This window comes from Fundidesulfovibrio terrae (assembly GCF_022808915.1).
In the GTDB taxonomy this organism is placed as follows: Bacteria; Desulfobacterota; Desulfovibrionia; order Desulfovibrionales; family Desulfovibrionaceae; genus Fundidesulfovibrio; species Fundidesulfovibrio terrae.
Genome location: NZ_JAKZFS010000001.1, coordinates 1,381,182 through 1,438,852, shown reverse-complemented (window position 1 = coordinate 1,438,852; position 57,671 = coordinate 1,381,182). Strand labels below are relative to the sequence as shown.

Below are 57,671 nucleotides of genomic sequence, written 5' to 3'. Positions count from 1 at the left end.
TCTGAGCATCTTCTTCAAACTCGCCTGCGGATTCGCGCTGACCTTGATCCTGACAACGGTTCTTGGCGCCAGCGGCTACGGCAGCCTGATGAGCATCCACGACGCGTCCGGCGAAGTCGCCGAGGTCTGGCTGCCCGCAATGGGCGCGACAGCGCTCATGGAGCAGGCCGCCAACGATTTCCGCAGGGCCGAATTCAGGCATATTCTCGCGGCCACGGCCGACGAGCGCAAGCAGGCCGAACAGCGCATGAGCAAGGCCAAGGCGACCCTGGCCAAGCAGGAAGCCGAGCTGTCCAAGCTCGCCCTGCCCGAGGAATTCCGCGCCAGCTTCAAAGCCTACATGACGGCGTGGCAGGAGTTCCTGCCCATCAACGCCAAGGTGCTGGAGCTTTCAAACGACAATCTCGGCCGCGACGCCACGCTGCTGGTCCGGGGAGATTCCTCCAAGGTCTTCAACGAGGCGCTGGCCGCGCTGGATAAGATAAGCGCCACCGCCAAGGAACGCGGCCTCAAAGGCGGCGACATCGTGGACGCGAGCGTCCAGTCCGCCAAGATGAGGACCATCATCATCGGCGTCGCAGTCCTTCTCCTGGGCCTTGGCGTGACCCTGGCCCTGCCCAGGCTCATCACCACCCGCCTGCGGGCCACGCAGCGCCTGGCCGAGGAAGTCGCCTCCGGCAAGCTCGACAGCTGCATCGAGTCCGACTCCACCGACGAGATCGGCCTGCTGCAGAAGGCCCTCATGGACATGCTCTGCAAGCTCAAGGAGCAGTTGGCCTTCTCCGATGGCGTGCTGCGGGGCTTCACGGTCCCCTGTTCGGTCTTCTCCGCCCAGGACACCACTCTCTACACCAACCAGCTCATGCTCGACCTCCTCGAGCGCTCAGGCAAGCCCGAGGACTATTACGGGCAGACCTCCGGCGGTTATATCTGGGGTGAACCGGGCAAGGACACCATCTCCAGCATCGCCCTGCGGGAAAACCGCTCCATCACTGCGGAACGCGAATTTGCCACCCACAAGGGGAACAAGCGCCACGCGCGAATCTCCTCCTCGCCCATGTACTCGGAGAACGGACAGATACTGGGGACCCTGTCGGTCTGGATCGACCTGACCGAGATCAAGCAGCAGGAAGCCCTCATCGGCGAGCAGAACGAGAAGATCATGTCCGTGGCCGCCCAGGCCGAGCAGGTGGCAGAGGCGGTGTCCTCGGCCAGCGAGGAGCTCTCCGCCCAGATCGAACAGGCCGCCCGGGGCGCAACCATCCAGAAGGACCGGGCCGCCGAAACGGCCACGGCCATGGAGGAGATGAACTCCACCGTGCTGGAAGTGGCCCAGAACGCCCATGCCGCCGCCAACCGCTCGGACCAGGCCCGCGTCAAGGCCCAGGACGGCAAGGGCGTCGTGGACAACGTCATGAACTCCATGGAGGATGTGCGGGCCCAGGCGCTCACGCTCAGGGAGCGCATGTCGTCCCTGGAGGGCCGCGCCCAGAACATCGGACGGATCATGAACGTGATCTCCGACATCGCGGACCAGACCAACCTGCTGGCCCTCAACGCCGCCATCGAGGCCGCCCGCGCCGGAGAGGCCGGGCGCGGCTTCGCCGTGGTGGCCGACGAGGTGCGAAAGCTGGCGGAAAAGACCATGGCCGCCACCCACGAGGTCGAGGAAGCCATCACCGGAATCCAGCGCGAGGCCAAGGACAACATGACCAGCGTAGACCAGACGGCCAAGGCGGTGGAAAAAGTCACCTCCCTGGCCGGCGAATCGGGGCAGGCCCTGGAGACCATCGTGAGCCTGTCGGACTCGGCCACCATGGAGGTTCACGCCATCGCCACCGCCTCCGAGCAGCAGTCGGCCGCCAGCGAGGAGATCAACCGGGCCGTGGCCGAGATCAACCGCATTTCCAACGAAACGGCCCAGGCCATGACCCATTCCTCCGACGCGGTGGGCGATCTGGCCCGCCAGGCCGCCCGGCTGCAGGAACTCATCTCTGGCATGCAAGCGGACGAAGGGAGGCAGGCCGCCCTCGGGGCATGACCGTCCTGACGAAAGAACATTGCGCGAACCACAACAATACCGGTAAAAATGATACCAGCAATGTCCCCGCCAAAAACGGGGACATTGCATTTCCGGTCGTCGCAACGGCCAGCCTGTATTTTTGCGAGTGCCTAGCCATTACGCTTGATACAAACAAAACCATCACATATATGTTCTTGCGTACTCAGGAAGCAGGAGCACTCGATGATCACGCAACGCGATATTTCTTACGTCGGCAAGCTGGCGCCGGTGGCCCAACTGCTTGAAATGCTCGGCCATCTCGACCAGCCCGGAGTCCGCTCGCCGGAGGTGTTCCTCTCCATGTCGCGTGAGATCTGGGCCGCATACCTGTTTCTGAGCGCCCGCCTCAACGACGAGATGCTCGGTGGAACAGGGGAAAACACGAGCGAGCACTACTTCTCGCAATTGGAGCAAAGGGTCAGGGAGAATCTGGATTGATGCAGCCCTCCCTAGCCCCCAGTTCCAGGAAACCCCTTGACCACCCAACAACCCGTGTGTATCAAGCGTTTCCGCAGAGAAAGCCAGCGTAGCTCAGTTGGTAGAGCAGCTGATTCGTAATCAGCAGGTCGCGAGTTCGAGTCTCGCCGCTGGCTCCAGAAAATACAAGGGTTCCCAGGATTCATGCCTCGGAACCCTTTTCCTTTGGATGCATTTTCTCCCCACTCTCTCCCCACTATGAAAATTCAATGAGGTTAAGCCACGTGAATGGTTGACACTCGTGATGGGGCTCCGTAGTGGCCGGATCGGCTGGAGATTTCACCCTGATTGCGCCTCTCGCATCACCCTCTTAGAGAGACGCCCCGGCCTCACTGGCAATGCTCTTTTCAGCAACGCCTCCCCCCACAAGGCTCTGAGTCTCCCTGCCTCAACAAGCCTTGGCTGCTCAGCCAAAGGCTCTGTAACCCTCCCCTAAAATAGGCCCAGCCAAAGGTTGAAATTTCTGGCAAAGCCCCCCGGGGGAGCGATGCGGAAATCTCGTTTTTCAGAGACCCAGCTCGTCGGGATGCTTAAGCAAGCCGAGGCTGGTCGGCCAGCCTCGGACATATGCCGAGAGAACGGGATCAGTTCGACCACGTTCAACAAGTGGAAGACCATATGCGGCGGCATGGATGCGTCTGACGCACGCCGCTTGAAGGAAATTGAAGCCGAGCACAACAGGTTGAAGCAGATGTTTGCCGGCCTGAGCCAGGAAAACCAAGCCCTGAAGGGTGTGATCGCAAATAAGTGGTGAGGCCGGTCGAAAGCGGCCCAGGGCGACAGCGCATTTATTCGTGCCGCGCATGGCAGAATCGGGCAATTATTGAGCAGGAATGGGTGTTCATCACCACGCCCCCTTGGAGTATCTGTGCTTACCGCTGCGATATGGCAGCGAGAGGGTCAAACGGAAAAGCAGATCCGCAAAGACAAGGAGACTTTCGATGCTCTACAGGAAAATGCCGAAAAACGGAGACGAGCTCTCCATCCTGGGATTCGGGTGCATGCGCTTACCCATGGCGGAGGGAAAGATCGACGAGGAGAGGGCCATCGCCCAGATCCGCGGCGCCATCGACGACGGGATCAACTACGTGGACACGGCCTGGCCCTATCACGGCGGAGAAAGCGAGCCCCTGCTCGGCAAGGCCCTGAAGGACGGATACCGCGAGCGGGTCAAGATCGCCACCAAGCTGCCTTCCTGGCTCATCAACAGCCGCGAGGACATGGACCGCTATCTGAACGCCCAGTTGGAAAAACTGGGAACCGACCACATCGACTACTACCTGGTCCACGCCCTTGAAGGGGCGTCCTGGGACAAACTAGAAGCGCTCGGCATCCGCGAGTTCCTCGACCAGGCGAAAAAGGACGGTCGCATCGTCAACGCGGGCTTCTCCTTCCACGGGCTGGCCGAGGATTTCAGGCGCATCGTCGACGCCTACCCCTGGGTGTTCTGCCAGATCCAATACAACTTCCTGGACCAGCAATTCCAGGCAGGTACGGAGGGACTGAAATACGCCGCGTCCAAGGACATCGGGGTGGTCATCATGGAGCCCCTGCGCGGCGGCAACCTGGGCCTCCTCACCCCGCCCCCGGCCGTGGCCGACTTGTGGAACGAGGCCAAAACAAAGCGCTCCCCCGTGGAGTGGGCCCTGCGCTGGGTGTGGAACCACCCGGAAGTCACGGTGGTCCTTTCCGGCATGAACGAGGAGGCCCACATCGTAGAGAACCTGGCCATCGCGGGCGAGGCCCACGCCGGCTCCCTCACCGTGGAGGAACTGGACCTGGTGGACCGCGTCGCGCGCAAATACCAGGAACTGATGCAAGTGGGCTGCACGGGATGCGCCTACTGCCTGCCCTGCCCCATGGGTGTCAAAATCCCCAAGTGTTTCGACTTCTTCAACAAGATGCACATGTTCGGGAACGCCGATGAGGCGAAGTTCATGTACATCGCGTTCCTGAGCGGCATGACGAGTCATGACGAACCCGGTTTCGCCTCACAATGCGTGGCCTGCGGCGAATGCCTGGAGAAGTGCCCGCAACATATCGCTATTCCTGAGATTCTCGAAAGAGTCGCCGCAGAAATGGAAGGACCGAACTTCCAGGAACAAGTGGAGGCGACCCGGCAGCACTTCAAGTCCGGACTCTAGCAGCTGTTTGTCAGGGGTGGACGGCGTGCCCACGGGCACGCCGTCCCTGAAGCGAGAACAGGAATCCCCTCCCGCCAGCCGCCCGACACAGGCGGCAGAGGCTACAACAGGCGCATCAGCGCATCGAGCGATGAAAATACTCTACTATGACTGTTTCGCCGGAATCAGCGGCGACATGAACCTGGCCGCCATGATCGACCTGGGTGTGGAGCCCGGATATCTGCGGGCCGAGCTTTCCAAACTCGGCCTGGACCATGAATTCGAGCTGGCCGTTGCCGCCGATTCCCGCCACGGCATCCACGGCACCCGGGTGGACGTGGTGCTGAAGCACGACGATGCTTCGCACGGCCACGTCCATTCTCTGTCGGAACTCGTGGAGGAGCACGCGCACCATCACACGGACTCGCCGGTCGGGCACGCCCATGCCCACGGGGACTCCCCGCACGGGCACCATCACGGCCATGCGGACGCTCCGGAGGAACACGGACACGGGCACGGCCACGAAGGCGCACCGCACGGACACCATCACGGGCACGCAGGCTCTTGCGGCGGCCACGCCCACGGTCATGTAGATGGCCAGGGCGCACACCAGCACGGCCATGCGGCGCACCGCAACCTCGCGGACATCGAATCCGTCATCATGGGGAGCGCCCTGGCCCATGAGGTCAAGCTGACCAGCTTGGCCATATTCCGGAAGGTGGCCGAGGCCGAGGCCAAGGTCCACGGGAAGGCGCTCCATGAGGTCCATTTCCATGAAGTGGGCGCCACGGACTCCATCGTGGACATCGTGGGCGCGGCCATCTGTTTTCACAGGCTCGGCGTGGACGCGGTGTGGGCGTCGCCGGTTGAGCTGGGGGGCGGCTTCGTCCGCTGCGCCCACGGCCTCATCCCGGTCCCGGCCCCGGCCACGGTGGAGATCCTGCATGGCATCCCCACCACCCGGGGCGCGGTGAAGCATGAAACCGCCACCCCTACGGGCGCGGCCATCCTGGCGGCCCTGGTGGACAAATTCACCGCGACGCCCGCCCTGGTGACGGAAAAGACCGCCTACGGCATCGGCCACCGCGACGCGGCCATCCCCAACGTCCTGCGGGTCCACCTCGCCCGCGCCGCGTCCTCCCGCCCCGTGGGCACGGTTCAGGACGCCCGCCTCCTGCAATGCAACATCGACGACATGACCGCCGAGATGCTGGGCGTGGCCATGGACCTCCTGATGGAGAATGGGGCCATGGACGTGCACTTCACCCCCATCCAGATGAAGAAGAACCGGCCCGCGACCTGCGTCTCGCTCCTGTGCTCCGCCGCCGACGAGGAGCGCTTCAAGGATCTCCTGTTCCGCCACACCACTACCTTGGGAATCAAAAGCTTCCCCCTGGACAAGACGGTGCTGGACATATCCTTCGAGCGCCTGGACACCCCGCTCGGGGCCGTGACGATGAAAAACGCCATCCGGCACGGCAAGGTGGTCCGCTCCAAGCCCGAGCTGGAGGATTGCCGGGAGATGGCCCGGCGGCACGACATGCCCCTGTCCGATGTCTACGCGCTCATCGGCAGGCACAGGAAGGAGCGGAGCTCATGACGCCCTCCGTTCACACCACAGAGAAAAAGTACCGGGACCTGCTCGGTGAGCTGCGCTCCATGAAGAAAGCACTCGTGGCTTTCTCGGGGGGGGTGGACAGCACGTTCCTGCTCCATGCCGCGCGGCAGGCCCTGGACGAGAACGTCCTGGCCGTCAGCATCGCCACGCCGTACATCCCTGTACCGGAGATCGAAGACGCCAGGAGCGTGGCCCAGGCCATGAATGTCCGCCATCTGGTGGTGGAGGTCCCCTTCCCCGAGCCCTTGCGCGCCAACCCCCCGGACCGCTGCTACCTCTGCAAGCTGAGCCTCTTCACTCTCCTCCAGGACGTGGCCGCGCGCGAAAAGATCGCCCACGTCCTGGACGGGACCAACCTGGACGACCTGGACGACTACCGCCCGGGCCTCAGGGCCCTGGGCGAACTCGGCGTCAAGAGCCCATTGCTCACTTCGGGCCTGACCAAGCAGGACATCCGGGACCTTTCCAAGGCGCATGGCCTGGCCACCTGGGACAAGCCGGCAGCGGCGTGCCTTCTTTCGCGCATTCCCCATGGAACACGCATCGAGGAAACGGAACTCAGGCGCATCGACCAGGCCGAGCGTTTCCTGAAGGATCTGGGGTTCGCTGCGGTGCGGCTGCGAAGCCACGGAGACCTCGCCCGCATCGAGGTTCCGCGCGAGTGGGTGGGCGAAGTGATCGAAGCGGACAGGCGGCACGGGATCGACGCCCGGCTCAAGGAGCTGGGCTACCGCCACGTGACCGTGGACCTGGCCGGATACCGTTTGGGAAGCCTCAACGTTAACGCCGCCTAGGCGGGACAAGACGGAAAAGCATGGACACGCAAGAAACCTTGAAGCAGTTGCTGACCGGCATCAAGAACGGCAGCCTGGACGTGGAACAGGGGATGGAGCGGCTGCGCGACCTCCCCTTCATGGACATGGGCCACACCAAGATCGACCTGCACCGCTCCCTGAGGAACGGCTTCCCCGAGGTGATCTACGGCGAGGGCAAGACCCCGGAACAGGTGGGCGAGATATTCACGCGCATGCGCGAGCACGTCAGCGTCCTGGCCACACGCGTCTCGCCCGAGATGGCTAGGCACGTCGAGACCGTCTGCCCGGAGGTCCGCTACAACCCGCTGGGCCGGACCCTGACCTGCGCCCGGGGCGAGATCGCCTACCGCGAGGGCGAGATCGCCATCGTCACCGCCGGAACCTCCGACCTCCCAGTGGCCGAGGAAGCGCGGGAAACCTGCGAGATGCTCGGCAGCCGGGCCTGGGTCGTGTCCGACGTGGGCGTGGCCGGCATCCACCGGCTGCTGGACCGGATTTCGGACCTCCGCAAGGCCCGGGTGATCATCGTGGTGGCGGGCATGGAGGGGGCGCTGGCCAGCGTCATAGGGGGCCTGGTTTCCCAGCCCATTGTGGCGGTGCCCACCTCGGTGGGGTACGGCGCGTCCCTGGGCGGGCTCTCGGCCCTGCTGGGCATGCTCACTTCCTGCGCCAGCGGGGTGACGGTGGTGAACATCGACAACGGCTTCGGCGCGGCCTGCGCGGCCTGCAAGATCAACAACCTCTTCCCGGCCTAGGCCCGTTGCATCTCGGGGAGATGTCGGGGGCTGGCACCGAAGTAGCGCTTGAACTCGCGGCTGAACTGGGAAACGCTCTCGTACCCGACCATGCGCGCGGCGTCGCTGGCCCGCAGCCCCTCGTCCACCAGAAGGATCTTGGCCCGGTTGAGCCGCACTTTCTTGAGGTACTGGATTGGGGAGAGCGCGGTGACGTCCTTGAAGGCCCGGTGGAAGGCGGAAGTGCTCATGTTCACGAAGCCTGCCAGCTGATCCACGTTGAAGGGCTGGCTGAAGTTGCTGTGGATCTGCTTCAGGGCCTTGTCGATGCGCGAGAGGCCGGTGTTCTTGGTGGCCAGGGCGTGCAGCGACGCGGCGTTCTCGCCGCACATGATCCTGAAGATGAGTTCCCTGACCAGCCCCTGCCCCAGCACCCGGCTTTCCACGGGGGACTCGAGGGCGCGCAGGAGCCTCAGCGCGGTTTCCTTGAAAGCCTCGTCCGCGCGCGCCAGGGAGAGCCCCGGATGCCTGCAGCCCGGCCGCAGGCACTCGCACTGCGCCTGGTCCTCCAACTGGGAGATGATGCCGCCAAGCATCCCCATGTCGATGTCCACGACCATGGAAAGAAGGGGTTCGTCCTCGGAAACCGTAGCCTCGCATTCCGCGGGAAGGGGCACGGAGAGCACCAGGTAATGGTCGGGATCGTACACGTAGACGTCGTCCCCCAGGTAGACCCGCTTGGAGCCCTGGCCCACGATGATCACCCCCTGCTGATAGAGAAGCGGGGTGCGGGGGATGTCCCGCGAGGTCTTGTAGATTCTCACTCCCGGGACTCCGGTCTGCGTCACTCCCTCCTGGGTGGCCAGCCTTGCCATCGTCGCGGCGATTTCGCTCATGTGGATCCTCCCGGGCCTGATCCGCCGGTCGCGGGCGGATCAGGCCGTTTGCCTACAAATTCTCGCCTATCTTAGAGGAACAGGCAAGAAACAAGCTGAAAGGATTCTTTTTCCAGCCGCAAGAAACATCTGCGCCCCGCCAACCCGGCCGGATTGCCGGAACGCGGCCCAGATCCTATTGGCCGGCCTTCACCCTGGCGCCGTCGGCCAGATCCACCGGCGGGTTGAGGACCACCTTGTCCGTGATGCTCAAGGAATGCTGGCTGCAGGGTGTCCCGCGCTGTTCCATCTCGGGCGTGCTCAGGCCCGAATACTGCCAGATGACGGTCACCACCGGGAGTTTGATCTCCGGGAAGTTGTCGATGCGCATGGTCACGCCCGCGGTGACGCCCAGGAATCTGATCCTGCGGGGCCTGGATCTTGCGCGGCGCTAGTACTTCCCGTGCCGGTAGGTATCCACGGCGCGGCCGAGGGTGGCGAAGATCAGGGCTGAGAAGCCCACGGTAGCAGCGAGGGACAGAGGGATCACCCACGAGAAACCGGCGCAGACGGCCACCACGTAAAAGATCATCTGGTGCGAGAGATAGATGGGATAGGAGAGTTCTCCCACCATCCGGTCGGCCGTGATGCGCCGCGTCAGGGAAAAAAGCGCGGGCACGCCCAGGAAAGCGCAGGCGTGCACGGCGAGCGGGAAAAGCGGATGGGCCGTCTCCTTGTGGTAAAGCGCCAGGGCCGCCAGCAGGGCTACGGACAATCCGCCGCGCAGGGCTGCCTGGCCTCCAGTCTCGAAGCGGGCCTTGTAGAGCCGGTAGGCCAGGATGCCCAGCATGAAAAGCCCCATGTCCAGAAACGGGTTGCGCAGGTACCATGAGTCGTTGATGAGCCCGATGTTTTTGAGCCAGAGCTTGCCCCCCAGGCAGGCGAGCACCACCGGCACGAGGGTTCGTGTGCGCAACCGGACCAGCCAGGGGGCCAGAAGATAGAAGTAGAGTTCGATCTCGATGGACCAAGCCTGCGGGATGAACAGCACCCCCCAGGACGGCGGGTGCTCCGGGCTGAACGCCCCAAAGAGGCTTGCCGGGGTGGTCATGGATAAGAAAAAAAGGACGTTTTCACCGAATATGCCGAGATTGGACGCTATCGCGTAGAGGAAGGAAGCCCCGTCCAGTCCCACCATGGTCTGGCCCCAATCCCCCAGGTGCCACCAGCGCCCCGTCCCGAGGCGCAGGGCCGCGATCGCCGCCAGATAGCAGAGCAGGATGGCCCAGTAGACCGGGAATAGCCTGAAAAAGCGGCTCTTGTAGAAAGCCGTCGTCCGGGACTCCCCTGCGTACTTCACGTGCAGGATCATGCCCATGTAAAAGCCCGAGATGATAAAGAAGACTTCCACGGCCATGTCGGCCCCCAGCCCCAGGAAGGCGGGAAGTGAGGCCCGGACGGCTCCGTGGAAGTGGTCCACGCAGACGATGAGGGCCAGTAGAAACCTTAAAACGCCCATGGCCTGTGCATTCCGGAAGATGGCGGTGTGTGGATGGTGCTTGAGGGCATGGCGTCTTGTTGGTGGCCGCGAACGGCTGGGACGATTCCGGTCCTGAGGGGTCGGTCAGGCTTCAGCCAAGCGGCGCATACACCGGCGTAGCCGTCCCGTCCAGGCTCACATGGGGGCGGGGGCCTGCAACCGAATCTTCATCGCGCCCTGCGGGGGGTCGGGAGGCGAAAGAGCGGGGAGGCCCCTTCCGAGACGCAAACGGCATCGACGGACACAGGGCGAGAACCCGGCCGCCGTTGACAACAACCCCTGAAAAAAGTAGACAATACTGTAAGGTCAGACTCAGAAATGTCCCTCAATACGACGAGGTAAACAAATGAAACGCAAATTCAGTTTTATGTTCGTCATGCTGACATTTCTGTGCGTTATTCCTTTTCTGCATGGGTGCAGCGAACTGGTTCTTTTCAATCCCAAGGGACCCATTGGGGAATCTGAAAAATACATCATTCTTGTCGCGTTCGCCTTGATGTTGGCGGTCGTCATCCCTGTCATCGTCATGTCAATATGGTTCCCGTTGAAATACAAAGAGACCAACACAAAAGCACCGTATGACCCGAACTGGAGCTACTCAAAGAAAATAGAAATAGTAATGTGGCTTGTACCGTTCGTCATTGTATTGATTTTGTCTACCATATTATGGCGAGAGACGCATCGCCTCGATCCCTACAAGCCGATTGCCAGCGAAGCCAAGCCGTTGAATGTAGAAGTTGTCAGCCTGGATTGGAAATGGCTTTTCATTTATCCGGAACAAAATATCGCCGTCGTCAATCAATTTGTCTTCCCTGAAAAAATACCGCTGAGTTTCAAGATAACGTCGGACACGGTCATGACGTCATTTTTCATCCCCCAGTTGGGCAGCCAAATTTATGCCATGGCCGGCATGCAGACCCACTTGCATCTTATGGCCGATGAACAAGGGGATTATACGGGTCAAAATCAGCAATTCAGTGGAGCCGGTTTTCCGGATATGTCGTTCAAGGCCAAAGCCACTTCTCAGGAGAAATTCGATTCCTGGGTGCAGCAAGTCAGGCAGTCTCCGAACAAGCTCGATTTCGCCCGCTTTGACGAACTGAGGAAGCCGGGCGTCAGCGGCTCCGTCATCTTTTTTTCTTCGATAGAACCTGGCCTTTTCGAACATATCGTCAACAAGTACGACCCAATGACTCGCGGCTCATACGGCACGGGCGAGACGGCCCACCCCGCACACGGAAAATAAGCTGGCATGGAGGCTGTTGAAATGCTTGGAAAACTGAGTCTCTCTGCGATTCCGTATCATGACCCGATCGTCATGGGCGCTGTTTACGGTTCGCTCCTGGCCGGCGCGGGAATCATTGCCCTGATAACATATTTCAAGAAATGGCCGTACCTCTGGAAAGAGTGGCTGACTACTGTTGATCACAAAAAAATCGGCATCATGTATATTATATTGGCCATGATCATGCTGTTGCGCGGCTTCTCCGACGCCATCATGATGCGGGCGCAGCAGGCGGTTGCCCTGGGTTCCTCCCAGGGATTTCTGCCCCCGGAGCACTTCAACCAGGTATTCAGCGCCCATGGCACGATCATGATCCTTTTCATGGCCATGCCATTCCTTTCGGGCCTGATGAATATTGTCGTGCCCCAGCAGATCGGCGCGCGCGACGTGGCCTATCCCTTTCTGAACGCGGTCAGCCTCTGGCTGTCGACGGCCGGAGCCTTGCTGGTGATGGTGTCCCTGGGCGTGGGCGAGTTTTCCAGGGCCGGCTGGTCGGGATACACGCCTCTGACGGAAATGGCCTACAGCCCCGACACCGGCGTGGACTACTGGATATGGTCCCTCCAGATCTCCGGCGCGGGCACGCTGATGACGGGAATAAACTTTCTCGTCACGGTCCTTAAGATACGCGCCCCGGGAATGACGCTCATGCGGATGCCGCTCTTCACCTGGACCACGGTATTCACCAACGTGCTGATCATCTTCGCCTTTCCGATACTGACCGTCGCCCTGGCCCTGCTGACCCTCGACCGCTACTGCGGCATGCACTTCTTCACCAATGACATGGGCGGCAACACGATGATGTACATCAACCTGTTCTGGACCTGGGGGCATCCGGAGGTCTACATCGTCATACTGCCTGCCTTCGGCATCTTTTCGGAAGTCGTGGCCACCTTTTCCAGGAAAAAACTTTTCGGGTACGGGTCGTTGGTGTACGCCACAGCCGCAATCATGTTCCTTTCCTTCTCCGTCTGGGTACACCACTTCTTCACCATGGGGACCAGCGCGAACGTCAACATTTTCTTCGGCATTTCGACCATGTTGATCGCAATCCCGACAGGCGTAAAGGTATTCAACTGGCTTTTCACGATGTATCGCGGAAGAGTGAGAGTCACATCGCCGCTCTTGTGGACGCTCGGGTTTCTTTCGACCTTCGCGGTCGGAGGCCTGACCGGCGTGTTGCTGTCCATGCCCCCGGCAGATTACGTGCTCCACAACAGCCTGTTCCTGATCGCCCATTTTCACAACATGCTCGTACCCGGCGTGCTCTTCGGCTTCATGGCGGGCTATGCCTACTGGTTCCCCAAAGCCGTCGGTTTCCGCCTGAACGAAACATGGGGAAAACTCTCCTTCTGGTTCTGGCTGACCGGCTTCTACCTGGCCTTCATTCCGCTTTATATCCTCGGATTCATGGGCATGCCCCGGCGCATGCAGCATTTCGACAATCCGGCGTGGCAACCGTACCTCGTCATAGCCGCCCTGGGCACGCTGCTCATTCTCTTCGGCGTCGGCTGCACACTCATGCAATTGCTGGTGAGCATCAAGGATCGTCGCGCCAACCGGGACTTGACCGGCGACCCTTGGGATGGCCGCACCCTGGAGTGGCTGACGTCATCCCCGCCGGCCGCCTACAACTTCGCCGTCATTCCAACCGTGCATGACCGTGATGCCTTCTGGGATATGAAGGAGAAGGGCACGGCGTACCGGAAGCCCGATCGGTATGTTGACATCGAGATGCCCAGGAACACCTTTTACGGCCTTGCCGTCGGCGCGCTCGCCTTTCTTTTCGGCTTCGCCATGATCTGGTACATCTGGTGGCTGGCGGGCCTGAGCTTCTTGGGCTTGATCGCCGTGGTGGTTGCGCGGTCCTCCAATGACGACATCAACCACGTCATCCCGGCCGCCGAGGTCCAACGAATCGAGGACCTGCGCTCCCAGGGGATGGCATGAACAGTTTTTTTGGGCAGCGCAACAAAACCGCACTGATCCTTCGCAAGGGGTGTGCATGATGCAGACGCAGTCTTTGACCATGCCCGTGAATGCCACAGGAGAACACGAGGTTCACGACGTGGCCGCGACCCAGGCGCTCGGTTTCTGGATTTATCTCATGAGCGACCTCGTCGTGTTTTCCGGCCTGTTCGCGACGTATGTGGTCATGGCCCACAACTACGCCGGAGGGCCCACCGGCAAGGAACTCTTCCACTTGCCGGACGCCCTGCTGGAAACCATGTTGCTGTTGTGCAGCAGCGCGGTCTTCGGCTTGGCCATGGTGGCCATGCACAAGGGGGACAAGCGCCTGGTCCTGGCGGGACTCGCGGCCGCGTTTCTGCTGGGGTTGGGATTTCTCTCCATGGAAGCGAGCGAATTCCACACGATGATCCGCGAGGGCGCCGGGCCGCAGCGAAGCGGCTTTCTTTCCGCGTTTTTCACCCTCGTGGGCACCCACGGCCTCCATGTGACCTTCGGCATGCTCTGGATGGCGGTCATGATGGTGCAAACGGTCGCCAAGGGATTGACCGCGCCTGTCCAGGCCCGGCTCATGAGGCTGGGCATGTTCTGGCACTTTCTCGACATCGTCTGGATCGGTTTGTTCACCGTCGTCTACCTGATGGGGGTTCTGTAAATGAACCAGGCACACCAGACCAACGCCGGCGCGAGCAGCGGCTCCATCAAATCGTATGCGACTGGATTCGTTCTTTCCATCGTTCTCACCCTCATCCCCTTCATGCTGGTCATGACCGGGGCGCTCTCCCACTCCGCCATTGTTTTCTGTATTTTCGCAACAGCCATCTTGCAGATTTTCGTACAGCTACACTACTTTCTCCACCTTGACACCTCATCCGCAATGCACTGGAATTTAATGTCATTGCTGTTTACATTTTTCATAATATTCCTATTTGTAGGCGGTTCGATATGGATCATGTACAGTCTGCACTACAGGATGTAAGATCATCAGAAGTGCTCAAGAATTATTTTCTTGTCACAAAACCAAGACTGGTCGCCGCCAACCTGATATCAGCAGCAGGCGCTTTTTTTCTTGCCGCTCAAGGACACCTGTCCATCACCAACTTCCTGTCTGTTATGACAGGACTGTCCTGTGTTGTGGCTTCTGGATGCATATTCAACAATTATATCGACAGAAACATAGATAAAGACATGACCAGAACATGTGGCCGCGCACTTGCCACGGGGGCAATCTCACTGAAAGGGAGCCTTGTTTATGCCACTGCGTTGGGCATGGCGGGCACGGCAATACTCTCGGCGGGGACTACCCCGCTGACCCTGGCCATCGCCCTGGCGGGTTTCGTGATATACGTCGGCGTCTACAGCTTATACCTGAAACGCAACTCCGCCTACAGCACGATCATCGGAAGCCTAGCAGGGGCTGCACCGCCTCTTGCGGCCTATTGCTCCGCAAGGAACACCTTCGATATTGGCGCGCTGCTGGTATTGGCCATCTTCAGCCTCTGGCAGATACCGCATTCGTATGCGATCACTATTTTCCGGTACAACGATTATGCTGCAGCAAAAATTCCCGTAATGTCCGTCAGATCAGGTATCTCTGCGACAAAAAGACACATCATCTGGCATACCGTCGCCTTTATCCTCGGGGCCCAGATGCTCACCGCCTTCGGATACGCAGGCCACGCCTACCTTGCCGTCGCCACCGGACTGGGCTTGTGCTGGCTGTGCATGGCTTTGCACGGGTACAAGACATGCGACGATCGTCTTTGGTCCAGAAGGCTGTACCTCTTTTCCATCCTGACCATCTTCATCCTGAGCATCATGATGTCGATCGACTTCGCAAAGCCCCCTGCGGGGATGATCGCCATGGGGCAGTTGTAGCGCAGAGCCGCTCCACGCCTTACGAAGCAGAAGCAACCACACAGAGAAGCGCCCCCCTGCCGGAAGGCAATTTGGGGCAAGTGGCCGTTGCTCCGCACGCCAGTGATGATGCAGTGCGGGAGCCTAGCCTCCTTTTGCAGCCACAACCGACACGACACTCGCGCCCCAGAAAACGACCACGAGGGCACCCACCGCCCCCCGCCACGCGCAACCCTTTTGTCTACTTTTTGTTTTCTTAGTACACTTATTGTTTACGTATAATAGCCGTTGACACCTTCCCTTACTGAGCTATAGTTACGAAGCATCCAGAATATACTCTCGCGGACGCACATTGAGATTATCCACAACGGAGTCTTGTGACAACGCGCGGAAACCGACATGACACCCAGAACTCCTTGTGAGGACAACTTGTGCCCACAGGGAACACAACAGCTCTAGAAGCAAAAGCTACATACATTACACACATAGCACATATCCAATCCACTCTCTTAAAATCAACATACCGCTTATCACCACAAACAACATGGATCATTTCATCTTTCAACACCACTCAAACAAACACAAAAAAGCGAAACGCTTATAAATCGGACTGCATCGGGATACAGGACCAGCGCATGGCGAAAATTGCGTAGACTCTAGCCTCAACAACTAGAAAATTTCGCGAGGGAGCAATGCAACTATCGGTTCGTGACGCAGCAAATATTCTGAAAGTACCCACAAAAGATATCTACGATTGGATCAAACAGGAGGCCATCCCTTTTTACAAGATCAACGAAGAGTACCGGTTCAACCGGGTGGAGCTGCTGGAATGGGCGTCTTCCCGGCGTATCCTGGCTTCCCCCGAAGTTTTTCTTGAGGCCGAAACCGAAGACGAGCGCCTCCCCTCTCTCCTTGAAAGCTTGAAGGCTGGTGGAATTTTCTACCATGTAGGGGGCAACGACAAGGCCTCGGTGCTGCGGGCAGTGATCGACACGCTCTCATTTCCCGAAGAGGAGGAAGTGGACAAGGACTTCCTCTACCAGGTGCTGCTGGCCCGCGAGGCCCTTGGCTCAACCTGCGTCGGAGACGGCGTGGCCATCCCCCACGTTCGCAACCCGGTCGTCCTGCATGTGACCAACCCCTCGATCTGGCTCTGCTTCCTGGATCATCCGATAGATTTCGGCGCCCCGGACGGCCTCCCTGTCAACATTTTATTTACACTCATCAGCCCGACGGTCAGGGATCACCTCCACCTGCTGTCGCGACTGAGTTTTGCGCTGCTGGACAAGACCTTCAAGGCGGCGTTGAAGCGGCAGGCCTCGCAAGAGGAACTGATGGAGACGGTATCAAGCATAGAGATGGCGCAGACCGCGTTAGCCAGCGGCAGCGCCGTCCCCATCAGGTAGACCGCCTTGGACAAGCGACGCGTCGACCTTCATGACCGCGCATGGGGTTCTCCGTGGCTCTCACGTTGATCCTGGCGGCCATGTGCTCCATGGGCGCGAGCGGGGTTCCGGGCCTGTTGTCGCCCAGGACCTCGCCTTGGGGTCAGCGTATCGCCGCGTCCCTGATGGCCCTCGGCGCGGTTCTCGGCCTGGCTGGAGCCTACCTGGGCTACGCCGCCCCAGATGACGCGACGCTTGTCCTGCCATGGCCTCCCGCGAGCCGGAGCTTCATCGGCGTCGACGCCCTGAGCGCGTTCTTTCTGGTCCCCATATTTCTGGGCGGCGGACTCGGATCACTTTACGGGCTCGGATACTGGCGGCAACGCGAACATCCCCGGAGCGGCCGCAAGCTGCCTCTTTTCTGGGGCCTGCTGATGCTCGGCATGGTGCTGCTGGTCATCAGCCGTCATGCCATGGCCTTCCTGCTGGGATGGGAGGTTATGGCGCTGGCGGCGTTCTTCCTGGTCAGCACGGAGGACCATCGCGCCGAGTGCCGCCAAGCCGGCTGGGTATATCTGATAGCGACGCACATCGGCACCCTGGCCCTGTTCGCGCTGTTCACGCTGTGGCATTGGGCGACCGGTTCCTATGGGCTGCTTCCCGCCGCCAGCGACGCCCTGAGCCAGAGCGTCAAGAATTGCCTGTTCCTGCTGGCGCTGTTCGGCTTCGGCCTCAAGGCCGGCATGATGCCTCTCCACTTCTGGTTGCCGGGCGCTCACGCCAACGCCCCCAGCCACGTTTCGGCGATCCTGTCCGGGGTCGTGCTCAAGATGGGCATCTACGGGCTCTTGCGGATGCTCTCCCTGCTTCCCGACCCTCCCGTTGGCTGGGGCGGCCTGATCCTGCTCCTCGGCGTCGTCAGCGGCCTCCTGGGCGTGGTGTTCGCCCTTGGACAGCACGACCTGAAACGGTTGCTGGCGTATCACAGCGTCGAGAACATCGGCATCATCCTGATGGGCCTCGGCCTGGCGATGCTGGGACGCTCCGCCGGGCGTCCCGAATGGGTGGCGTTGGGTCTGGCCGGTTGCCTGCTGCACGTCTGGAACCATGCTCTCTTCAAGTCGTTGCTGTTTTTGTGCGCCGGTTCGGTCCTGCACGGGGCGCGAACGCGGGAGATCGACCGGTTGGGAGGGCTGGCCAAGTCCATGCCCTGGACGGCGGCGATGTTCTGCCTGGGCGCGGTGGCCATCTGCGGCTTGCCGCCTCTGAACGGATTCGTGAGCGAGTTCTTCGTCTATGTCGGCCTTCTCCGAAGCGTGATCGCCAACGGAGGGAATGGAGCCGGCCTGGTTCTGGCCGTTCCGGGGCTGGCGATGATCGGCGCGCTGGCCGTCGCCTGTTTCGTGAAGGTGTACGGCGTGGTCTTCCTGGGAAGCCCGCGCACGCGCGGCGCGGCTCTCGCCCAGGAGTCCCCGTTTTCGATGCTGGCGCCCATCGGCGTTCTAGCCGCCTGCTGCGTCCTGATCGGACTGGCCCCGATGCTGGCAAGTCCGGCCCTGAACGCCGCGACGGCCAGTTGGACGGACGGGATACGGCAAGCGCCGATGCGCATTGACGAATTGGTGCCGCTGGGCACCGTCGGCGGCATTTCCATCGCCATAGCCTGTGTGACCGCAGTGGTCGCCGTCGCCACCGCATTTCGCGGCCGGCGGGCCTACAAGGTCATCACCTGGGACTGCGGCTACGCCAGGCCGACCACGCGCATGCAATACAGCGCATCCTCTTTTGCCCAGATGATCGTCAGGGTGTTCCGCTGGGTTCTTCGTCCCCGCACGCATCTCCCCCGTCTTGGGGGACCGTTCCCCCGTCCGTCGAAAATGCACAGCCATGTCGACGACGCGGTGATGGACAGGCTGCTCGTCCCTGTCGGCCATTTTTTCGAGCGGCTGTTTCATTGGGTCCACTGGGTTCAACGAGGACTGACGCAGCATTACGTGCTGTACATTCTGACGACGCTCCTCGTGATGCTATGTGCTTTGATGCCCATGGAAGAGTTCTATGCACGGCTGTTTGTGCGTTGACGCAATACATGCATATATAAATACATTTCGCGGTCATACTGAGGTATTTGTGTAATGTCCGGTGTCGAAACGATTCTGTTTGGAATTGCGCTGCTGCCTTTGAGCGGCCTGATCGGGTGCATGTTCGCGGCGCGATCCACGACAGGCCAGCGAGTCGCGTCGGTGGTCATGGCGGTCGGCAGCACGCTTGGGCTGTGCGGCATGGTTGCGGCTTTCAATGATGCAAATCCGCAGTCCATTAGCCTGCCGTGGCTTCTTCCCTGGGGACGGTTCGCGGTGGCCGTCGACCCGATCAGCCTCCTGTTCCTGGGCCCGATATTCGTCGTGCCGACGCTCGGATCATTCTACGGATGGGGGTACTGGAAGCCGTTCGAGCACCCCCGGAGCGGACGCCGCCTGGGCTTGTCCTGCGGGTTTCTGGCCGGAGCGATGGCCATGGTGGTCATCGCGCGGGACGGCGTGCTGCTGCTGATCGCGTGGGAATTGATGGCCATTTCGGCCTACTTCGCGGCGACCGCGGAGGAAGGCAATCCAGACGTGCGCCAGGCAGGCTGGATCTACCTCATCGCCACCCACATGGGGACGCTCTGCCTCTTCGCCATGTTCGCGCTGTGGCGTCACGCCACGGGTTCGTTCGCCCTCGAACCCGCGCACGCGATGCCCGGGGGCATGGCCGGAGCGATATTCCTCCTGGCGTTGACGGGTTTTGGATTCAAGGCCGGGCTCATGCCGCTGCACGTCTGGCTGCCGGGCGCACACGCCAACGCGCCGAGCCATGTTTCTGCGGTGATGTCCGGCGTCATGCTGAAGATGGGCATATACGGCATCGTGCGGCTGACCGGACTGCTTCCCGCCGAGGCGTCGTGGTGGGGAGGGACGCTGCTCTGCGTCGGAGGAGTCACCGGCATCGCGGGCATCGCTTTCGCCATAGGCCAGCGGGACATCAAACGGTTGCTGGCCTACAGCAGCATCGAAAACGTCGGCATCATCGCCATGGGCCTGGGCCTGGCCTTGCTGGGCCGCTCGCTCGGACGCGCCGACTGGATCGTGTTGGGGCTGGGTGGAGCGTTGCTGCACGTCTGGAACCACAGCCTGTTCAAACCGCTGTTGTTTTTCAACGCGGGGGCTATCATCCACGCGACGCACACGCGCGACATGGACCGCCTGGGCGGTTTGGCCAAGCGAATGCCACAGGCGGCGTTCTCCTTCGGAGTGGGCGCGCTCGCCATCTCCGCCCTCCCCCCGCTGAACGGATTCGTCAGCGAATGGCTGCTGTATCTGGGCTTCTTCGGCGCCCTGGACCCGGCGACCGGCAGGCCGGGAGCGGCAGTGGCGGTGGGGGCGGTCGTTCTGGCGACTGTCGGCGCGATGGCGGTGGCCTGCTTCGTGAAGCTGCTGGGCACAGTGTTTCTCGGCTCGCCCCGCAGCGACGCGGCAAGCGGCGCGCACGATCCGCACGCCAGTATGCTCATACCCATGGGAATCCTGATGGCCGGTTGCGCCGGGCTGGGTCTGTTCCCGATGGCCGCCGTACCGGTGCTTGAGAAGGCGGTGCGGACATGGACTGTTCTGGACGGCCCGCGAGGGTTGTCACTCGCCGCACTTGCGCCCTTCTCTTCAATCTCCGTGATGGGGCTGCTGCTCCTGGCAACCGTGGGAGCCCTCGCCCTGTCCTTGAGGATGTTCCTCCGCACCAGAACGATACGCAAGACAAACACCTGGGACTGCGGCTACGCCCGGCCGGCGGCACGCATGCAGTATACGGGGTCGTCCTTTGTCCAGTCCATCGTCCACCTGTTCACGTTCATCATCCTTCCCAAATACAGTCGGCCCGCGTTACGCGGCCTTTTCCCGGCCCAGGACCAGTTCAAAAGCACCGTCCTCGACTTGGTCCTGGACCGCTTCGCTTTTCCATTGTTCCACGTCTGCGGAAAGTATTTCTCGACCCTTCGCGTGATACAGCAAGGACAAACCCACCTCTACCTGATCTATATCCTCACAATCCTATTCGCTTTGATTTTCTGGGGATCACTATGAGGTCACTCATGGCAAGCACAACAATCCATGTCCTGCTCCTGTTGCTCATGCCCCCCCTGCTGCTGGGCGTGATCAACAAGACCAAGGCCTTCTTTGGCGGCAGGGTCGGCCCGCCCCTGCTGCAGCTCTATTACGACATCCTCAAACTCATGCGCAAAGGCATCGTGCTCAGCGACACCACGACGTGGATCTTCATCGCCGGGCCGATCATAACCTTGGCCGCCGTGGTGGCGGCCGGCCTGCTGGTGCCTTTTGGCCAAATACAAGCCCCCATCACCTTCACCGGCGACCTCATCCTCTTTGCGTATCTTTTCGGATTGGCCCGGTTCCTGACGACAACCGCGGCGCTGGACACCGGTTCGTCCTTTGAAGGGATGGGCGCGGCCCGGGAAGTGACCTTCGCCTGTTTTTCCGAACCGGCCGTCTTCTTCGCCTTCCTGGTGTTGGCGAAAGTTTCGGGCTCACTGACGCTCAGCGACATGCTGCGCGCTTCGGTGGACGCCTCGGTGATGGGCAGCGCCCCCTTGATCCTGATCGCCATCGGCCTCTTCGTCGTGCTGCTGGCCGAAAACTGCCGGATACCCGTGGATGATCCAAACACACACCTGGAATTGACCATGATCCACGAGGTCATGGTGCTCGACCACAGCGGGCCGTTGCTCGGCGTCATCCTCTACACCGCCAGCCTGAAGCTTTTCGTTCTCGGCGCGGTGCTGCTGCACGTGCTCACCCCGTCATACTTGAGCACGGACTGGCTCGATTGGCCCCTGTTCGTCGCCGGAATGCTGGGCTTGGCCGTGGCGGTCGGCATCGTGGAATCCGTCATGGCCAGGCTTCAGATGCGCCATGTGCCGTACCTTCTCGTGTTCGCGTTGATTTCTTGCGGATTCGGGTTTCTCTTACTGATCAGGTGACACAATGGACAATTATCTCAACGGAATCCTCGTCATCGTCCTGGTGCTGAACCTGCTCTCGCTGGGAACCAGCCGCATCAACACGATCATAAAGGCTGTGTCCGCCCAGGGAGCGTTGCTGGGCATCATCCCCTTCGTCGTGCATCAGCATCTGACCCTCCCCGCCGTACTGGTTGCGGTCATGGCCATAGCCCTGAAAGGCATCGTCATCCCCCTCATCATGGTCCACGCACTGCGTGAGGCTCAGATCAAGAGGGAAATCGAGCCCATGATCGGATTGTTGCCTTCGATCATTCTCGGCGCGGTCGCGACGGCCTTCTCCCTGCTCTTCGCCAGCCAGCTCCCCCTTGCTTCCCAGCATGTGGGCAAACTGCTCGTGCCGACATCAATCGCAACGGTGTTCACCGGCTTCATCATTCTGATAACGCGCTACAAGGCTCTTACCCAAGTCGTCGGCTACCTTGTTCTGGAGAACGGGATATACATCTTCGGCATGCTCCTGATTGAATCCATGCCCCTGATCGTGGAATTGGGCGCGCTGCTGGACCTTTTCGTGGGCATCTTCGTAATCTGCATCATAACAAACCACATCAACCAGGCGTTTTCATCGATGGACACGCGCCGTTTGGTTACACTCAAGGAATGACGCCATGGAGTTCGCCCTGATTGCCGTGCCCCTTTTCGTGGCCGCTGTCGCCGCATCGATCCCGTCCAACAGGACGAGGCCATGGCTGTTGCCCCTGGCCGCCGTTGCGCATTTGTCCTTGACTGCGCTCCTCCTGATGCACCCCGAGATGACGGCAGGTTCGCCCTGGTTGAAGCTCGACCCCCTTGGCCGCATCATACTTCCAATGATCAGCGTGCTGTTTCTGCTCTGCTCGTTTTACGCCGTCGGAGTCCTGCACTACCGCGACACACAGCTCAACCGCGTGTTCTGCGTGTGCCTGACAGGCTTTCTCAGCGTCATGAGCCTTGTGGTCTTGTCGCAACATCTCGGGCTTATGTGGGTGGCCATAGAAACCACCACGCTCGTCACCGCCCCGCTCGTCTATTTCAACCGGACGCCACAAAGCATCGAGGCAACCTGGAAGTACCTGCTCATCGGCTCCGTCGGGATCGCCCTCGCCCTGCTGGGCACGTTCTTCCTGGCATACTCGTCGCTGCACCAGGGGATCGAGCCGACCCTGGCCATCGACGACCTGCTGCTGAACGCCCCGAGGCTCTCCAAGTCCTGGCTGCACGCGGCGTTCGTCCTGCTGCTGGTCGGCTACGGCACGAAGATGGGGCTGGCCCCCATGCACACATGGAAGCCGGACGCCTACGGAGAAGCGCCGGGAGTGGTCGGAGCCATCTTTTCCGGCGGCGTCACGAGCTGCGCGTTTCTCGCCCTGCTGCGCGTGTACCACATCTGCGAAGCCGCCGGAGAGGGCGCCTACATTTCGCGGCTGCTGCTGTTGATGGGATTTCTTTCCATGACCGTGGCCGGCCTCTTCATGGTCGGACAGCGGGATTTCAAACGGATGCTGGCCTATTCCAGCGTCGAGCACATGGGCATCCTGGCGATCGGGTTGGGAATCGGGGGACCTGCCCTGTTCGGCACGCTGCTGCACGTGGTCACCAACGGCCTGACCAAGGGCGTCCTGTTCCTTTCCGCGGGAAACATCCACCGCGCCTACGCCAGCAAGAGCATCGACCAGGTGCACGGGGCGATGCGCCGGCTGCCCTTCTCCGGGGCGCTGTTCCTCGCGGGGTTCCTGGCGATCACCGGCTCTCCTCCCTTCGGCCCCTTCATCAGCGAATTCTCCATCCTTAACGGAGCCTTCGACGCCGGACGTTTCGCCACGGGAGGCTTTTTCCTCCTGCTGCTCCTGGTCGTTTTCATCGGCATGGGCTCGACCGTCCTCCAGGTCGTCCAGGGCCGGGCGTCCACGGCGGTCAACTTCACGCCGTACCGCGAAGACATCCTCACAACCATGCCGGTGGTTCTCTTGATGGCCTGCGTCCTGGTCCTGGGGTTATATATTCCCTCTCCACTGATCGCCGCACTCAACGACGCCGTGCATTTCCTGAAGGGCAGACCATGAACCCGAAACAACTTCGAATGGTCACATTGGTGAACGGCCAAGCCGTTGAACTCGAGGCGATCGCCCTGCTCGCGCCCGACGCCTTCCAGACCATCGTCGCCGACGCCGTCGAGGCAGGCCACCGCGTCGCCGCCCTCTTCGGCGCCGCCACGCGGCAGCCGGAAATCACCCAGATATTCGCCGTTCTGGTCAACGCGCAACGAAACAGGCTCCATGTCGTCCGGACAGAGGTCGCCGGCGACCGGTTCCCGTCGCTCACGCCCCGTTGCCCGCAGGTGCACCTCTTCGAACGCGAGCTCGCCGAGCAGTTCGGCCTCAAGCCAGACGGACATCCCTGGTTCAAGCCCGTCCGCTATCACCACTCGTGGACGCACCGCGACGCCTGGGACCGCCCCAAGGATTCTCCCATCCTGCCCGGCGTCTGCGACTTCTACCGCGTGGAAGGCGAAGAGGTGCACGAGGTCGCCGTGGGCCCGGTGCACGCCGGAGTCATAGAACCGGGCCACTTCCGCTTCCAGTGCCACGGAGAGCAGGTGTTCCACCTGGAAATCGCCCTCGGATACCAGCATCGCGGGGTCGAAGAGGCCCTGATCGGAGGCCCGAACGCGCGCTCGATCCACTACGCGGAGACCCTCGCTGGCGACACCACCGTCGCCCACACCATCGCCTACTGCCGGGTGCTGGAAGCCTTGTCCCGCTGCCAGAAACCAGCCCGGGCCCAGGCGCTTCGGGGCGTCGCCCTGGAGTTGGAACGCATCGCCAACCATGTCGGAGACCTCGGCGCGCTGGCCAACGACATCGGCTTCCTGCCCACCGCCAGCTACTGCGGCCGCATACGGGGCGACTTTCTCAACATGACCGCCCTGCTGTGCGGGAGCCGCTTCGGCCGCGGCATGGTGCGCCCCGGCGGCGTCGGCTTCGACGTGGATGACGCTCGCGTGGCCAAACTGTTGCGCCTGATCGACGCGGCCGAGAAGGATACGTCCGTGGCCGTGAACCTGCTCTGGGAAACCCCCTCGGCCATGGCGCGCTTTGAAAATATCGGCCGTCTGCCGATGCGCGTCGCCCTGGAACTTGGAATCGTCGGCCCGGCCGCCCGCGCTTCGGGTCTGCCGATCGACGCCCGCAGCGACCAGCCGTCAGGCTCCTACCGTTTTGCGCACATTCCGGTCTCCACGTATGAAACCGGGGACGTCTTCGGCCGCGCATACGTCCGCTGGCTGGAAATACAGCACTCCATCACGTTCATCCGCGAGCAGCTGAGGGCCATTCCATCCGGGAGCGCCCGGGACAGGATTGGTCCGCTCATGCCCGACCGGCTGGCGGTCTCCATCGATGAAGGGTGGCGTGGCGAGGTGTGCCACGTGGCCATCACCGACGATCAAGGCCGTTTCAGCCGCTACAAGATCGTCGATCCGTCGTTCCGCAACTGGACTGGCCTGGCGTATGCGTTGCGCAACCAGCAGATATCCGATTTCCCGCTATGCAACAAAAGCTTCAACCTCTCCTATTGCGGGCATGATCTGTGACAAACCGGCTGATGCCACTCTTTGCACAAACAAGGAATGAGTTATGCTGAGTGTTCTTTTGGCAAGATTGCAACAGAAGCATCGCACGATAAAGTACCCCAAAGGGTCGCCGCCCGAGTTGCCGGACCGGTTCCGAGGCCGTCCGAGCATCGACGCCGCCAAGTGCGTCACGGGCTGTCGCGCCTGCGCCGACGCCTGCCCCACCGGGGCCGTGACCGTGGCGGACGTCGTTCGCATCGACATGGGTAAATGCCTCTTCTGCGCCGATTGCCAGGCGGCATGCCCGCAAAGCGCCATCACCTTCACCACCGACCACCAGTTGGCCGCGCGCTGCCGCTCCGACCTGATCGTTGAACCGAACCGGCAGGGGCCGCCCCACGAGGCCGCCCTCGACGGCGACTTGATGAAGATATTCGGCCGCTCGCTCAAACTGCGCCAAGTCAGCGCGGGCGGCTGCAACGCCTGCGAGGCGGACATCAACGTCCTGGGCACTGTCGGCTGGGACCTCGGCCGTTTCGGCATCCAGTTTGTCGCGTCCCCGCGCCACGCGGATGGGCTCTTGATAACAGGACCAGTAACTCAAAACATGCGTCTTGGCCTGGAAAAGACTTTACGCTCCGTTGCAGAACCAAAGATTGTGATCGTATCCGGTGCTTGCGCAATTTCCGGCGGCCCATACATCGACCATGCGCAGTCCAACAATGGATCAGGCAAATATATGCCGGTCAACCTCTTCATACCGGGGTGCCCACCGCATCCGCTGACAATTCTCGACGGCCTGCTCCGTCTTCTTGGAAGAATCTAACAAGCAACAAGAAACAACGATGGTGACGACACGATGCATACATAAGTTTTCCGGCTGAACAACAAACATCGGGGGAACCCGCCATGTCAAGCCTGAAGGGACCCATCTCGAGGCTGCTTCAGTGGTGGAAGAGAATCCAGCCCATGATTGACGAGGCTGGACGCCGAAACATTGCCGAGCATCGTTACTGGGCAATGCGCCGGGCGGGAAACGAATGGCGGTCCCTTGGATGCGGGTTCACACCAGACGACAAGCAACAACCTTCCTGCAGAAAACTTCAATAGCTGCCGGTTGCCCTGAAGGATTCCGGGGACCAGACCGGATCACCGGCCTGATCCCCGCTCATGATCGCGACGGCTAGGTTTGTCTCAATGCGTCCATCACGCATGCTCCTGCCATCCTCCTGGAAGCCAGCCACCCGGCAAGGCCCGTCGTCATGACGGATACCGCCAGCGCTATCGCCCCCGTACCCCATGAGAGCGCTACCGGAAGGTGAACCGCTCCGTTCTCGCCGGCCGTCAGAGCTTGGCCCATCCCAACGGAACCCAGGCCGAGGCGGGAATGGTGGAGCGCTTGGCGTCCGCCACCTTGACCAGCCTCACCCGCGTGCCAGTGAAGGAGCTGTCCCCAGCAATGGGATCGGTCAGGCACACGTCCTTGAGATAGCCGTCCACGGCCATGGCCGGATTGGCCGCGAGCCCCTTGCCGCGCGCCAGTTCACCGGGAATCCGCAGGCCGTCGATTTCCACGTCGCGGCTTCCGTAGGCCCAGTGCCCATAGTGGAAGGAGATGCCCACCACTCCGGGCCGCATGCCCTGGGTGGGGCGGAGCTTTCCTTGCACCAGGCTCGGCGCTTGGCCAGGCCCCAGTTCGATGTTGCCTTTGAAGCTGGCGCTCTCCACCCGCACCAGGTCGCCGTCAACGAGTCCCAGGCGTTCCGCATCGGCGGCGTTCACGAAGACGAAGTTCTCAGGCGCGATGGCCAACTGCGCGACATAGTTGCCCGGGGTCCGCGATTGGGTGCCCTGGATGTCCTTGTAGGTGATCAGCTCCAGGTTGTATTCGGCCGGGAAGGCCACAGGCTTGCCGTCGAAGTGCTCCTGGACCTCGTAACGCGGCACGCCCGAGAGGGGCTTGCCCTGCACGGAGTGTTTGCCCGCGCCCACCGGCTCCACGTAGATGTTTAACTGGTTGGCCCAGGGATGGCCGGAGAACGCCCCGGCATAGGCCCCGGAAGCGGGCTCGAAGCGGCCTCCCCGGTTGAGCAGATACACCACGCGCTTCCAGATGGGCCCCACGGCCGCCTGCCACTTGGCTTCGTCGAAGACCCCCTTGGGCAGATGCCGCCTAGCCTTGCGGAACAGGGCCAGCTCCGCCTCGTCCGCCTCGGGCACTTCGTTGCCGGGCTTGTCCCCGGCGGCCAGGTTGGCGATCATCTTCAGGTGGAAGTCCTCGGGTCGATTGAGGTTCATTCCAGGGCCGAAGGCGTCCTTGCCGAACCCGGACATGCCCAGGTTCTTGGCCAGGGCCAGCATGGTGGTCTCGATGCTGATGGGCATCTCCTCGCCGTCCACGGTGACGATTTCCGGGATGGGCGCGGCCACGGGCTGGCGGAACTTGCTGATCTGGGAGAGCACCACCGGGCTGGTGCCCAGGGGGTTGGACCAACGCTCCAGATAGGAAAGGTCCGGGAAGATGTAGTCCGCGTACATGCTGGTCTCGCCGATCACGATGTCGGTGGCGATGAACAGCGGAATCTTCTGGGTGTCCTGGAGCATCTTGATTTGCAGGTGCCCGGCGGGAGTGGCGAACGCCGGGGTGCCGTAGTGCAGCCACAGTATCTTGATGGGATACGGATACCCGGCGCAGGCCGCGGGGATGATTTCCTGGTACACGTCGTCGGTGAAGGGGAACCAGGGCCGCTTGGCCGGGTAGCCGTCGCGCTTGAAGAGGGTTGTCGTTTCGTAGGGGCCGGAACTCTCGCGGGTGAGCTTCACGCCAAACGGCGTGAGCGCGTTCGGATGCATCTTGCCCACAGGGAACGGCTGGCCCTGTTTGTTGCCGGAGCCGTCCCAGGCGCCGCCGCCCTTCATGAACCCGCCCATGTGGTCCACGTTGCCGATCAGGAAGTTGAGCACGATGATGGCCTGGGCCGCGTAGTAGCCGTAGGTGGTCTTGATGGGGCCGCGATAGAAGTCGATGGCCGCCTTTTTGCCATGGCTAGTGAACTCCCGGGCCAGGGATTCGATCTGCCCGGGCTCCAGGCCCGCGACCTGGGCATACTCCTCGAGGCTCTTCACGGAAGAGGCGTCCTTGAGCGTCTTGAAGGCCGTAGATGCCTCCACCCCGTTCAGGGTGGCGGACGCGTCCAGATCGCCCACCACCGGATTCTTGGCGTCCGACGGATCCACGGCCGTGGGGGTCCCGTTCACCAGGACCACAAACTGGTTCTCCGTGCCCACCCCGGCCTCGGAAGCCCGCAGGAACTTGCCGTTCTTGGGGTTCACCAGCCAGGTGGCGTTGGTCCAGCTCTTCTCGCCGTTGGCGTTGGCCGCAGCTTTGTTGGCGTTTCGCAGGAAGGGCTCGTCAAAACGCTTGTTGTCGATGATCCAGCGGATCATGGCCATGGCCAGGGCCAGGTTGCCGTTGGGGTGGACCGGAATCCACCAGCCTTTGGCCGCGCTCTTGGAGAGCCTGGGGTCAATGACCGCAATCTTCAGCTTCCCATCCACGATGGCCTGGGACACCCGGGGGCTCATGGGCGTCGGGCCGAAGTTGGCCTCGTTGAAGCCCGTGCCCCAGAAGATCACGAACTCCGCCTTGGTGTAGTCCGGCTTCATGTGGTTGGGGCCCTTGCCCCAAGAGTACTTGCCGCCGCTCTCCTGCCAGGAGGCCAGGGAGTACATGAAGGCCACGTGGTGGGCTTGTTCGCAGATGGTGGTGTGTCCGAACCAGTTGACCGAGCCAAGCGATTGGAAGGTGAACCGCTTGGTGATCACGTCCCGGTCCGGGGCGATACGCCCGCCCTGCAGGACGAACTGGTTGTTCTTGGGGCCCAGGTCCGGATGGTCCGGGTCGATGAGCATGTTCAGGTTGGCAGCGTTCTTCTCCTTGAAGGCGTCCACTGTCATCTCGCCCTTGCGCACGGCGTCCACGTCCGAGGCCAACGCCTTGGCCAACTTGGGATCCTTGAGGGCCATGACGTCCTTGAAGCCCGGCACGTCGCGCTTTTCCCCAATGTCGGCGAACAACTGGCCGCCGCCCGTGATCTCCTTGATGGCCTGGTCGAAGGGGATGGATTTCCATTTGTTGGCACCGCGCGGCCCGGTGCGCTTGAGCACCTTGCGCAGGCGGTAGGGGTCGTAGAGGGTCTGCACTCCGGATTGGCCCTTGGGGCATATGGCCCCGTCCACGGCCACGGCCTCGACGGGGGGCGTTTCATAGGGCAACTGCGGCTGTACGGTCACCGGACTGTAAGGGTTGCCGTCGATCTTGGTGACCAGGCCGTCCTGGAATTTGACCTTCAGGGTGCACTGGGTGTTGCATTGCAAACAGGCCGTGTACAGGACGTTCGAAGCGTCCGACGGAGGGTACGGCCCGGCCCCGGATACATCGCCGCCCGGCTGCCCCTGGCGTTGGCAACCCAGCATGCTCAGAGCCGCGCCTCCGGCCAGGGCTGCGCACGCGCCGAGGACAGCCCGCCGATCAATCTTGCGTTCATTGCGATCCTGACTCATGAGCGCACCTCGCTTCCTTGGGAAGAACCGGGGAAGACCATCGGGAAAAGCCGCATCCCAACGTACCACAGGGCCACGCCCGCAGCGACGATGCCCAGAAGCACCTGCCACTCGAACCATGTGGGCGCGTACAGGAAGGAAAGCTTGCCTCCTACGGGGTCGGTGTATGCCTCGGCCAGCCCCTGGAACTCCGGCGCGATCAGCCCTGGGATGACCAGATTGTATCGCACGGCGAGGAACGTGACCGCCACCAGCCCCCCACCCAGGCCGATGCTGCCCGGGCTACGGGTGTTAGCCAAGAGCGTCAGGGGAACGGCCACGCCGAGCAGCACGTGGAATATCCAGAAGACGTACCAATGCGGACCGAAAAGAACATACTGCGCCATGTCGTAGCCTGAGCCGATTCCGTACCAGGCCGGGACCAGATACTCGGACGCCTCCAGAACGACCTCCACCAGCACCAGGACCAGCACCAGGCGCCCAAGCAAGGCGACCAGCTCCTTCCATGCGTCACCCCGCTCGGGCCAGAACCAGGCCACCAGGGCCGCGACCAGGGCCGCACCCGAAGTGAGGCCGCCGACCATGAAAAAGATGGGATAGAGCGACGTGTGCCAGTATTCGCGCGCGGCCACGGTGCCGAAAAGGTTCCCGGCCCCACCGGCGAAACCTAGGGCCAGGAAGATGCCGAGAAGCCCCAAGCCCCCGAGGTTGTCCTGGCTCCCGGCTGTCTTCGAGCCACGCGAAAGCATGACCAGCAGCAGGATGAAGTAGGCCGTATACAGCCAGACCATCCAGGTCATCATGGAATGAAACTGCGGGCGAAGGAAAACCAGCAAGGCCCTTTCCATGTGGCCCAAGTCAAGGCCGATGGCCATGAGTCCCATGAGCAGCGTGACCAGCGCCACGAGCAGGCACATCCGGGCGATGGGTTGGAATGCCCTTATTTTCAGGGTGTACGCCGCAGCAGCGATCAGGAACGCGCCCGCGGACAGGCCGCTGAAGTAGATGTAGGCGGCCACCCAAAGGCCCCAGGGCACATAGCTGGAAAAGTCCGCAGCCTGGTCGCCGTGGATGAACCGTTGATAAAGACCCAGTCCGCCCAAGACGGCGGCAGCGATCCATAGACCCCAGAAAAGCGGCGATCGGCCGGATTGTTGCGTCGAACGTGCTGAAGAGGCAGCCATTGAGACCTCCTTGGCTTCAGACCAGGTAGATGACTTTGGGCGCGGTGCCGAGTTCCTGCTTCAGGAGCACGGCGTTGTTGCTCACGGCCTGTTCGGAGACCAGCGACTTGGGGTCACTCAGATCGCCGAAGAACGTGGCCCGTCCGATGCACGTGGTGGTGCACATGGGCAGCTGGCAGTGCTCCAGACGGTGCACGCAGAACATGCATTTCCTGGCGTTGCCCACAGGGCTTTTGGGAATGACTCCCTCGCCGCGTTGCCAGGCGGTTCCGTACTCGTAGGAAGGCTCATGCTGGTATTTCCGGCCGGTTTCCAGGGCCAGGGCGGCGTCCTTGCCTGTGGCGGCGCCCCCGGTCCAGTCCTGGCCGAAGTCGAAGGTCCGGGCCTGGTAGGGGCAGGCGGTGATGCAGTAGCGGCAGCCGATGCAGATGGTGTAGTCGATCTCCACCACGCCGTCGGGGCGCTTCCAGGTGGCGTTGACGGGACAGACCGGAACGCAGGGGGGATTGTCGCACTGCATGCACGGGCGGGGCAGGAACTTTCGGCCGACATTGGGATAGACGCCGACCTCCAGGTCGACCACCGGCCGGTAGACTACGCCCGGGGGGAGCTTGTTCTCCATGACGCAGCCCACATTGCAGGAGTGGCAGCCCACGCACTTGCGCGTGTCGATGACCATTCCCCAGCGCCGTTTCTCAACGGGCTTGTTCATGGCCCGGACCAGTTCCCGCTGCATGCGGATGAGCACGTCCTCGCCCGGTTGGGCCTTGACGTGATCAAGGACTGGAAGATTCGTGACCCGGTCCGCGTTGGTCGCGGCCCGTGCCTCATGCTGGGCCGCCAGGTTCGCAACGCCAAGGGAGCCACCCAGGGCGGCCCCTGCCTTTAGAAGCGCTCGTCGGTTCATGCTCATGCCTGCTCTCCCTGCCGAAGGCCATCAGAAGTCCGGCTTTTCTTGAACCCAGAGAACTGTCGTCTTGTCCCTGTCTTCCGCCCTGCGCTGTTTATGGCATCAAGGAGTATCGGCTGGAAAAATCGCGCTCATGCCTTCCTCCCTCGCGTTGCCGGTTGATCGCAATTTCTATCCGAGCAGGAGCGGTACTCCCGCAAGGCGGCTAGGTCGATACACGCTTGATTCGAATCTGCCAGGTGCTTGCCGAGAACGGCCAGGATGTCGCGGACAAAGGGCCGTGCTTCATCCGACAGGCGGTAGTACGCCCAAGTCTTGCACCTGCGGTCGGAGACGATGGCTGCGTTTTTCAGGAGCGCCAAGTGGCGTGACACGGTGGATTGGGGCATCCCGAGGGCATGGGTCAGGTCGCACACACACAATTCACCCTCGGAGAGCAGGTGGACTATGCGCAGGCGCGTCTCATCACCCAAGGCCTTGAACAACTGGGAAATAGACTTCATAGTCTCATTCATTAATCCGAATATCAGAATCAAGGCAAGGGGAAGTGTCACGTTTTATAGCAGTTACGTGTCATCTCAGGAAAGATTGAGGAGCCGGACGGCCGACGGGCTTTGTCTGGCTAAGGAGCCGTGTGATGATCGCGGGCAGGAGCGTTGTCGGCGCAACCGGGACAGCCAGGGGCTTTCGGCGTAAAGTCCATGATGCTCCCCCGTGAATCCAGCTCCAGGTGGCAGCAGTCCTCGATCATCCTCCGCATCTGGGTCCGTCCCCGCAAAATGCGTGACTTTACGGCCGCCAGGGAGATCCCCAGGCGTTCGGAGACCTGCCGCTGCTTCACTCCTTCCAGATCGGCCAGGACGATGGCCTCGCGGATTTTCGGGGGCAGGGCGCTTAGCATCGGGGCCAGGCAGTTGCCGATCTCCTCAAGGGGGCCACTGCCCGAATCAGGGCAGTGGCCGGTCAGATCTTCCGGAAGCGGGTCCAGCGGGCGCCTGTTCCGGAAATGGTCCACCACCGCGTTGCGGGCGATGGCGAACAACCATGCTCGCGGATGGACCACGCGGGTGTGCGCGTTCAGGCTGGAGAGCATCTTGAGGGATACGTCCTGCAGGATGTCCTCGGCCTCGGCCAGGGACTTCACCCGCCGCATGATGAATGCCTTGAGCTCATCCCTGTGCTCATGCCAGATCGTTTCCAGCCGGTGTCGCACGGACGTCCCTCCTACTTCTTGGCGGCCTCGATGACTGCCGACGCGATGATCCCCTTCAAGGCAAGCCCGGGGAACATCTCCTCCAGTATCTTTCCGCTCTCCGTGTTCGCGCGGATGGACACGCTGTGAAAGCCCGCATCCTCCAGCATGCGCGTAAGCTTTTCCACGCGTTCGGCACCGGCCACGCATTCGGCGTGGAGCATGACGTCACGCCGGATTTCCTCCGGGATGTCCGCCAGCGCCACGATATCCGCCATGGCGATCCTGCCCCCCGGTTTGAGCACCCGGTAGGCTTCCCGGAACACCTGCGCCTTGTCAGTGCTCAGGTTCACCACGCAGTTGGAGATCAGCACGTCCGCTTCCCCGTCCGCGACGGGCAGGTGCTCGATCTCGCCCAGCCTGAAGGATACGTTGCCGCACTGGATTGACTGGGCGTTCCGTCTCGCTTTTTCGACCATCTCGGGTGTCATGTCCACACCGATCACTTTTCCGGCCGTCCCGACCTGGCGGGCTGCAAGAAAGCAGTCGAAGCCGCCGCCGCTCCCCAGGTCCACCACCACTTCGCCGGATTTGAGCGCCGCGATCGCCTGGGGGTTGCCGCAACCCAGGCCCATGTTTGCCCCTTCCGGCATGGCCTGGAGCTCCTGCCGGGAATAGCCGATCCTCAAGGCGAGTTCTTCAGCCGTGGCCGGCTCCTTCGAGCCGCAGCAGCCGCTGTCGCAGCAGCCGCCTCCACTGCCCAGCGCGGTCTTCGCGTACCGCTCGCGTATAGTTGTCCTGATTTCGCCAGCATCTTCGCCTTTCATGCAGTCACCTCCGTCGCCGCTTCAGCGGCGTTGTATGCAGGGAAGACGGAAGAAGCCGGAAAAGGATGCATCATGAGAAAGCCCCCGCCGGGCTGGGTTCGCTCCGACGGGGGCCCAGAGGGGGCATTGATGAGGATTACCGGGAGCAGGCGCAGCACGTACCCGCCGAGGGCTGGGCAGGCTGCTGATCCCCGAGCCTGGCGGCGATCTGCTCGGCCACGTTGAGCGCGTGCCCCATGATCTCCACTTCGGGCATCTCGTCCGCGCTGAAGAGATCGCGGTCGAAATCGATAAGGGAATCGGTGATGACCACTTCGGGCTCGAGACCATCCAGAACTCCCTGCATCATGCGCGTGGCGCATTTCAGGAAGCAGCCTTCCATGGCGATGACGCGGGGGGCGTTGCGGACCAGGGCGCGCTGCCCGGTGTTCTTGGTGAACGCGCCTCCGAGACAGACGCGCGCGGTCCTTTCCGGCAGAAGCGAGTGGCAGAGGATGTTGGACGCCTGCCGCGCGATCTCGCCCCGCAGGCATGATCCCTCGCAGCACATGACGGCCACGGGTTTGATCGATTCGCGGGCGGAGAAGTCCTCGCAGAGCTGGCAGACGCCGGCCGGCTTGAGGATGTTCACTGTTTCATACTGCTGCTCGCAACCAGACATGGGTTTCGAGGGGGAGGCCTTTTCGCAGCTCATGATTCATTCCTCCATATGGATGAAAGCCGTTCAATTCTTCGTAGCGCAGCAGCCGCATGCCTTGGGGGCGGCGGCGGGCTCGGCCATCTCGAGTATTTCGTGCAGAATTCCGGCAGTGCGTGCGGTGAAACGCTTGCACTTCTCCAGGTTCTCCTGGGGACCGAGAGCATTGAGCACGTCCTTGCAGCGGGTGTGTCCGGTGATGGCCCGGACCCTCTCCCTGAACTCCGAGGCGTTGGCGGCGATGTCATCCCAGCTCTCACCGGCCTTCACGCGGCCCTGCACCATGCCCAGCGCAATGAGCCCGCCGGCCAGCGCGCCGCACATTTCCTCCCGGCAACGGCCCACGCCGCCGCCGAAGGGAGTGGCCATCCGGGGGGCGAAGCCGTCGACGCAAACGCCGGATGCTTCGAGTACGGCTGTGAGCACGGACTCCGAACAGATGAGCCCGCCCTGGAAAAGTTCGTAGGTCCGCTGTTCCACTTGTTCCTTGTTCATGGAGGTTCCCCTTGTGTTTGTGTCCCTGGTTCGCGTCTGCGCGTCCCGATTGACATCCTATTTCGATCTGGATACCCGTTTAACAACAGTCTTCGATCAGGTATAACGATTATTCTTGATATGGTTGATCGGAAATCCCGAACACGAGGCAGGACCATGGAATTGCGGGATTTGAAGACGTTCGTGGCCGTGGCCAGGCTCTTGAGCTTCCACCGCGCCGGCGAGGCGCTGCATGCGGCGCAGTCGACGGTATCGGCGCGTATCGCCACGATCGAGGCGGATCTCGGCGTGAAGCTGTTCGAGCGCCTCGGGCGGCGCGTCGCCCTCACCGAGGCGGGGGAACGCCTGCTCGATTACGCCCGCAAGATTCTCGACCTGGAGGACGAGGCCAGGGCCTGGGTGTCAGGCGAGGCTGAGGCGCGCGGGTCGCTCACGGTCAGGGTGCCGGAGTCGCTGTGCGCCTACCGGATGGGAGGAGTGATACGCCGTTTCCGGGAACGGTTCCCCAACGTCCGCCTGAGCTTCACGGCCTGCACCATGGAGGGCCTGGACAAGGACCTGCGCCAGGGAGTGACGGACCTGGCCTTCCTCATGGCGGATTCGATCCGGGCGGGAGACCTCATCGTTGAGCTCCTGGGCGTTGAGCGATTGGTCCTCGTGGCCGCGCCGGCACATCGGCTGGCTGGCCGGGAGACCGTGGGACCGGAGGACCTCCGGGGCGAAACCCTGGTCCTCTCCTCGGCGGACTGCTCCTACAGGAAGATGTTCGAGAGCCTGCTTTCCGACAAGGGCGTCGAAACCGCCGCAGGGGTGGCCTTCTCAAGCGCGGCGGCCTTGCGCGGCTGCATCATGGACGGCGTGGGCGTCAGCATTCTGCCGGAGCTGGCCGTGCGCCATGACATCGAGGCAGGGAGGCTGGCGATCCTGAACTGGGCTGATGGCGAACTGGAAACCGCCGTGCTCATGATCCGCCACAAGGACAAATGGCTGTCCCCTCCCCTGGCCGCGTTCATGGAAATGGTGCGGGACAGGCTCATGAAAGGAACGCCTACTCCGCCCAGACATCTGCTCGAAAACCTGTTCGCACCAAAGACGCCGCAACCGGGAGGCGACCGGTGCTGCTAGAAACAACAGCGGGGCCGCTTCCCTTGGAAAGCGGCCCCGGTCGTGAAGACGTCTAACGGGGGCCTGTTTTTCAACCGGTGCTCATTTCGGACATCCGGCGGCGGGATGGTCGCATGTTTTGGGATCGCACCCGGGGAGTTCGCCCTCCTCCCCCTCATACACAGCGGCGTAGGGGCTCAGGAACCTGTAGCCTGTCTTGTGGTGCGGCAGCACCAGCCAGACTTCCTTGTCGGTCGACTCCACCACCCTGACGGTGACGCCCTCGGGCACGACCGTTCCTTCCTCTGCGAGCACTTTGACTGGATCAGCCAGCAGACGTTCTTTGAACCCGGAATCCGACAAAGCCTTCTCTACGATTGCTTCCCAATTCTTTAGATGCATCTGCATACCCTCCTTGAGAAGATCGAAAAGTCGTATTCCCCTGCCGGGAAAGACCTGTGGCGAACGATGCTTCCTCAATGGCAGGCCTGCGGGCCACGTCCCTTGCCCACCACTTGGCCTCGAACTCACCTGGGGCTTTGGCGGGAGCTGCCGTGCGAATAACATGGTTCCCGCATGCAGTCTGCCCCCTACGGCCTGCAGGAGACGTGGCATACGCCGAGCGGCGTATTCACGGCGTGGGGGAAGTATCTGCGCTTGATCCACAGGGCCACGTTCACCAGCGCGATGAGCACCGGCACCTCCACCAGGGGCCCGATGACGGCGGCGAATGCCTGCCCCGAATCGATGCCGAACACGGCCACGGCCACGGCGATGGCCAGCTCGAAGTTGTTGGAGGCGGCGGTGAAGGAAAGCGTGGCCGACTGCTCGTAAGTGGCCCCGGCCTTCCAGGAGAGCCAGAAGGACGCCAGGAACATCACCAGGAAGTACACGCACAGGGGAACGGCGATTCGGACCACGTCCAGGGGCAGGCGCACGATGTACTCACCCTTGAGCGAGAACATCACCAGGATGGTGAAGAGCAGGGAAATAAGCGTGATCGGGCTGATCTTGGGGATGAATTTCTCCTCGTACCACTGCTGCCCCTTGGTCTTGAGTCCGATGAACCGGGAGGCCATCCCAGCCAGGAAGGGAATCCCCAGATAGATGAACACGCTCTTGGCGATCTGCCCGATGGAGATGTCCACGACCATCCCCTTGAGGCCGAGGACGCCGGGCAGGAAGGTGATGAACAGGTACGCGTAGACCGAAAAGAACAGCACCTGGAAGATGGAGTTGAACGCCACAAGTCCCGCGCAGTACTCCCGGTCTCCCGAGGCCAGGTCGTTCCAGACGATGACCATGGCAATGCACCGGGCCAGCCCGATGAGGATCAGCCCGACCATGTATTCATGCTGCCCGGACAGGAACGTGATGGCCAGCAGGAACATCAGCACCGGGCCGATGACCCAGTTCTGCACGAGGGACAGCGTAAGCACCCGCACGTTGCGGAACACCTGTCCCAGCTTCTCGTACTTCACCTTGGCCAGGGGCGGGTACATCATCAGGATCAGCCCGATGGCGATGGGGATGTTGGTCGTGTCCACCTGGAAGAAGTTCACCACATCGCGGATGCCGGGGAAGGCCCAGCCTCCGAGCACGCCGATGAACATGGCCGCGAAGATCCATAGGGTCAGGTACCGGTCGAGAAAGGAAAGCCGTTTCACAACACTTTCAGACATGGTAAGCCTCCAGGCATTTTGAGGGCTTCATTCCCCAAGAGATCGCTTCCAGGTCGAACAGGCAATATCCGCATATCCGGATTTATGAACCAAGGAAAGGTCTTGAGATGAAATAGACTCCGAGCAAGGCGATCAGGCCGCCAGCGCCCTTGCGGAACCATGCCCCGCCGTGCCGCATGGCCCCGTTCTCGAGCCAGCGCTGCACCAGGGCGGTCGAACTGCCCGCCGCCACGATGGGCAGGCAGTGCCCCACTGCAAAGAGGACGATGAGCGACACGCCCGTCAGAATCTTCTGCTGCAACGTGATGATCGCCAGGATGGGCGCTATGAAACCGAACGTGCACGAGCCGGACAACACTCCGTACGCAAGGCCAAGCAGGAACGCTCCGGAGAGGCCTTTGACCTTCAGGCGGCCCATCACGCCGCCGGAAATCGTGCACTTGGCCACCCCGAGCATGTCCAAGGCCACCCAGACCAGGACAGCCCCCACCAGAATGGTCCAATAGGGGCCGACATCTCCGAGCATGCGCCCCAACAGCGAGCAGATCACCCCGACCGCCGCGATGGTCAGGAAGAGGCCGACCGTGAAGGCAATGGCGTACCGGGCCGCTTCCCTCCCCTGGACGAGGCGGCCTTGTCCGGCCACATAGCCCACGATGAGCGGAATGCTGGCCAGATGGCACGGGCTGAAAAGAACGCTCACGACGCCCCAGAGGAAGCACCCAACGGCCGCGATGGCGAAGCTGTCGACCATCCAACTGTTGATCGCGAGAAATAGCTGGTCAAGCACGTTGGAAATTCCTCACTGCGCAAGCAGCTTGTCCAGAATATCCGAGATCGACTTTTTGTCGAAAAAACCCTCGTGCCGAAAGACTTCCTTCCCCTGCCTGTCGTAAAAAATCTGCGTGGGGATGGAGCGCAAACCGTACTTCTTGCTCTGGTCAGGGTTCTCCCACACATCGATGAAAAGTACGGCCGCTTTTCCGGCATAGTCCTTCTCGACAGCGTCCATGACCGGCATCATCATCTTGCAGGGGATGCAGGACTTCGCTCCCAGGTCCACCATGGTCACCATGTCTTTTGCCGGGACGTCAGGGAGGGGGGCGGCCTGCGCGGCCACACCCAGAAGAATGACCGTAGCCAATGTTATCAGCATGTTACGCACAGAACACTCCTTGAGTGTTGCTCGTATCACGAGGGACGTGCTCAGCAACTTTTCCCGGATCCGCAGCAGGAGGGACGCGAGGTCTCATTATTCAACGATGCTGCAGCTTTGCCGGCCACTTTCACCTTAGCCAAGTCCTCGTCGTTCACGGCGAGTTGGCGGTCCTTGTTTTTCTCGATTCCAAGGTCGGTGACGACGATGTAGCTCTTCAGGGGGATTTCTTCCCGCTCCAGGATGGCCTTTGCGCAGCCGACCGGGCACCCATCGAGGACAACCACTCTCGGGGTGCCCTGGGCCGATTTGACAAACCCTTTCAAACCGCCTCCGATCCCAGCCAGGCAGAACATCTTGCCGAATCCCTCGCGGGTGAGTTCCACGGCCGCCTGGTTGGTCAACTGCCCGACGTTGGAACCGCCCGAGCAGGCCAGGATCATGACCTCGTCACCTTTTGCGCAACAGGAACCAGACATATGCTTTTCTCCTTGATAGGGCCTAGCGGTTGATCCAGGCGGCTATCTCCGCCTTGGTGGGCACCTTGCCCACGCACTTCACTTCCCCGTTCACGGCGACCGCCGGGGTGGCGAAGACCCCCATCTGGGCGATCTGCTGGAAATCTGAGACCTTGACCACGGATGCGTCCACTCCGGTTTCGGCCACGACCTCGCGCACGATCTTTTCCGCCTCATGGCATTTCGGGCATCCGGGCCCCAACACCTTGATCTCCATGGAATCCTCCCGAGAGCTACAGGATGAGGTTGAACAGATAGCCGACCAGCAAGATGCCCAGGCCGACAACGCCGACGAAGGTGAGGAGCAGGCGCGGCTTGAGCACCTTCCTCAGAATGATCATCTCCGGCAGGGAGAGGGCGATGACGCTCATCATGAAAGCCAGCACCGTGCCGAGGGCCGCACCCTTTTCCAGGAGCGCGTGCACCACCGGGATGATCCCGGCCGCGTTGGAATACATGGGGATGCCGATACCCACGGCAGCCAACACCGACCACCAGGCATCCCGTCCCATGATCGAAGCCATGAACCCCTCGGGGACGTAGCCGTGGATGCCCGCGCCCACGGCGATGCCAGCCAGCACCCAGGGCCAGGTCTTTCCCACGATGTCCTTGACCGCCGTCACGCCTGCCTGGATCCTGCCAGCCCAGGACAGCTCCTGATCCGGTAGATCCTGCCCGGCATGGATGAGGCGCACCCACTCTTCAAGGTGCCCTTCCATCTTGAGCCTTCCGATGACCCAGCCGCTGACCATGGCCACCAGCAGGCCCGTCGCCAGATACAGCCCCGCCACCTTCCAGCCCATCAGGCCATACAGCAGCACGAGGGCCACCTCGTTCACCATGGGCGCGCTGACGAGGAAGGAAAAGGTGACTCCCAGCGGCACGCCGGCGGTGACGAAGCCCACGAAAAGCGGCACTGCGGAGCAGGAGCAGAACGGAGTTACGATGCCGAGCAAGGCGGCCAGGACGTTGCCGACGACTTCCCGGCGCCCGGCCAGACATTTTCGGGCTCGGGCGGCGGTGAAGAACGACCGGATGATCCCGACGCCAAAGACGACCAAAGTGAGCAGCAGCAGGACCTTGGGGCCATCGTAGAGGAAGAACGCCAGGGCGTCCGCGAATCTGCCGCCGTGGTCGAGTCCCAGCACGTCGTAGGTGATGGCCTGGGCCGTCGGCTCCAGGACGCTGTAAAGGCCGAACCAAAGGAGAAGGGCTGGAGCACCCAGAAGGGTGTATCGTTTCAGAGCCGCCCTCTCCGCCTGCGCAACGGCCGCTCCTGTTGCGGCAGAAATCCCGTCGCAGGAGCAGGTGGATTGCGCCTGATCCTCGAAAATCGTCAATTGGGTAAATTCTTTCATAATCATGCCCGCCTGGGTTTTGCCATGTCGTTGCTTCGGTCCCCGATCAATCCCAGGAACTTGTTCCTGATTGAGCCCAGCGACTCCCCGATGTGAAAGGAATCGATCATCTGCCGGGCTTCGTGGAACACAGGTTCTCCCGGCGAATGCCGTCCAGGCCGCCCAACAGTGCGGCGACGTCCGGATCGTCCTCCAGCCACGTCTTCAGGTGCTCAAGGAGTTTCCTGGCGTAGTCCGTTTCTCCTTCGGCCAGCGAGTAGTTGACCCACTGGCCGGCCTTGGCGCTCTCGACCAGCCCCGCATCCTCCAATGTCTTGAGGTGGTTGGAGACCGTTGGTTGCGCTATGCCCAAGGCGGCCTGAAGCTCGCAGACGCACATTGGCCGCCTTTGCAGCATTTTGATGATTTTCACCCGGTTGGGGTCTGACAGGGCTTTCATGAGGCGGATGAACGTCTTCATGCTTGAATCTCCATATTTGCATCTAGCTATACGTTAACCGGGAAGGCTGTCAAGGCTGGGGGAAGCGCCGCAGGAAGATTTTAGGGGAGTACAAAAGCCCGCCGATGCCTGGACCGAGGGAGAAAAATCCAACGACTCTACCGCATGCCTCAAAATTGGCACCGCTTCCGGCGCCTTTATCGATCACCCAAGCGATCTCATGAGCAGCGTGATGCTGTGAGCCACCGCTGAATCAACTCAAAACGGCCCCCCGCGATTTGGCGAAAGGCCGTAAATCAGAACTGCGATCCGAGGCGTGTGCCCCTCATGCCCCCCTCCAGGGAGACCGCGCGGGATGGCTCCCCACGGGAAACACGAAAGACACACGCCCGGAGAACAACTACCGTCAATGAGGCAGAATGAGCAGGCTCCCAATATATACGAAGATCCCCAGAATCGTCACGTAGCACACACAGTACTTCAAAGTCTGATTCAATATCTTCCCTTCAGACCCGACAAGTCCTGTCGCGGCGGTGGCGACGGCTATGCTTTGCGGCGATATCATCTTTCCGCCGGTGGCGCCTGCCGTATTTGCCGCTGCCAACCAATAGGGATCCACCCCAGTCTGCGAAGCAACTTCAACCTGGAGCTTTCCGAACAACACGTTCGCTGAAGTGTCGCTGCCGGTCACAAACGTTCCAAGTGCTCCGATAAGGGGAGAAATCATCGAAAAGTAATGCCCTGTCGCCTTCACAAGCACGACTGCAATAGCGGAAATCATCCCGCTATACGCCATCACCTTCGACATTGAAACGATACACAAAACAGTGAAGGCAGACTTGGAGAGTTTATTCAGGGTGTAGAAGAACACCTTGACGATATCGCCAATCTTGGCACCCTGAATCAATCCGCCAACAACCGTCGCAATGATGATCAGTGTTCCCGGGGTTGCGATCCACTTGAACACAAACGGAGCAGCCCCTTTTCCTTGATAGATCACAACGGACGTCTTGATGTGGGACAGGAGGTTGTAAACCGGCTCGACCACGGGACTGCTGGCCACGATGAAGACCAGCACAAGTATGTACGGCAGCCAGGCCAAAACCCCCTCCTTGAAGGTGATGACCTCTTTAGCAGCCCCATCTGCCTGCTCTTCCTTGTAGAACACCTTCGCGATGAGTATCGTCACCGCCATGCTGCATACGCTTCCGGCCAGAGCAGGAAGCTCCGCACCCAGATACTTGGCGGTCAGAAGCTCGGGGATGGCGAAAGCCGCGCCGGAAGCCAACGATATCCCCACCACCCCCTTCAACCCTTTCAGGCTCCTGGTGGTAAGAACAACCAGCAACATTGGGATCACCACGATAAACAACGTCAGCTGGAGAGCTATCTGACAGCTCAAAATATTCACATCGAGGTTTGTAATCTGGGCGAGCGTCAACACCGGGATTCCGATCGCTCCAAAAGCGGTTGGAACCGTGTTGGCGGCCAAGCAAATCAACGCCGCAAAAATCGGCTCGCAGCCGAGGGCGGCCAATATACTTGCCGGAATCGCCACAGCGGTGCCATACCCCGCTACCGCCTCAAGAAATCCTCCGAACCCCCAGGCCAGAATCAAAACCTGGATTCTGCGATCGGTGGTGATATTGGACAACATGCTCTTTATGGTGTCCATGCTCTTTGTCTGCAGCGCCATGTTGTATGTGAATATGGCTGCGACAATTACGATCACAATTGGCCAAAGACCCAAGGCAACTCCTTCCAGTGTCGCCGTAAACGCAGACACCAGAGGCATCTTAAACACCAACAAGGCAAGAACGACCGTCACGGCCAAGGACAAACATGTTGTCACGTGGGCCGGCATCTTGAGCACACCCAAGGAAACCATCAACCAAACAATAGGTATGAGAGCTACGCAAAAAAGAAAATACGTCCTCGAGATGTGATCTCGATATTCACCACACCCCAGCCAGAGGGTGTCGTCAATCTTCACAACGTATGAAGACTTTTCGTGGTCGTCCCACTTGTAATCGTACCAGCCGCCGCCCTTCTTGACGATCCCGATCATGTCCCTGATGATCTCTTTGCCGTCGGGATCCTTCATATCGATGAGGTTCTTGCCGACCAGCGCGGGATGGGTCGCCAAAGCCCTGTTGACGCCGTCGAAGTCGTAGGCGAATATATACAGTCCACGCTCGACAAACGCCCCATGGGGGTTGTTGAACTCGGCGAGGGCCTTATCCTTGCCCTTCTCCTGGATGTATGCCAGCGCCTTCTCCACCATCGCCACTGCTTCGTTCTTGAATTCGCCACAGCCCAACCAGAGGGTGTCGTCCACCTTGACAACGTAGGACGACTTTTCATGGCCGTCCCACTTGTAATCGTACCAACCACCGCCCTTCCTGACGATGCCGATCATGTCCTTGATTATTTCTTTGCCGTCAGCGTCCTTCATATCAATAAGGTTCTTGCCAACCAACACAGGGTTGGTCGCCAATGCCTTGTTGACGCCGTAGAAGTCGTACGCAAACACGTACAAGCCATGCTTGACGAACTCTCCGTCTGGGTTATTGAATTCAGCCAACGCCTTTGCCTTGCCATTTGCCTTGATATACGCCTGCGCACTCTCCACCATGGCGATCACTTGGCGATCAGACTCACTCGCCCCGATCGTTTCCGTCGACGCGGAAGCAACGGGAACCTTAACAATCGACAATGCGAGAGCAATCATCACAACGGCTGCCAAGGAATTCATCCTGCAAACTGGCTTCTGCAACTCCCTCAAAGAGCGGAACATCCCAACCACAAGCTCGAGAGCCATAAACACGGAAAAACGCACGTTCACAACTTGTCCCTTCTTCATTTTGTCTGAATGGTACTTCGCCTACGCAAAGTGTGAAATACGCCTTGGTCGGCATTCGGAATCGGCGGCAGGAATCAACCGGAAAAGCATGACGCTTTGGTTGAATCGCCCGTTACGTACAAACAACAAGCCCATGGGCAATCGCAATCTTGTCTCGTACCGGCTCTCGCGCCCCTGCCGGGGGGGGCACCGCGCGCGGCACCCTGGGCAGCAAAACGCCTCGCCGCAAGCGCCCAGGCAACGCCGAGCCGGAAGGCCGGCGGATAGCAACCGGTGTGCCAGCCGATGAGCGTCGAACAAACCACTTTGATTCCGAACAAATAGACACGAGAGCGACGCAGAGTCTCGCTTTGCGCGGGAGAATGGGTACGAAAAACAAGACAACGCGGGGAGAACGGGGGACGCGCCCGGGGACGAAAATGCTTATTTTTGTAAAATTATCACTGTAGTGGCGGCCATGAAACGGATCACAAGAGTCCTGAAAAACAGACGTCTGGATTGGCCTGAACGGATCCGCGGGCCATCAGGAACCTGAGAAAGGCGGCCTCCGACAAAGGAGGAAGCCTCGTGAAAGGCACGACTTCCAGTTGTGAACAGACGGCAGGCACCTTGCGCACGTCCGGCCACGATCCAGTGGACATATGGGGGCTCTACAACGAAGCGCCCCACTTCAACCGGGGTAGATACCCCTGCCCTCCGCGGGGAACGACCGGGACAGCCTGAACCACAGGCCCACCCTCGAGAATTGGGCGGCCTGGCAAACACGGTAGGCATTGACGCGCAAGGCGAATCCGAAAAACGCGAGCAGACTGTGAAACTCTGTTCGCGCTATCGCAGTTTGCAGCTTTTCTGCTCGTAGGTGATGATATAATCGCTGTGCATTTTCGGAGCCCTGTCCAGGATGAAGACGACGATGATCATCATGAGCGTCCCGCCAAACAGGAGTAGTGGCCCAAACATCCAGAACATGAGCGGGACCATGAAATAAAAAGCGCGCATGCCGATGTGAAAGTGATTCGCAGCCCGGTTCAACTGCATGGCCACGAACGTCAGGGACGAGCTGTAATTTCCGTCCGCGCATGGCACGTTGATCATGAACCCCACATGATTGTAGAGTCTGATCGAGGACGAAAAGCTGAAGAAAGCGATGAACAGGTTTACCAGCAGCACAAGGAGCTTCAGGGCCATGGTGCTCTGCTGGGTGGAACCGAACACGTTCAGCGTATGCCACGTATTTCCCAGGCTTTCCGCCTGCCCCGTAAGAGAGAGCACGCCCATGGAGAGCAGAATTGCCGTTGACGCCAGAAACGTGGCCGCCATGGTGGAATTGCGCAGCGTCTGCACAGCCAGGATGTCGTTCTTCTCCTCCATGATGTTCACCACCCACGCCCGGCGTGCCAAATTGGTGGCTCCCTGTATTGTGAAGATGGGATTGGACTTCAGCTTCCACCAGATAAACACGTTATACAAGGTGAACATGGCTACAGACGCCAACAAACACATCAAATCGAGCGCATGCGGCGACAATATATCCAGCATGACCCCTTTCTCCTGTCTGTGAAAACGATTCCGATAGAATTACGTTCGAATCCAGCCGGGCACCCTCCTGCCGGTCGAGTGCCCCATCGGCGCATCCGGTCTCAGCGCACCAGCGAGAACCCTTGCCCCTCCGCCCGGATTCGGTAGGCTTCGGGGCCCGGGACATGAACGCCGGACACGCGCCACCCCTCCGCGGCAGCCTTGGACAGCAACACCTTCCTGGACGACACGGCGGCGGCCGGATCCCAGTCGAAGGCGATGGCGATGTCCGGCTTGGCCAGTTGCAGATCAAGCCCGTGCAGCAGGTCCCCCCAGAGGAGCAGGTTCTCCCCCTTGGAGCTCACCAGCACGGCCGAGTGCCCGGGGGTGTGCCCGTAGGCGGCGATGGTCCGGATGCCCGGGAACAGTTCCCCCCCTGGCTCGAAGAGCGCCACTTTCCCGGGATAGAGGGCCAGCATCTCCCGGGTGGTGGCAAAGGTGCCGCGCGTCCTTTCGGGAGCCTTGGCCTCGTTTTCGGGGTTCGTCCAGAAGTCGTGCTCGACCTTGGAGATGTGGATCACGGCGCCTGGGAAGGCCGCCCTGCCGCCAAGGCCCAGTCCGCCGATGTGGTCGCGGTGGACATGGGTCAGGATCACGTCGGTGACGTCCTGCGGGGTGAACCCGGCCGCTGCCAGCGCCTTGGGCAGCCCCCCTGCGTCCGACCCCAGGAGGCTTCCCCCGCCGGTGTCCACCAGCACGAGCCTGCCCCCGGACTTGAGGAGAAAGGTGTTGAGCGAGTTGCGTGTCTTCCCGCCGGGATAGATATCCTTGACGGCCGCGACCTGTCCGGAATCGATGGCCAGAAAGAGGCTGGCGTCCAGATCGCGGTATCCGTCCGAAAGAATGAAGACCGCCACGTCCCCCACCATGGTGCTGCCCATGAGTTCCTCCTTGGCTGCGGCGTGAGCCGGGTTCGTACAGAGGAGACAGAGCACCGCGCACAAGCCGCAGACACGCTTCATGCCGTTCATGGCATCCTCCCTGGCGGATGTATTGAGTGTTTTCCTTAAAGCAGCCTCCCGAAAAGAACAATGGACTTGCGTCCGCCGCTGCCCTCCTCACGCACGAAAGGGCCGGAAGGAGACTCCCGGCCCTTTGATTTCGAGCCTTCGAGGCCGCATCCTCGCGCCGGACGCTGCCTCGGCGCGCACCGCTCCCTTACGGGGTGACGATGACCATGTGCAGGTCGCACACGTTGGTCATGGTGGGCCCGGTCTTGAGCAAATAGCCGATGCGGTCGAAGAAGTGGTAGGAGTCGTTGTTCTTGAGGGAACCGTTGATGGAGAGCCCCGCCTGGCGGGAGAGCTCCACGAGCTCGGCCGAGGCGTAGGCCCCGGCGGCGTCGGTGGGGCCGTCGGTGCCGTCGGTGGAGGCTGACAGGAAGGAGACGTTGGCGCCCTTGAGCTCGTCGCGCGAGAGCTCCGCCAGGAAGGCCAGGGCCATTTCCTGGTTGCGCCCGCCCTTGCCCTCGCCCTTGATCGTGACCACGGTCTCTCCTCCCGCGATGATGCAGGCGGGTTTCTTCACCAGAAGCTCGGTCTTGCGCACGTCCTTGGCGATGCCCCACAGGAATTTGGCTGCCTCGCGCGACTCGCCCGTGAGCGCGCAGGTGAGCGCCGCAGTGTTGTACCCGAGGCTGCGGGCGGTGTCGCAGGCCGCCGTGAGCGCCGCCTGGTTGGACCCGATGAGGATGTTGGTGGCAAGCTCCGTGGCCGGGTCGCCCTTTTTGGGGGTCTCCTCGATCTTCCCCTGGACGCCAAGCGAAAGGGTGCGCATCACGCCGGGAGGGGCTTTGTCGTAGAGCTGGTATTTCTCGATGATGGCCATGGCCTCTTCGAAGGTGGATTCGTCGTGGCTGGTGAGGCCCGAGGCGATGGTGTCCAGGCGGTCGCCCACCACGTCGGAGAGGATGAAGTTGAGGCTGCGCGCGGGCTGCATGAGCTTGAGCAGCCTTCCGCCCTTCACTCCGGAGATGTGCTTGCGGATGCAGTTGATCTCGCCGATGTCCGCCCCGCAGGCCAGCAGGGCCTTGGTCATGTTCTGCTTGTCTTCCAGGGTCAGGCGGATGGCGCCGTCGGGATGGTCCAGCACCAGGGGGCACGGCAGCAGGGCCGAGCCGCCGCCGGACACAAGGTTCAGCACCAGGGTCTTCTCGTCGGCCTCGCGCGCGATGTCCGCGATGCGCAGGGCCGCGCCCGCGCCCTGCTCGTCCGGCGTGGGGTGGGCGGACTCCACCACCTCGATGTGCCTGAGGGGTTCGGCGTGGCCGTACTTGACCGAGATGAGCCCCTTAGTGATGCGGTCGCCCAGGATGTCCTCCAGGGCCTTGCCCATCCTGGCCGACGCCTTGCCCGCGCCCAGCACCAGCACCCGGGAATAGTCGTCCAGGTTCACCTCGTGGCGCTCGTTCTCGAAGGACACGACCAGCCGCGGGCCCTCCAGGCGCACGTGGTTGACGATCATCTTGTAGGGGTCGACCCGGTCCAGGGCCGCCGTGAACATCTGGGTCAGGTGTTCGAATTCGCGCATGGGCACCTCTCTCTTCATGTCCGCGAGGACCGGGCTTTCACCCGATCCCCGCGCACGGTTCGTCAGTTCGCCAAGCGGTCCCTCGCGGAGGCTAGGGCAGCATCCACTTGAGCACGTAGGCTTGCGCGATGGTCAGTACGCACAGCACCATGACCATGGCAAGCGAGTGGAACAGGTTGAAGCGGAAGATGTCGCCCTCGTGGCCCACCAGGCCGGTGGCCGCCGTGGCCACGGAGATGGACTGGGGCGAGATCATCTTGCCGGTGACGCCGCCGGTGGAGTTGGCGGCCACGCACAGCTCGGGGCTGACGCCGATCTGCTGGGCGGTGGTCTTCTGCAGGTTGCCGAACAGGGCGTTGGAGGAGGTGTCCGAACCGGTGAGGAACACGCCCAGCCAGCCGAGTATCGGCGCGAAGAACGGGAAGAAGGCACCCGTGTTGGCGAAGGCCAGGCCCATGGTGGCCGACAGGCCGGAGTAGTTGTAGACGTAGGCGATGGCCAGGATCATGGCGATGGTGATGATGGGAAAGACCATCTTCTTGATGGTGCCGCCCAGGCAGGCGATGGCCTTGCCGTATCCGTAGTTGGGCATGAAGGACACCGAGATGAGTCCGCCGATGAGTACGGCCGTGCCCGCTGCCTGACCGAAGTTGAAGTTGTAGATGGCCGGGTACAAGGCCTTGGCGGCCGGGATGCCCTCAGGGACGATGGGAGGCATCTTGGTCACCAAGTTGTGCAGGCCGGGCCACTGGAAGGTGAAGCCGATGGGCGCGAGCAGGGCCTTGATGTCCTGCAGGCCCCAGAGGAGCACCATCACGGCCAGCACGATGTAGGGGCCCCAGGCGCGCAGCACCTGCCCGGCGGTGTAGTCGCACCTGTTCTGGCCGGTGGGCGCGGGCTCGTCGGGGAAATGCCACACGGCCTTGGGCTTCCAGACCTTCAGAAGGGCCAGCAGGGCCAGGATGGTCACGATGGCGGACATGATGTCCGGCAGGTAGGGGCCGTGGAAGTTGGAGAAGAGGAACTGGGCTGCCGCAAAGGCGATGCCCGCGGTCAGGATGGCGGGCATGATCTCCATGGAGCGCTTGAAGCCGCACATGGTCACGGACAGCCACAGGGGCACGATGATGGACAGAAGCGGCAGCTGACGCCCGGCGATCTTGGAAAGGGTCATAAGGTCAAGGCCGGTGACGTTGGCGGCCGTGACCAGGGGAATGCCGATGGAACCGAAGGCCACAGGCGCGGTGTTGGCGATGAGGCAGATGGCCGCCGCGTAGGTGGGGTTGAACCCGAGGCCCACCAGCATGGCTGCGGTGATGGCCACGGGGGTGCCGAAGCCCGCCGTGCCTTCGATGAACGCGCCGAAGGCGAAGGCGATGAACAGCGCCTGGAGCCTTCGGTCATCGGTTATCGAGGCCAGTGAGTTCTTGATGATCTCGAATTCGCCGGATTCCACGGTCATGAAGTAGACCCACACGCCGCAGATCACGATCCAGACGATGGGGAAGATGCCGAAGAGGGCGCCGTAGGCGAAGGAGTTGAGCGCCAGGGACACGGGCATTTTCCATACGAAGATGGAGAGCAGAAGCGCCGTGGTTACGGCGCAGAACGCCGCCACGTGCCCCTTGGCCCGTTTCACGGCCAGAAGGTAGAAAAGAATGTAGAGCGGGATGCCCGCCACCGCTGCCGACAGCCAGATGTTGCCCAGGGGATCGTAAATCTGCTTCCAATCCATACCGTCCTCCTTGAGTATTCACCCCGGACTCCCGGGGGTCGTTTCAAGACGCGGCGTCCGGCGGAACACGCCCGGCGGCCGGGACCGCGCAGAGGCGCGGACCATCCGGGCGTTTGGAGCAGCGGCACAAATGAAAAGCGCTTCCAGCCCGGGAATATTTCTCATTGTGGAGAACTTTGCTTTGAATTAAGAGGAGTTTCAATTGACATCTTGACGGAAAATCAACATCCGGCGTGCGCGATTTTGTGCGCATGCACAAAGAGTCCGCCATGATCATTCCCGACACGCTGGCGCAGCACATTGTGGATTCCGCCCAGGGAATCATCCGCTGCAACGTCAACATCATGGACCGCGAAGGCGTCATCATCGGCACCGCCCAGCCCGAGCGCTACCGCACCTTCCACAAGGGAGCGCGGGACGTCATCGAATCCGGGCTCGCGGTCGAGATCCGTCCCGCGGACGTGGACCGCTACCCCGGCGCGCTGCAGGGGGTGAACCTGCCCATCGCCCTGGAAGGCCAGGTCATCGGGGTCATCGGCGTCACCGGCGACCCCGAAACCGTGCGCGGCCCGGCGCGGCTCATCAAGATGATCACCGAGCTCATCCTGGAACGGGAGCTCACCCACCAGGAGATGCAGAGCAGGCAGCGCCTGGCCGAGCAGTTCGTGGAGATGCTGGTGGGCGGCGGCGAGCAGTACCGCCGGCGCATCACCCGGGCGGCCAAGTCCCTTAACGTGGACATCGACGTGCCCAGGCTGGCCGCCGTTGCCGACGTCTCGGCCCTGCTGAGGGGCTTCTCCTCGGAGTACGGCGCGTCGGAACTGGTCCTTGAGCGCTCCTCCGAGGCCATCTTGGAGGGGCTGGCCTCCTGCGGCGGCACGGGCCCCGAGGATGTGGCCGTGATCCTGGACGGAAGGCTGGTGATCCTCAAAGCCATGGAGGAGAAGAACTGCGCCTCGGGCGTGAGCGCCTGGGGGGAACGGCTCATGGGCGCCTTCGAGGCCTGGGGCGTGGGCAAGGTGGCCTGCGGGGCGGGAGCCGTGGCCTTGAGCCTGGACGAGTACCCCCTCTCCTACCGCCAGGCACGCTACTGCCTGCGGGCGCTGGAGGGCCGGGGGGCGTTTCGCAGCATCCACGACAGCGCCCTGTGCGCCGGGTACATGCTGGAACAGGTGTCGGCAGGCCCGGCGGCCATGGCCCTGCGTCCCCTGGCGAAATCCCTCAAGGCGGCCCTGGAGAAAAAGCCCGAGCTGCGAGAGACGCTCTCGGCCCTCACCGCCAACAATTTCGAGAGCGAACAGGCCGCGTTCGCCCTGGGCATCCACCGCAACACTCTGGCCTACCGCATGGCCCGGCTGCGGGACATGACCGGGCTCGACCCGGCCAAACGCCTGGACGACGCCGTGCTGCTCAAGGCACTGCTGGCAGGGTCCGGGCGCTGACGCGTAAGCCGGGCCACCCGGCAAAGCGAGATTGCGACCATGCCATGGAACGCATTGAACAGGCGCACCCGCCTGGAACTGACGGCTCTGGCCATCCTCGTGGCCGGGCTGGGCCTGGCCGTACTCATCGACCGGACGGCCGGGGAGCAATCGGCTCCAGTGCTCGGGTACGAGTCGCTGGGAGGCGGGGTCCCCCAGCCGGTCAATCCCGAGGATTCCAGGCAATACCTGCGCAACCTGGAACAGTACAACGGCAAGACCGGGGTGATGCTCTACGAACTGCGGACCTGGTTCGCCGGGCTCTGGCAAGGCAGAACCCTGGCGCGGACGGTGTTCTGCCTGGCTGTGGCCGCCGCGGCCGCCGCGCTGTACGTGTCGCGCCGAACGCCGCCTCGTTCCGGTCCAGGACGGGACGAAGACGACCGGAGGGACTGAAACGGGCCCGTGAACATGTTCTCCGTCCTGAAAAACGACGCGAAGCGAACGTCCGCGACGCTCACAACGGCAATATGACGCATCCTCCTACCGCCAGGGCCAACACGCACACCACTGCCGCCCGAAGGGCCCTCCCCAGCTCGCCCGTGTTCCATTGTCGGTGTTGCATTCGATGCCGCTCCTTATTGCTTGGGGAAAGTTCCCCCGTGGCCTCCGCATAAATCTCCTGGAACGCCGTTAGTCACCAAACGCCGGGTATCAGGCGGAAGCGAACCCGCCCTGCGTATTGCGCGTAGCCGGCCAGCCCTTCGGACAACAGCCGCTCCTCCAGGACGGCCCGCACGGCCAGCAACGGGAGGAATACCGCAATCACCCCCGCCAGTCCCGCCCAGGATCCCAACAGAAGCGGCGATCCCGCAAGCGAAAGCAGCTCACCGGCATACAGGGGGTGGCGCACGACGGCGTAAGGCCCGGTGTCGATCACCTTCTGGCGACGCTCGGACTGCACCTTCACCAGCGGAATCGCGAAGGTGTTCACGCGGAAGGCGAAGCCGACCGTCACGTTTCCAGCCAGGATGAACAACGCTCCGGCGAAGCGGAGCCAGAACGGAACGTGGGACCAGCCGAAGCGGGCAGCGTCCACGGCCATGAAAACCAGCCAGGCATGATACAACGGCAGGAAGACGGCCATGAAGACCTTGTCGAAGGGAGCCTGTTCCCGCCGAAACGGCGAACCGAGCCGTTGCCCAAGCAGATCGGGATCAACCCTGGCCAGCCACAGCCCGCCTCCCAGTCCGCACGCCCCGTTCAGAGCCAGATAGACCCAGCCGGCCGGCCACCAGAGGCTTCCAGCAGCCCAAAACAGCAGCAGGGAGGTGAACAGAAGCCACAAAAGGGTTTGCGCCACGAGCTTGACGATCATTGGTTCCTCCGGAGCTCCAATCGTATACTTACCGGAAAGGCCAAGCACAACCGGTTGGATGTCCAAGGGACAAAAGAGACAAATCGGGCGCGCTCTCGCCCGGCGCGCGTGCTTTCCGGATGGTTGCGGCTTGGTCCGGCTGTTCCCGGACGCATGGACAGTGTGGGGCGGCCCAGCCGGACAGGCCGCGTGGAGCGGCCTCGCCAGGGGCGCACCCCGCTTGACAGAATTTCGCAATTGATAAAATTGAAAATAGGAGTTGATGACAGGTTCGGGCTTGGCGCATGCTCAATTGCGCTGCGTATTGAGCTTTCAACCACGTAATCAGTAAAGGTCGGCATGGACGAGCACATACAACCCTTCGGGAATACTCTTTTCGGAGTGGACAAATCGCGGCCCCCCGTGCCCCGTCCGGAAGGAGAAAGCCCGGGCGCCGGTTCGCCCTGGCTCAGCCCCGGCATCGTCCCGCAGGAAGACAGGCTCCTTGATTTGTTGCGCCGCACCCGCAGGGCTGTCCGGGCCTTCGGAGCCTGCTCCGGCCTGATAGTCAGGTCCTCGGTGGAATCCGACCTCCTGGGCGAGGTCTGCCGCCTGATGGTCGAGGAGGTGGGTTACCGCATGGCCTGGATAGGCGTTGCCCTCGACGACCAGGACAAAACGGTCAGGCCCATCGCCCAGTACGGCTTTGAGGCCGGATACCTGGAGAAGGCCCGGATCACCTGGGCGGACAGCGAAAGAGGCAGGGGGCCGACGGGCGTGGCGGCGCGCACCGCAGAGCCCATCGCCTGCCGGGACATGTTGCAGGACCCCCGCCTTGCGCCCTGGCGAGAGGAAGCCGCCGCACGGGGGTTTGCCTCGTCCATTGCCCTCCCCTTGAGAGCCGCCGGAAACTCTTTGGGAGTGCTCACCCTCTACGCCAGCGAACCGGACGCCTTCGAGGGCGACGAATTCGACCTGCTGGTGGAACTGTCAAACACCCTGGCCCTTGGAATCGATTCCCTGAGGGCGCGCGCCGAGAAGATAATGGCCGAGGACGCCCTGATAGAAAACGAGACGAGGCTGCGGGCCTTGTACGAGTCCATGGATGAAGGCCTCAGCGTTTACGAGCTGGTTTACGACGATACGGGCCGGCCGGTCGACTACAGGATTCTGGAGGTCAACCCCAAGTACGAAGCCATGATCGGCATCAAACGCGAAGAAGCGGCGGGTTCCCTGGGCTCGTCGTTATACGACTCCAACACTCCGCCCTTTCTCGATATTTTCGCGCACGTGGCGACCACCGGCAGGCCGGCATCCTTCGAAACCTTCCTCCCGCGCGTAAACCGGCATTTCAGCATCTCGGCCTTTTGTCCTCGTGAGGGGCAATTCGCAGTGTTGTTGAAGGACATCAGCGAGAGCAAGAAGGTCGAAGAGGAATTGCGATGCCTGAACGAAACCCTTGAGCAAAGGGTTCGCGAACAGACCCGGGAACTGCGGCAATCCAAGGAGGCCGCCGAGGCCGCCAACCAGGCCAAAAGCCAATTCCTGGCCAACATGAGCCATGAGTTGCGCACCCCTCTCAACGGCATTATCGGCTTTTCACAGCTTCTCGAGAAGGCCCTCGTCAAGGAGAAGAACAGGGAGTACGTCAGGCTGATCGTCCAGTCCGGCAAGTCGCTCCTCTCCCTGATCAACGACATCCTCGACCTGTCCAAGATCGAGGCGGGGAAGGTCGAACTTGAAAACCAGCCCTTCAACCTACGCGAACTCGTGGATTCAACCATAAGGTCGTTCACGTTGGAGGCGGATCAGAAGGGGCTCGCACTCGATTGCTCGGTTGATGACGACGTGCCTGACGGGCTGGTCGGCGACAGGGGCCACTTGCGACAGATACTGACGAACCTGATCGGCAACGCAATCAAATTCACGCACTCCGGCAGCGTGGCCGTAGCCGTCTCCCTGGAATGCGAGGCCGCGCCTTCCTCCGCCCGCCTCCTCTTCAGGGTTGCCGACACCGGCATCGGCATCCCCGCCGACAAGCACGAGACTGTTTTCGAGGCCTTCGCGCAAGTCGGCAATCACGCCCAGGCGGGGTCTTGCGGCACGGGCTTGGGGCTGTCCATTTCCAAAAACCTGGTCGAATTGATGGGCGGACGCATCTGGGCCGACAGCACGGTCGACGCGGGAAGCACCTTCTCCTTCACCGCCGGGTTCGGCCTAGCCGGACAGCCCGGTGGATGCGGGCATGACTTGGAAGAGATCCGGGCAGCAGGGCGAGACACGCCGAGCCTCAAGCTCCTGCTGGCCGAGGACAACATCATCAACCGGGTCTTTGCAGTCTCCATCCTGGAGAGGAAGGGCCATCGAGTCGTGGCGGTCGAGAACGGGGAAGAAGCATTGGCTGCATTGGCGAACGAATCCTTTGACGCGGTGTTCATGGATGTCCGTATGCCGGACATGGACGGAGAAGAGGCGACACGACGCATCCGCAGCGGGGAAGCGCCTGCCCTCGCCCCCCAAGTCCCCATCATCGCCCTGACGGCCTATGCCCTCAAAGGCGACCGGGAACGGTTCCTGTCGTCAGGCATGGACGACTACCTGTCCAAGCCCATAGACATGGAGGAGCTGGACCGGGTTCTGGCACACCTCATGGCAAGACGGGAAACGAAAGGACGGATCGCGCGCTGAGCCCCCCTTCCTGGCAATGGGCTTTCAAAACGCAGAGAGGCCGGACATCGCTGTCCGGCCTCTTCATATGTGTGGTGCCGAAGGGGGGACTCGAACCCCCATGGGCTTTCGCCCGCCACCCCCTCAAGATGGTGTGTCTACCAGTTCCACCACTTCGGCAGTATCGACTATTGCTTGCTTCCGTCCTGGGGCTTCTGCTCTTCGAACAGGTTCGGCCCAGGCTTCTTGTTCTCGGCCGGAGCGGCCTTCTGTTCGATGGTCGCACCTTCCATCACGGAGGAAGAAGGTTTGCGGGCCGCGCCGGTGTAGTAGTTGTAGGCCAGGGAGGTGATCAGGAACAGCGCCCCGAATCCGGCCGTCAACTTCACCAGCAGTCCGCCCGCGCCGGCGCTGCCGAACACCGAACCGCTGCCGCCGCCGAAGATCACACCCATGCCTTCCTTGCCGGCCTGCAGGAGAACCAGCACGACCAGAAGTACGCAGGCGATGATGTGAACGGTTGCGATGAAAGTGTCCAACGTTGTCTCCGATGCTTTCTTCCGATGCTCTCTCGGGGCGCTTTGGCCTTATGCCGTGACAATCTTCGAGAAGCTGTCCGCGCTCAAGGAGGAGCCACCTACCAACACTCCGTCGACATTGTCAAGCGACAAAATCTCGGAAGCGTTTTCAGGCTTCACGGAACCGCCGTACTGGATGCGCATCTCGAAGGCCTTCTGGCCGAATTTCTCCTGCAATATGGAGCGCACCAGGGCGTGCGCGTCCAGGACCTCCCTGGGGCCCGCGGTAAGCCCGGTGCCGATGGCCCACACGGGCTCGTAGGCCACGGTCAGGCGCTCCGGGACCACGTCGGCGGGAACACCGGCCAGGCCCTCCAGCATCTGGCGGCGCACCACCTCGGCAAGTTTTCCTTCCTTGCGTTCGTCGATGGTTTCGCCCACGCACAAGATCATGGACAGGCCGCGTTCCAGGCCGAAGGCCACCTTCTTGCCCACGAACTCGTCGGATTCGCCCATGATGTGGCGGCGCTCCGAGTGCCCGGCCAGAGCGTAGGAGCAGCCCATGTCCACAAGCATGTCCGGGGCGATCTCGCCGGTATAGGCCCCCTGCATGGAGGGGAAGAAGTTCTGCCCTCCCAGGGCGAACCCGGGGACCTTCTTGATGGCCTTGCGCACGGAGCGAAGCGCCGTGAAGGGCGGGATGATCAGCACCTCGCGATCTTCCGGGGCGGCCCCCTTGAGGGCCTTCACCAGGGCCTCGGCCGTGTCCTTGGCCTCGCTGTGCAGCTTGTACATCTTCCAGTTGGCGGCCATGAGCTTTTTCATTTGCCGTACTCCCTCAGGGCTTTGAAGGCGGGCAGTTCCTTGCCTTCCATGAATTCCAGGGACGCGCCGCCGCCGGTGGAGATGAAGGTCATCTTGTCCTCCAGTCCGGAGAGTCCCACCGCGGCGATGGTGTCGCCGCCGCCGATGACCGTCACGGCGTCCAGCCCGGCCAGTATCCGGGCCACGCCCATGGTGCCCTCGGCGAAGGCAGGGTTCTCGAAGGCGCCCATGGGGCCGTTCCAGACCACGGTCTTGGCCGGGGCCAGCACGCCCGCGAAAAATTCCACGGTGGCCGGCCCCACGTCCATGGCCGAGGCATCCGCAGGCACGGACTTGGCGTCCACCACGCCGGCCGCCGTCATCTCGCCCAGGGGCTTCCCGGCGTCGCGGCTTATGACGAAATCCACCGGCAGGGCGATGCGCACGCCCTTCTCGGCGGCCTCGGCCAGGATGGCGCGGGCCTCATCCAGAAGGTCGTCCTCCACTAGGGAGGCGCCCATCCCCAGGCCCTGGGCCTTGAGGAAGGTATTGGCCATGGCCCCGCCGATGATCAGGCTGTCCACCTTGGAGAGCAGGTGCCTGAGCACCCCGAGCTTGGAGGACACCTTGGCCCCGCCGGTGGCGGCCACGTAGGGGCGCACCGGGCTTTCCAGGGCCTTGCCCAGGAATTCCCATTCCTTCTTGAGCAAA

General features: G+C 61.8%; 51 protein-coding genes, 2 tRNA genes and 1 pseudogene (2 of these 54 cut by a window edge). 25 read left to right on the top strand and 29 right to left on the bottom strand.

The window, feature by feature from the left end; genetic code table 11:
* The 8 genes and pseudogenes from ML540_RS06700 to larB all read left to right on the top strand — a co-directional run.
* A protein-coding gene (locus ML540_RS06700) for a methyl-accepting chemotaxis protein (protein WP_243359511.1) crosses the window boundary here: on the top strand, positions 1-2,041 show its 3' portion. It extends 17 nt beyond the left edge of the window; the window shows 2,041 of its 2,058 coding nt (coding positions 18-2,058); its start codon lies off the left edge, out of view; the stop codon is at positions 2,039-2,041.
* A gap of 204 nt (positions 2,042-2,245) precedes the next feature.
* Positions 2,246-2,500 carry a hypothetical protein gene (locus ML540_RS06695; protein ID WP_243359510.1) on the top strand — a complete coding sequence of 85 codons (255 nt, stop codon included), beginning with the start codon at positions 2,246-2,248 and terminating at the stop codon, positions 2,498-2,500.
* A gap of 82 nt (positions 2,501-2,582) precedes the next feature.
* Positions 2,583-2,658: transfer RNA gene (locus ML540_RS06690), tRNA-Thr, on the top strand.
* A 368-nt stretch (positions 2,659-3,026) separates the two neighbouring features.
* Positions 3,027-3,287: pseudogene (locus ML540_RS06685) on the top strand (transposase); the annotation flags it as partial.
* A gap of 193 nt (positions 3,288-3,480) precedes the next feature.
* On the top strand, positions 3,481-4,683 hold the full coding sequence (locus tag ML540_RS06680) for an aldo/keto reductase (RefSeq protein ID WP_243359508.1): 1,203 nt from the start codon (positions 3,481-3,483) through the stop codon (positions 4,681-4,683).
* Between the two features lie 130 nt (positions 4,684-4,813).
* The gene (gene larC / locus ML540_RS06675; protein WP_243359507.1) at positions 4,814-6,262 is read left to right on the top strand and encodes a nickel pincer cofactor biosynthesis protein LarC; all 1,449 of its coding nucleotides are present in this window, start codon (positions 4,814-4,816) and stop codon (positions 6,260-6,262) included.
* Complete coding sequence (larE, locus tag ML540_RS06670) at positions 6,259-7,074, top strand: ATP-dependent sacrificial sulfur transferase LarE (protein ID WP_243359506.1); 816 nt, start codon at positions 6,259-6,261, stop codon at positions 7,072-7,074. The genes larC and larE overlap by 4 nt, the downstream gene beginning before the upstream one ends.
* A gap of 20 nt (positions 7,075-7,094) precedes the next feature.
* On the top strand, positions 7,095-7,850 hold the full coding sequence (gene larB, locus ML540_RS06665; RefSeq protein WP_243359504.1) for a nickel pincer cofactor biosynthesis protein LarB: 756 nt from the start codon (positions 7,095-7,097) through the stop codon (positions 7,848-7,850).
* Here larB and ML540_RS06660 read toward each other — a convergent pair.
* From ML540_RS06660 to ML540_RS06650, 3 genes are all read right to left on the bottom strand, one after another.
* The gene (locus ML540_RS06660; protein WP_243359503.1) at positions 7,847-8,725 is read right to left on the bottom strand and encodes an AraC family transcriptional regulator; all 879 of its coding nucleotides are present in this window, start codon (positions 8,723-8,725) and stop codon (positions 7,847-7,849) included. The two genes, larB and ML540_RS06660, sit on opposite strands and share 4 nt — an antisense overlap.
* 175 nt (positions 8,726-8,900) lie before the next feature.
* Positions 8,901-9,095 carry an efflux RND transporter permease subunit gene (locus ML540_RS06655; protein ID WP_243359502.1) on the bottom strand — a complete coding sequence of 65 codons (195 nt, stop codon included), beginning with the start codon at positions 9,093-9,095 and terminating at the stop codon, positions 8,901-8,903.
* A 60-nt stretch (positions 9,096-9,155) separates the two neighbouring features.
* Positions 9,156-10,223, bottom strand: coding sequence for an acyltransferase family protein (locus ML540_RS06650; RefSeq protein ID WP_243359501.1), 1,068 nt, complete (start codon positions 10,221-10,223; stop codon positions 9,156-9,158).
* A 367-nt stretch (positions 10,224-10,590) separates the two neighbouring features.
* On the opposite strand from ML540_RS06650, the gene cyoA reads away from it, so the two are divergent.
* The 13 genes from cyoA to ML540_RS06585 all read left to right on the top strand — a co-directional run bounded on the left by cyoA (position 10,591) and on the right by ML540_RS06585 (position 26,189).
* Positions 10,591-11,490, top strand: a complete 900-nt coding sequence (gene cyoA, locus ML540_RS06645) for a ubiquinol oxidase subunit II (RefSeq protein WP_243359500.1) — start codon at positions 10,591-10,593, stop codon at positions 11,488-11,490.
* A 21-nt stretch (positions 11,491-11,511) separates the two neighbouring features.
* The gene (gene cyoB / locus ML540_RS06640; RefSeq protein WP_243359499.1) at positions 11,512-13,479 is read left to right on the top strand and encodes a cytochrome o ubiquinol oxidase subunit I; all 1,968 of its coding nucleotides are present in this window, start codon (positions 11,512-11,514) and stop codon (positions 13,477-13,479) included.
* Between the two features lie 55 nt (positions 13,480-13,534).
* Positions 13,535-14,152 (top strand): cytochrome o ubiquinol oxidase subunit III, encoded by a 618-nt coding sequence (gene cyoC, locus ML540_RS06635; protein ID WP_243359498.1) that lies wholly within the window; start codon positions 13,535-13,537, stop codon positions 14,150-14,152.
* On the top strand, positions 14,153-14,476 hold the full coding sequence (gene cyoD / locus ML540_RS06630) for a cytochrome o ubiquinol oxidase subunit IV (RefSeq protein ID WP_243359497.1): 324 nt from the start codon (positions 14,153-14,155) through the stop codon (positions 14,474-14,476).
* Positions 14,443-15,375, top strand: coding sequence for a heme o synthase (cyoE, locus tag ML540_RS06625; protein ID WP_243359495.1), 933 nt, complete (start codon positions 14,443-14,445; stop codon positions 15,373-15,375). The genes cyoD and cyoE overlap by 34 nt, the downstream gene beginning before the upstream one ends.
* A gap of 671 nt (positions 15,376-16,046) precedes the next feature.
* Positions 16,047-16,760: a PTS sugar transporter subunit IIA gene (locus ML540_RS06620; protein ID WP_243359493.1), complete on the top strand. Its 714-nt coding sequence runs from the start codon at positions 16,047-16,049 to the stop codon at positions 16,758-16,760.
* Between the two features lie 53 nt (positions 16,761-16,813).
* Positions 16,814-18,820 carry a proton-conducting transporter transmembrane domain-containing protein gene (locus ML540_RS06615; protein WP_243359491.1) on the top strand — a complete coding sequence of 669 codons (2,007 nt, stop codon included), beginning with the start codon at positions 16,814-16,816 and terminating at the stop codon, positions 18,818-18,820.
* Between the two features lie 54 nt (positions 18,821-18,874).
* Positions 18,875-20,857 carry a proton-conducting transporter transmembrane domain-containing protein gene (locus tag ML540_RS06610; protein ID WP_243359489.1) on the top strand — a complete coding sequence of 661 codons (1,983 nt, stop codon included), beginning with the start codon at positions 18,875-18,877 and terminating at the stop codon, positions 20,855-20,857.
* 8 nt (positions 20,858-20,865) lie between these two features.
* Positions 20,866-21,771 carry a respiratory chain complex I subunit 1 family protein gene (locus ML540_RS06605; protein ID WP_243359486.1) on the top strand — a complete coding sequence of 302 codons (906 nt, stop codon included), beginning with the start codon at positions 20,866-20,868 and terminating at the stop codon, positions 21,769-21,771.
* Positions 21,772-21,775: 4 nt separating this feature from the next.
* Positions 21,776-22,417 (top strand): hydrogenase, encoded by a 642-nt coding sequence (locus tag ML540_RS06600; protein ID WP_243359485.1) that lies wholly within the window; start codon positions 21,776-21,778, stop codon positions 22,415-22,417.
* A gap of 4 nt (positions 22,418-22,421) precedes the next feature.
* On the top strand, positions 22,422-23,855 hold the full coding sequence (locus tag ML540_RS06595; RefSeq protein WP_243359484.1) for a proton-conducting transporter transmembrane domain-containing protein: 1,434 nt from the start codon (positions 22,422-22,424) through the stop codon (positions 23,853-23,855).
* 17 nt (positions 23,856-23,872) lie between these two features.
* A complete protein-coding gene (locus tag ML540_RS06590) occupies positions 23,873-25,384 on the top strand; it encodes a hydrogenase large subunit (protein WP_243359483.1) in 1,512 nt (503 codons plus the stop codon).
* Between the two features lie 43 nt (positions 25,385-25,427).
* The gene (locus ML540_RS06585) at positions 25,428-26,189 is read left to right on the top strand and encodes an NADH-quinone oxidoreductase subunit B family protein (RefSeq protein WP_243359482.1); all 762 of its coding nucleotides are present in this window, start codon (positions 25,428-25,430) and stop codon (positions 26,187-26,189) included.
* A gap of 518 nt (positions 26,190-26,707) precedes the next feature.
* Here ML540_RS06585 and ML540_RS06580 read toward each other — a convergent pair.
* The 8 genes from ML540_RS06580 to ML540_RS06545 all read right to left on the bottom strand — a co-directional run bounded on the left by ML540_RS06580 (position 26,708) and on the right by ML540_RS06545 (position 35,231).
* Positions 26,708-29,839 carry a molybdopterin-dependent oxidoreductase gene (locus ML540_RS06580; RefSeq protein WP_243359481.1) on the bottom strand — a complete coding sequence of 1,044 codons (3,132 nt, stop codon included), beginning with the start codon at positions 29,837-29,839 and terminating at the stop codon, positions 26,708-26,710.
* A gap of 83 nt (positions 29,840-29,922) precedes the next feature.
* Positions 29,923-31,110: an NrfD/PsrC family molybdoenzyme membrane anchor subunit gene (gene nrfD, locus ML540_RS06575; protein ID WP_243359480.1), complete on the bottom strand. Its 1,188-nt coding sequence runs from the start codon at positions 31,108-31,110 to the stop codon at positions 29,923-29,925.
* Positions 31,111-31,126: 16 nt separating this feature from the next.
* Positions 31,127-32,023 carry a 4Fe-4S dicluster domain-containing protein gene (locus tag ML540_RS06570; protein ID WP_243359478.1) on the bottom strand — a complete coding sequence of 299 codons (897 nt, stop codon included), beginning with the start codon at positions 32,021-32,023 and terminating at the stop codon, positions 31,127-31,129.
* Positions 32,024-32,151: 128 nt separating this feature from the next.
* Entirely contained in the window at positions 32,152-32,523 is a 372-nt protein-coding gene (locus tag ML540_RS17770) for an ArsR/SmtB family transcription factor (protein ID WP_279343232.1), read from the bottom strand.
* A 119-nt stretch (positions 32,524-32,642) separates the two neighbouring features.
* The gene (sigZ, locus tag ML540_RS06560) at positions 32,643-33,233 is read right to left on the bottom strand and encodes an RNA polymerase sigma factor SigZ (RefSeq protein WP_243359477.1); all 591 of its coding nucleotides are present in this window, start codon (positions 33,231-33,233) and stop codon (positions 32,643-32,645) included.
* Between the two features lie 11 nt (positions 33,234-33,244).
* Entirely contained in the window at positions 33,245-34,039 is a 795-nt protein-coding gene (gene arsM / locus ML540_RS06555) for an arsenite methyltransferase (RefSeq protein ID WP_243359476.1), read from the bottom strand.
* A 136-nt stretch (positions 34,040-34,175) separates the two neighbouring features.
* A complete protein-coding gene (locus ML540_RS06550; protein ID WP_243359475.1) occupies positions 34,176-34,733 on the bottom strand; it encodes a putative zinc-binding protein in 558 nt (185 codons plus the stop codon).
* 30 nt (positions 34,734-34,763) lie between these two features.
* Positions 34,764-35,231: a C-GCAxxG-C-C family protein gene (locus ML540_RS06545; protein WP_243359474.1), complete on the bottom strand. Its 468-nt coding sequence runs from the start codon at positions 35,229-35,231 to the stop codon at positions 34,764-34,766.
* Between the two features lie 156 nt (positions 35,232-35,387).
* Between ML540_RS06545 and ML540_RS06540 the strand changes: the two genes are divergently transcribed.
* Entirely contained in the window at positions 35,388-36,356 is a 969-nt protein-coding gene (locus tag ML540_RS06540; RefSeq protein ID WP_243359473.1) for a LysR family transcriptional regulator, read from the top strand.
* 81 nt (positions 36,357-36,437) lie between these two features.
* On the opposite strand, the gene ML540_RS06535 is transcribed toward ML540_RS06540, so the two are convergent.
* From ML540_RS06535 to ML540_RS06470, 13 genes are all read right to left on the bottom strand, one after another.
* Positions 36,438-36,743: an NHLP leader peptide family RiPP precursor gene (locus ML540_RS06535; protein WP_243359472.1), complete on the bottom strand. Its 306-nt coding sequence runs from the start codon at positions 36,741-36,743 to the stop codon at positions 36,438-36,440.
* 182 nt (positions 36,744-36,925) lie between these two features.
* Positions 36,926-38,017 carry an ACR3 family arsenite efflux transporter gene (arsB, locus tag ML540_RS06530; RefSeq protein ID WP_243359471.1) on the bottom strand — a complete coding sequence of 364 codons (1,092 nt, stop codon included), beginning with the start codon at positions 38,015-38,017 and terminating at the stop codon, positions 36,926-36,928.
* 82 nt (positions 38,018-38,099) lie between these two features.
* Positions 38,100-38,807, bottom strand: coding sequence for a cytochrome c biogenesis CcdA family protein (locus tag ML540_RS06525; protein WP_243359469.1), 708 nt, complete (start codon positions 38,805-38,807; stop codon positions 38,100-38,102).
* A gap of 12 nt (positions 38,808-38,819) precedes the next feature.
* A complete protein-coding gene (locus ML540_RS06520) occupies positions 38,820-39,173 on the bottom strand; it encodes a thioredoxin family protein (RefSeq protein ID WP_243359467.1) in 354 nt (117 codons plus the stop codon).
* Between the two features lie 50 nt (positions 39,174-39,223).
* Positions 39,224-39,652, bottom strand: coding sequence for a putative zinc-binding protein (locus tag ML540_RS06515; RefSeq protein ID WP_243359466.1), 429 nt, complete (start codon positions 39,650-39,652; stop codon positions 39,224-39,226).
* 22 nt (positions 39,653-39,674) lie between these two features.
* On the bottom strand, positions 39,675-39,908 hold the full coding sequence (locus tag ML540_RS06510) for a thioredoxin family protein (RefSeq protein ID WP_243359465.1): 234 nt from the start codon (positions 39,906-39,908) through the stop codon (positions 39,675-39,677).
* Between the two features lie 16 nt (positions 39,909-39,924).
* Positions 39,925-41,049 (bottom strand): permease, encoded by a 1,125-nt coding sequence (locus ML540_RS06505; RefSeq protein ID WP_243359464.1) that lies wholly within the window; start codon positions 41,047-41,049, stop codon positions 39,925-39,927.
* 106 nt (positions 41,050-41,155) lie between these two features.
* Positions 41,156-41,509: an ArsR/SmtB family transcription factor gene (locus tag ML540_RS06500; RefSeq protein WP_243359463.1), complete on the bottom strand. Its 354-nt coding sequence runs from the start codon at positions 41,507-41,509 to the stop codon at positions 41,156-41,158.
* A gap of 385 nt (positions 41,510-41,894) precedes the next feature.
* On the bottom strand, positions 41,895-44,333 hold the full coding sequence (locus ML540_RS17930) for a lactate permease LctP family transporter (RefSeq protein ID WP_341482627.1): 2,439 nt from the start codon (positions 44,331-44,333) through the stop codon (positions 41,895-41,897).
* Positions 44,334-45,179: 846 nt separating this feature from the next.
* Positions 45,180-45,890, bottom strand: a complete 711-nt coding sequence (locus tag ML540_RS06485; RefSeq protein ID WP_243359462.1) for a DUF599 domain-containing protein — start codon at positions 45,888-45,890, stop codon at positions 45,180-45,182.
* Between the two features lie 101 nt (positions 45,891-45,991).
* The gene (locus ML540_RS06480) at positions 45,992-46,900 is read right to left on the bottom strand and encodes an MBL fold metallo-hydrolase (protein ID WP_243359461.1); all 909 of its coding nucleotides are present in this window, start codon (positions 46,898-46,900) and stop codon (positions 45,992-45,994) included.
* 187 nt (positions 46,901-47,087) lie between these two features.
* The gene (locus tag ML540_RS06475) at positions 47,088-48,458 is read right to left on the bottom strand and encodes a glycerate kinase type-2 family protein (RefSeq protein WP_243359460.1); all 1,371 of its coding nucleotides are present in this window, start codon (positions 48,456-48,458) and stop codon (positions 47,088-47,090) included.
* A gap of 91 nt (positions 48,459-48,549) precedes the next feature.
* Entirely contained in the window at positions 48,550-50,193 is a 1,644-nt protein-coding gene (locus tag ML540_RS06470; protein WP_243359458.1) for an L-lactate permease, read from the bottom strand.
* A gap of 269 nt (positions 50,194-50,462) precedes the next feature.
* On the opposite strand from ML540_RS06470, the gene ML540_RS06465 reads away from it, so the two are divergent.
* Complete coding sequence (locus tag ML540_RS06465; RefSeq protein WP_243359456.1) at positions 50,463-51,635, top strand: CdaR family transcriptional regulator; 1,173 nt, start codon at positions 50,463-50,465, stop codon at positions 51,633-51,635.
* A 39-nt stretch (positions 51,636-51,674) separates the two neighbouring features.
* Positions 51,675-52,070 carry a hypothetical protein gene (locus ML540_RS06460; protein ID WP_243359453.1) on the top strand — a complete coding sequence of 132 codons (396 nt, stop codon included), beginning with the start codon at positions 51,675-51,677 and terminating at the stop codon, positions 52,068-52,070.
* Between the two features lie 241 nt (positions 52,071-52,311).
* Here ML540_RS06460 and ML540_RS06455 read toward each other — a convergent pair whose 3' ends face one another.
* Complete coding sequence (locus ML540_RS06455; RefSeq protein WP_243359452.1) at positions 52,312-52,992, bottom strand: methyltransferase family protein; 681 nt, start codon at positions 52,990-52,992, stop codon at positions 52,312-52,314.
* A gap of 339 nt (positions 52,993-53,331) precedes the next feature.
* Between ML540_RS06455 and ML540_RS06450 the strand changes: the two genes are divergently transcribed.
* On the top strand, positions 53,332-55,659 hold the full coding sequence (locus ML540_RS06450; RefSeq protein ID WP_243359450.1) for an ATP-binding protein: 2,328 nt from the start codon (positions 53,332-53,334) through the stop codon (positions 55,657-55,659).
* Between the two features lie 72 nt (positions 55,660-55,731).
* On the opposite strand, the gene ML540_RS06445 is transcribed toward ML540_RS06450, so the two are convergent.
* The 4 genes from ML540_RS06445 to ML540_RS06430 form a co-directional block, all read right to left on the bottom strand.
* Positions 55,732-55,818 (bottom strand) — tRNA-Leu (locus ML540_RS06445).
* 8 nt (positions 55,819-55,826) lie between these two features.
* Positions 55,827-56,177 (bottom strand): preprotein translocase subunit SecG, encoded by a 351-nt coding sequence (gene secG / locus ML540_RS06440; RefSeq protein WP_243359449.1) that lies wholly within the window; start codon positions 56,175-56,177, stop codon positions 55,827-55,829.
* A gap of 48 nt (positions 56,178-56,225) precedes the next feature.
* Entirely contained in the window at positions 56,226-56,981 is a 756-nt protein-coding gene (gene tpiA / locus ML540_RS06435) for a triose-phosphate isomerase (protein ID WP_243359447.1), read from the bottom strand.
* Positions 56,978-57,671, bottom strand: partial view of a phosphoglycerate kinase gene (locus tag ML540_RS06430; protein WP_243359446.1) — the 3' portion only. The gene runs 509 nt beyond the window's last position; 694 of the gene's 1,203 nt are visible here — the last part of the coding sequence; its start codon lies beyond the right edge, outside the window; it ends in the stop codon at positions 56,978-56,980. Before ML540_RS06430 ends, tpiA begins: the two co-directional genes overlap by 4 nt.

Bases quoted from the DNA above. Each gene is read 5' to 3' on its own strand.
- ML540_RS06695 (WP_243359510.1), top strand. From the start codon at position 2,246: ATGATCACGCAACGCGATATTTCTTACGTCGGCAAGCTGGCGCCGGTG.
- ML540_RS06680 (WP_243359508.1), top strand. From the start codon at position 3,481: ATGCTCTACAGGAAAATGCCGAAAAACGGAGACGAGCTCTCCATCCTG.
- larC (WP_243359507.1), top strand. From the start codon at position 4,814: ATGAAAATACTCTACTATGACTGTTTCGCCGGAATCAGCGGCGACATG.
- larE (WP_243359506.1), top strand. From the start codon at position 6,259: ATGACGCCCTCCGTTCACACCACAGAGAAAAAGTACCGGGACCTGCTC.
- larB (WP_243359504.1), top strand. From the start codon at position 7,095: ATGGACACGCAAGAAACCTTGAAGCAGTTGCTGACCGGCATCAAGAAC.
- ML540_RS06660 (WP_243359503.1), bottom strand. From the start codon at position 8,725: ATGAGCGAAATCGCCGCGACGATGGCAAGGCTGGCCACCCAGGAGGGA.
- ML540_RS06655 (WP_243359502.1), bottom strand. From the start codon at position 9,095: ATGCGCATCGACAACTTCCCGGAGATCAAACTCCCGGTGGTGACCGTC.
- ML540_RS06650 (WP_243359501.1), bottom strand. From the start codon at position 10,223: ATGGGCGTTTTAAGGTTTCTACTGGCCCTCATCGTCTGCGTGGACCAC.
- cyoA (WP_243359500.1), top strand. From the start codon at position 10,591: ATGAAACGCAAATTCAGTTTTATGTTCGTCATGCTGACATTTCTGTGC.
- cyoB (WP_243359499.1), top strand. From the start codon at position 11,512: ATGCTTGGAAAACTGAGTCTCTCTGCGATTCCGTATCATGACCCGATC.
- cyoC (WP_243359498.1), top strand. From the start codon at position 13,535: ATGATGCAGACGCAGTCTTTGACCATGCCCGTGAATGCCACAGGAGAA.
- cyoD (WP_243359497.1), top strand. From the start codon at position 14,153: ATGAACCAGGCACACCAGACCAACGCCGGCGCGAGCAGCGGCTCCATC.
- cyoE (WP_243359495.1), top strand. From the start codon at position 14,443: ATGGATCATGTACAGTCTGCACTACAGGATGTAAGATCATCAGAAGTG.
- ML540_RS06620 (WP_243359493.1), top strand. From the start codon at position 16,047: ATGCAACTATCGGTTCGTGACGCAGCAAATATTCTGAAAGTACCCACA.
- ML540_RS06610 (WP_243359489.1), top strand. From the start codon at position 18,875: ATGTCCGGTGTCGAAACGATTCTGTTTGGAATTGCGCTGCTGCCTTTG.
- ML540_RS06605 (WP_243359486.1), top strand. From the start codon at position 20,866: ATGGCAAGCACAACAATCCATGTCCTGCTCCTGTTGCTCATGCCCCCC.
- ML540_RS06600 (WP_243359485.1), top strand. From the start codon at position 21,776: ATGGACAATTATCTCAACGGAATCCTCGTCATCGTCCTGGTGCTGAAC.
- ML540_RS06595 (WP_243359484.1), top strand. From the start codon at position 22,422: ATGGAGTTCGCCCTGATTGCCGTGCCCCTTTTCGTGGCCGCTGTCGCC.
- ML540_RS06590 (WP_243359483.1), top strand. From the start codon at position 23,873: ATGGTCACATTGGTGAACGGCCAAGCCGTTGAACTCGAGGCGATCGCC.
- ML540_RS06585 (WP_243359482.1), top strand. From the start codon at position 25,428: ATGCTGAGTGTTCTTTTGGCAAGATTGCAACAGAAGCATCGCACGATA.
- ML540_RS06580 (WP_243359481.1), bottom strand. From the start codon at position 29,839: ATGCTGGGTTGCCAACGCCAGGGGCAGCCGGGCGGCGATGTATCCGGG.
- nrfD (WP_243359480.1), bottom strand. From the start codon at position 31,110: ATGGCTGCCTCTTCAGCACGTTCGACGCAACAATCCGGCCGATCGCCG.
- ML540_RS06570 (WP_243359478.1), bottom strand. From the start codon at position 32,023: ATGAGCATGAACCGACGAGCGCTTCTAAAGGCAGGGGCCGCCCTGGGT.
- ML540_RS17770 (WP_279343232.1), bottom strand. From the start codon at position 32,523: ATGAAGTCTATTTCCCAGTTGTTCAAGGCCTTGGGTGATGAGACGCGC.
- arsM (WP_243359476.1), bottom strand. From the start codon at position 34,039: ATGAAAGGCGAAGATGCTGGCGAAATCAGGACAACTATACGCGAGCGG.
- ML540_RS06550 (WP_243359475.1), bottom strand. From the start codon at position 34,733: ATGAGCTGCGAAAAGGCCTCCCCCTCGAAACCCATGTCTGGTTGCGAG.
- ML540_RS06545 (WP_243359474.1), bottom strand. From the start codon at position 35,231: ATGAACAAGGAACAAGTGGAACAGCGGACCTACGAACTTTTCCAGGGC.
- ML540_RS06540 (WP_243359473.1), top strand. From the start codon at position 35,388: ATGGAATTGCGGGATTTGAAGACGTTCGTGGCCGTGGCCAGGCTCTTG.
- ML540_RS06535 (WP_243359472.1), bottom strand. From the start codon at position 36,743: ATGCAGATGCATCTAAAGAATTGGGAAGCAATCGTAGAGAAGGCTTTG.
- arsB (WP_243359471.1), bottom strand. From the start codon at position 38,017: ATGTCTGAAAGTGTTGTGAAACGGCTTTCCTTTCTCGACCGGTACCTG.
- ML540_RS06520 (WP_243359467.1), bottom strand. From the start codon at position 39,173: ATGCTGATAACATTGGCTACGGTCATTCTTCTGGGTGTGGCCGCGCAG.
- ML540_RS06515 (WP_243359466.1), bottom strand. From the start codon at position 39,652: ATGTCTGGTTCCTGTTGCGCAAAAGGTGACGAGGTCATGATCCTGGCC.
- ML540_RS06510 (WP_243359465.1), bottom strand. From the start codon at position 39,908: ATGGAGATCAAGGTGTTGGGGCCCGGATGCCCGAAATGCCATGAGGCG.
- ML540_RS06505 (WP_243359464.1), bottom strand. From the start codon at position 41,049: ATGAAAGAATTTACCCAATTGACGATTTTCGAGGATCAGGCGCAATCC.
- ML540_RS06500 (WP_243359463.1), bottom strand. From the start codon at position 41,509: ATGAAGACGTTCATCCGCCTCATGAAAGCCCTGTCAGACCCCAACCGG.
- ML540_RS06485 (WP_243359462.1), bottom strand. From the start codon at position 45,890: ATGCTGGATATATTGTCGCCGCATGCGCTCGATTTGATGTGTTTGTTG.
- ML540_RS06480 (WP_243359461.1), bottom strand. From the start codon at position 46,900: ATGAACGGCATGAAGCGTGTCTGCGGCTTGTGCGCGGTGCTCTGTCTC.
- ML540_RS06475 (WP_243359460.1), bottom strand. From the start codon at position 48,458: ATGCGCGAATTCGAACACCTGACCCAGATGTTCACGGCGGCCCTGGAC.
- ML540_RS06470 (WP_243359458.1), bottom strand. From the start codon at position 50,193: ATGGATTGGAAGCAGATTTACGATCCCCTGGGCAACATCTGGCTGTCG.
- ML540_RS06465 (WP_243359456.1), top strand. From the start codon at position 50,463: ATGATCATTCCCGACACGCTGGCGCAGCACATTGTGGATTCCGCCCAG.
- ML540_RS06460 (WP_243359453.1), top strand. From the start codon at position 51,675: ATGCCATGGAACGCATTGAACAGGCGCACCCGCCTGGAACTGACGGCT.
- ML540_RS06455 (WP_243359452.1), bottom strand. From the start codon at position 52,992: ATGATCGTCAAGCTCGTGGCGCAAACCCTTTTGTGGCTTCTGTTCACC.
- ML540_RS06450 (WP_243359450.1), top strand. From the start codon at position 53,332: ATGGACGAGCACATACAACCCTTCGGGAATACTCTTTTCGGAGTGGAC.
- tpiA (WP_243359447.1), bottom strand. From the start codon at position 56,981: ATGAAAAAGCTCATGGCCGCCAACTGGAAGATGTACAAGCTGCACAGC.